The sequence below is a fragment of the Paraburkholderia solitsugae genome (genome assembly GCF_013177695.1).
In the GTDB taxonomy this organism is placed as follows: Bacteria; Pseudomonadota; Gammaproteobacteria; order Burkholderiales; family Burkholderiaceae; genus Paraburkholderia; species Paraburkholderia solitsugae.
Genome location: NZ_WOEY01000159.1, coordinates 56,256 through 113,926, shown reverse-complemented (window position 1 = coordinate 113,926; position 57,671 = coordinate 56,256). Strand labels below are relative to the sequence as shown.

43 protein-coding genes and 1 pseudogene (1 of these 44 only partly in view) are annotated in these 57,671 nt (G+C 62.3%); 29 read left to right on the top strand and 15 right to left on the bottom strand.

The genetic code is table 11. The annotated features are described in order from the left end of the window. Positions 1 to 114 precede the first annotated feature (114 nt). The 3 genes from pdxY to glgC form a co-directional block, all read right to left on the bottom strand. Positions 115 to 981, bottom strand: a complete 867-nt coding sequence (gene pdxY / locus GNZ12_RS39705) for a pyridoxal kinase PdxY (RefSeq protein ID WP_172317897.1) — start codon at positions 979 to 981, stop codon at positions 115 to 117. 233 nt (positions 982 to 1,214) lie between these two features. Further along, positions 1,215 to 2,675, bottom strand: a complete 1,461-nt coding sequence (gene glgA / locus GNZ12_RS39700; protein ID WP_172317895.1) for a glycogen synthase GlgA — start codon at positions 2,673 to 2,675, stop codon at positions 1,215 to 1,217. Between the two features lie 105 nt (positions 2,676 to 2,780). Continuing rightward, positions 2,781 to 4,046 (bottom strand): glucose-1-phosphate adenylyltransferase, encoded by a 1,266-nt coding sequence (gene glgC, locus GNZ12_RS39695; protein ID WP_172317893.1) that lies wholly within the window; start codon positions 4,044 to 4,046, stop codon positions 2,781 to 2,783. A 418-nt stretch (positions 4,047 to 4,464) separates the two neighbouring features. Between glgC and GNZ12_RS39690 the strand changes: the two genes are divergently transcribed. Continuing rightward, a complete protein-coding gene (locus GNZ12_RS39690; protein WP_172317891.1) occupies positions 4,465 to 5,619 on the top strand; it encodes an alpha/beta fold hydrolase in 1,155 nt (384 codons plus the stop codon). A gap of 85 nt (positions 5,620 to 5,704) precedes the next feature. Here GNZ12_RS39690 and GNZ12_RS39685 read toward each other — a convergent pair whose 3' ends face one another. Continuing rightward, complete coding sequence (locus tag GNZ12_RS39685; protein ID WP_172317889.1) at positions 5,705 to 6,700, bottom strand: LLM class flavin-dependent oxidoreductase; 996 nt, start codon at positions 6,698 to 6,700, stop codon at positions 5,705 to 5,707. 1,180 nt (positions 6,701 to 7,880) lie between these two features. On the opposite strand from GNZ12_RS39685, the gene GNZ12_RS39680 reads away from it, so the two are divergent. Genes GNZ12_RS39680 through GNZ12_RS39660 form a run of 5 tightly spaced genes read left to right on the top strand, consistent with a single transcriptional unit; the run spans position 7,881 to position 13,281 of the window. Next, the gene (locus GNZ12_RS39680) at positions 7,881 to 8,960 is read left to right on the top strand and encodes an LLM class flavin-dependent oxidoreductase (RefSeq protein ID WP_172309580.1); all 1,080 of its coding nucleotides are present in this window, start codon (positions 7,881 to 7,883) and stop codon (positions 8,958 to 8,960) included. Between the two features lie 11 nt (positions 8,961 to 8,971). Beyond that, positions 8,972 to 9,979, top strand: coding sequence for a class II aldolase/adducin family protein (locus GNZ12_RS39675; RefSeq protein WP_235993620.1), 1,008 nt, complete (start codon positions 8,972 to 8,974; stop codon positions 9,977 to 9,979). A 12-nt stretch (positions 9,980 to 9,991) separates the two neighbouring features. After that, a complete protein-coding gene (locus GNZ12_RS39670) occupies positions 9,992 to 11,041 on the top strand; it encodes an ABC transporter substrate-binding protein (RefSeq protein WP_172309579.1) in 1,050 nt (349 codons plus the stop codon). Positions 11,042 to 11,074: 33 nt separating this feature from the next. Beyond that, positions 11,075 to 11,683, top strand: a complete 609-nt coding sequence (locus GNZ12_RS39665; RefSeq protein ID WP_172309578.1) for a cysteine dioxygenase family protein — start codon at positions 11,075 to 11,077, stop codon at positions 11,681 to 11,683. Further along, positions 11,680 to 13,281: a rhodanese-related sulfurtransferase gene (locus GNZ12_RS39660; RefSeq protein WP_172309577.1), complete on the top strand. Its 1,602-nt coding sequence runs from the start codon at positions 11,680 to 11,682 to the stop codon at positions 13,279 to 13,281. The genes GNZ12_RS39665 and GNZ12_RS39660 overlap by 4 nt, the downstream gene beginning before the upstream one ends. A gap of 67 nt (positions 13,282 to 13,348) precedes the next feature. On the opposite strand, the gene GNZ12_RS39655 is transcribed toward GNZ12_RS39660, so the two are convergent. Next, on the bottom strand, positions 13,349 to 14,260 hold the full coding sequence (locus GNZ12_RS39655) for a LysR family transcriptional regulator (RefSeq protein WP_172309602.1): 912 nt from the start codon (positions 14,258 to 14,260) through the stop codon (positions 13,349 to 13,351). Positions 14,261 to 14,532: 272 nt separating this feature from the next. On the opposite strand from GNZ12_RS39655, the gene GNZ12_RS39650 reads away from it, so the two are divergent. From GNZ12_RS39650 to astE, 14 genes are all read left to right on the top strand, one after another. Further along, positions 14,533 to 15,444 (top strand): ABC transporter substrate-binding protein, encoded by a 912-nt coding sequence (locus GNZ12_RS39650; RefSeq protein WP_235993623.1) that lies wholly within the window; start codon positions 14,533 to 14,535, stop codon positions 15,442 to 15,444. Positions 15,445 to 15,466: 22 nt separating this feature from the next. After that, on the top strand, positions 15,467 to 16,654 hold the full coding sequence (locus tag GNZ12_RS39645; protein ID WP_172309575.1) for an acyl-CoA dehydrogenase family protein: 1,188 nt from the start codon (positions 15,467 to 15,469) through the stop codon (positions 16,652 to 16,654). Positions 16,655 to 17,440: 786 nt separating this feature from the next. Then, complete coding sequence (locus GNZ12_RS39640; RefSeq protein ID WP_172309574.1) at positions 17,441 to 17,992, top strand: hypothetical protein; 552 nt, start codon at positions 17,441 to 17,443, stop codon at positions 17,990 to 17,992. A 22-nt stretch (positions 17,993 to 18,014) separates the two neighbouring features. After that, positions 18,015 to 18,968: a patatin-like phospholipase family protein gene (locus tag GNZ12_RS39635; protein WP_172309573.1), complete on the top strand. Its 954-nt coding sequence runs from the start codon at positions 18,015 to 18,017 to the stop codon at positions 18,966 to 18,968. 1,317 nt (positions 18,969 to 20,285) lie between these two features. Next, a complete protein-coding gene (locus GNZ12_RS39630) occupies positions 20,286 to 20,975 on the top strand; it encodes an ABC transporter permease (RefSeq protein WP_172317887.1) in 690 nt (229 codons plus the stop codon). A gap of 6 nt (positions 20,976 to 20,981) precedes the next feature. Further along, positions 20,982 to 21,695 carry an ABC transporter permease gene (locus tag GNZ12_RS39625; RefSeq protein ID WP_074284661.1) on the top strand — a complete coding sequence of 238 codons (714 nt, stop codon included), beginning with the start codon at positions 20,982 to 20,984 and terminating at the stop codon, positions 21,693 to 21,695. Positions 21,696 to 21,774: 79 nt separating this feature from the next. After that, on the top strand, positions 21,775 to 22,566 hold the full coding sequence (locus GNZ12_RS39620) for an ABC transporter ATP-binding protein (RefSeq protein WP_074284660.1): 792 nt from the start codon (positions 21,775 to 21,777) through the stop codon (positions 22,564 to 22,566). Between the two features lie 28 nt (positions 22,567 to 22,594). Further along, the gene (locus GNZ12_RS39615; protein WP_172317885.1) at positions 22,595 to 23,635 is read left to right on the top strand and encodes a GlxA family transcriptional regulator; all 1,041 of its coding nucleotides are present in this window, start codon (positions 22,595 to 22,597) and stop codon (positions 23,633 to 23,635) included. A gap of 143 nt (positions 23,636 to 23,778) precedes the next feature. After that, entirely contained in the window at positions 23,779 to 25,014 is a 1,236-nt protein-coding gene (locus tag GNZ12_RS39610) for an aspartate aminotransferase family protein (protein WP_172317883.1), read from the top strand. Between the two features lie 50 nt (positions 25,015 to 25,064). Beyond that, positions 25,065 to 26,123 carry an arginine/ornithine succinyltransferase subunit alpha gene (gene aruF / locus GNZ12_RS39605; protein ID WP_172317881.1) on the top strand — a complete coding sequence of 353 codons (1,059 nt, stop codon included), beginning with the start codon at positions 25,065 to 25,067 and terminating at the stop codon, positions 26,121 to 26,123. Further along, positions 26,120 to 27,157: an arginine N-succinyltransferase gene (astA, locus tag GNZ12_RS39600; protein ID WP_172317879.1), complete on the top strand. Its 1,038-nt coding sequence runs from the start codon at positions 26,120 to 26,122 to the stop codon at positions 27,155 to 27,157. Before aruF ends, astA begins: the two co-directional genes overlap by 4 nt. 2 nt (positions 27,158 to 27,159) lie before the next feature. Then, positions 27,160 to 28,623 (top strand): succinylglutamate-semialdehyde dehydrogenase, encoded by a 1,464-nt coding sequence (gene astD, locus GNZ12_RS39595; RefSeq protein ID WP_172317877.1) that lies wholly within the window; start codon positions 27,160 to 27,162, stop codon positions 28,621 to 28,623. A 9-nt stretch (positions 28,624 to 28,632) separates the two neighbouring features. Further along, on the top strand, positions 28,633 to 29,973 hold the full coding sequence (astB, locus tag GNZ12_RS39590; protein ID WP_172317875.1) for an N-succinylarginine dihydrolase: 1,341 nt from the start codon (positions 28,633 to 28,635) through the stop codon (positions 29,971 to 29,973). After that, the gene (gene astE / locus GNZ12_RS39585; protein ID WP_235994042.1) at positions 29,957 to 31,015 is read left to right on the top strand and encodes a succinylglutamate desuccinylase; all 1,059 of its coding nucleotides are present in this window, start codon (positions 29,957 to 29,959) and stop codon (positions 31,013 to 31,015) included. Before astB ends, astE begins: the two co-directional genes overlap by 17 nt. 61 nt (positions 31,016 to 31,076) lie before the next feature. Here the strand turns inward: astE and gstA are convergent, their stop codons facing one another. Further along, positions 31,077 to 31,706 carry a glutathione transferase GstA gene (gstA, locus tag GNZ12_RS39580; RefSeq protein WP_172317873.1) on the bottom strand — a complete coding sequence of 210 codons (630 nt, stop codon included), beginning with the start codon at positions 31,704 to 31,706 and terminating at the stop codon, positions 31,077 to 31,079. 126 nt (positions 31,707 to 31,832) lie between these two features. Between gstA and GNZ12_RS39575 the strand changes: the two genes are divergently transcribed. Both GNZ12_RS39575 and GNZ12_RS39570 read left to right on the top strand, forming a co-directional pair. Then, entirely contained in the window at positions 31,833 to 32,741 is a 909-nt protein-coding gene (locus tag GNZ12_RS39575) for a LysR family transcriptional regulator (RefSeq protein WP_172317871.1), read from the top strand. Between the two features lie 257 nt (positions 32,742 to 32,998). After that, the gene (locus tag GNZ12_RS39570) at positions 32,999 to 33,793 is read left to right on the top strand and encodes an ABC transporter substrate-binding protein (protein WP_172317869.1); all 795 of its coding nucleotides are present in this window, start codon (positions 32,999 to 33,001) and stop codon (positions 33,791 to 33,793) included. Between the two features lie 164 nt (positions 33,794 to 33,957). On the opposite strand, the gene GNZ12_RS39565 is transcribed toward GNZ12_RS39570, so the two are convergent. Continuing rightward, positions 33,958 to 34,716, bottom strand: coding sequence for an acetoacetate decarboxylase (locus GNZ12_RS39565; RefSeq protein WP_172317867.1), 759 nt, complete (start codon positions 34,714 to 34,716; stop codon positions 33,958 to 33,960). Positions 34,717 to 34,983: 267 nt separating this feature from the next. On the opposite strand from GNZ12_RS39565, the gene GNZ12_RS39560 reads away from it, so the two are divergent. Beyond that, positions 34,984 to 36,366 (top strand): EAL and HDOD domain-containing protein, encoded by a 1,383-nt coding sequence (locus tag GNZ12_RS39560; RefSeq protein ID WP_172317865.1) that lies wholly within the window; start codon positions 34,984 to 34,986, stop codon positions 36,364 to 36,366. A 134-nt stretch (positions 36,367 to 36,500) separates the two neighbouring features. Here the strand turns inward: GNZ12_RS39560 and GNZ12_RS39555 are convergent, their stop codons facing one another. Together GNZ12_RS39555 and GNZ12_RS39550 are read right to left on the bottom strand one after the other, a co-directional pair. Then, positions 36,501 to 37,958, bottom strand: a complete 1,458-nt coding sequence (locus GNZ12_RS39555) for an HDOD domain-containing protein (protein WP_172317863.1) — start codon at positions 37,956 to 37,958, stop codon at positions 36,501 to 36,503. A gap of 91 nt (positions 37,959 to 38,049) precedes the next feature. Then, the gene (locus GNZ12_RS39550; protein WP_172317861.1) at positions 38,050 to 39,864 is read right to left on the bottom strand and encodes a putative bifunctional diguanylate cyclase/phosphodiesterase; all 1,815 of its coding nucleotides are present in this window, start codon (positions 39,862 to 39,864) and stop codon (positions 38,050 to 38,052) included. A gap of 298 nt (positions 39,865 to 40,162) precedes the next feature. Between GNZ12_RS39550 and GNZ12_RS39545 the strand changes: the two genes are divergently transcribed. From GNZ12_RS39545 to GNZ12_RS39535, 3 genes are all read left to right on the top strand, one after another. Further along, positions 40,163 to 41,500, top strand: a complete 1,338-nt coding sequence (locus GNZ12_RS39545) for an EAL and HDOD domain-containing protein (protein WP_172317859.1) — start codon at positions 40,163 to 40,165, stop codon at positions 41,498 to 41,500. Between the two features lie 227 nt (positions 41,501 to 41,727). Beyond that, complete coding sequence (locus GNZ12_RS39540) at positions 41,728 to 42,291, top strand: peroxiredoxin (protein WP_172317857.1); 564 nt, start codon at positions 41,728 to 41,730, stop codon at positions 42,289 to 42,291. A gap of 99 nt (positions 42,292 to 42,390) precedes the next feature. After that, on the top strand, positions 42,391 to 42,855 hold the full coding sequence (locus tag GNZ12_RS39535; RefSeq protein WP_172317855.1) for a hypothetical protein: 465 nt from the start codon (positions 42,391 to 42,393) through the stop codon (positions 42,853 to 42,855). Positions 42,856 to 43,739: 884 nt separating this feature from the next. Here GNZ12_RS39535 and GNZ12_RS39530 read toward each other — a convergent pair. From GNZ12_RS39530 to GNZ12_RS45715, 5 genes and pseudogenes are all read right to left on the bottom strand, one after another. Next, positions 43,740 to 47,060 (bottom strand): efflux RND transporter permease subunit, encoded by a 3,321-nt coding sequence (locus GNZ12_RS39530; protein ID WP_172317853.1) that lies wholly within the window; start codon positions 47,058 to 47,060, stop codon positions 43,740 to 43,742. Between the two features lie 3 nt (positions 47,061 to 47,063). Further along, positions 47,064 to 50,186 (bottom strand): MdtB/MuxB family multidrug efflux RND transporter permease subunit, encoded by a 3,123-nt coding sequence (locus tag GNZ12_RS39525; protein WP_172317851.1) that lies wholly within the window; start codon positions 50,184 to 50,186, stop codon positions 47,064 to 47,066. Positions 50,187 to 50,204: 18 nt separating this feature from the next. After that, positions 50,205 to 51,614: an MdtA/MuxA family multidrug efflux RND transporter periplasmic adaptor subunit gene (locus GNZ12_RS39520; RefSeq protein WP_172317849.1), complete on the bottom strand. Its 1,410-nt coding sequence runs from the start codon at positions 51,612 to 51,614 to the stop codon at positions 50,205 to 50,207. A 377-nt stretch (positions 51,615 to 51,991) separates the two neighbouring features. Next, on the bottom strand, positions 51,992 to 52,816 hold the full coding sequence (locus GNZ12_RS39515; protein ID WP_407947766.1) for an IclR family transcriptional regulator: 825 nt from the start codon (positions 52,814 to 52,816) through the stop codon (positions 51,992 to 51,994). Positions 52,817 to 53,342: 526 nt separating this feature from the next. Beyond that, positions 53,343 to 53,450 (bottom strand): annotated as a pseudogene (locus GNZ12_RS45715) (carbon-nitrogen hydrolase family protein); the annotation flags it as partial. Between the two features lie 240 nt (positions 53,451 to 53,690). On the opposite strand from GNZ12_RS45715, the gene GNZ12_RS39510 reads away from it, so the two are divergent. After that, positions 53,691 to 53,894, top strand: a complete 204-nt coding sequence (locus GNZ12_RS39510; protein ID WP_172317846.1) for a DUF2970 domain-containing protein — start codon at positions 53,691 to 53,693, stop codon at positions 53,892 to 53,894. A 95-nt stretch (positions 53,895 to 53,989) separates the two neighbouring features. On the opposite strand, the gene GNZ12_RS39505 is transcribed toward GNZ12_RS39510, so the two are convergent. Further along, on the bottom strand, positions 53,990 to 55,408 hold the full coding sequence (locus tag GNZ12_RS39505; protein ID WP_172317845.1) for an aminotransferase-like domain-containing protein: 1,419 nt from the start codon (positions 55,406 to 55,408) through the stop codon (positions 53,990 to 53,992). 323 nt (positions 55,409 to 55,731) lie between these two features. On the opposite strand from GNZ12_RS39505, the gene GNZ12_RS39500 reads away from it, so the two are divergent. Both GNZ12_RS39500 and GNZ12_RS39495 read left to right on the top strand, forming a co-directional pair. Continuing rightward, positions 55,732 to 57,510, top strand: coding sequence for a nitrite/sulfite reductase (locus tag GNZ12_RS39500; RefSeq protein WP_172317844.1), 1,779 nt, complete (start codon positions 55,732 to 55,734; stop codon positions 57,508 to 57,510). Next, positions 57,507 to 57,671: the beginning of a DUF934 domain-containing protein gene (locus tag GNZ12_RS39495; protein ID WP_172317843.1), read on the top strand. It continues 213 nt past the right edge of the window; 165 of the gene's 378 nt are visible here — the first part of the coding sequence; its start codon is at positions 57,507 to 57,509; its stop codon lies beyond the right edge, outside the window. Before GNZ12_RS39500 ends, GNZ12_RS39495 begins: the two co-directional genes overlap by 4 nt.

Genomic DNA, 57,671 nt, shown 5'->3' with positions numbered 1-57,671 from the left:
CGCATTATAGGACGCCCGGCTGACAAACGTGGGTCGCGTGCCGGGTATGGGTCCGGCCAGCAACTGACGCGGGGTGCACGGCTGCATGTTAAGCCGCGCCCGAGCGCCTGGCGCCTACGCCGTCTCCGCGACCCAGGCGTCGAACCATTCACGCGGTTGCGCGATTTCGTTCTGCGCGGCCACCAGTTCCAGCTCGTAGCGCCCAGCCTGCCACGTCGCTTTCACCACCGCGTTCACGGCGGCCAGCGTGTGCTCGAAGGCGGCGCGGATCGAATCGCCCAGCAGCGTGCGCGCGACAAACACCGCGCTCGTCAGATCGCCGACGCCCACCGGCTGCCGCGCGAACGGGTAGAGCGGACGCTGCCCCATCCAGGCCTCGCGCTCGGTGACGACCAGCATGTTGAAACGGTCGGCGGGGCTGTTGCGGTCGAGCAGATGTTTGACAAGCATGAGCTTTGGTCCGCGGGCGATGACCTCGCGGCACGCGGTCACGGCTTCTTCGAGCGTCTCGATCTCGCGGCCCACCAGGCGTTGCAACTCGGTGTGGTTCGGCGCCATCGCGTCGGCCACCTGCGGCATGGTGCGCACCAGAAATTCCTGGATGCCCGGTTCGACCTTGCAGCCGCTCGTGGCGCCCATTACCGGGTCGCAGAAGTACCACGCGCGCGGATTGGCGGCTTTCACAGCCTTGACGATCTCCAGCACCGCTTGCGCCTGCGCGGGCGTGCCCAGATAGCCGGACAGCACGGCGTCGCAGCGCGGCAGCATGCCGATCGCGCCAATCCCCTCGATAAGTTCTTCCATCTGCGAAGCCTCGATCGCACCGCCGGTCCAATGACCGTACTGCGTGTGGTTCGAGAACTGGACGGTATTGAGTGGCCAGACGTTGACGCCGAGCCGGCGCATCGGAAACTCGGCCGCGCTGTTCCCGGCGTGTCCGAAGACGACATGTGACTGGATGCTCAGAACGTTTTTCGTCATGGTGTGGCCCGCGCAAGCGATCATGCGCGATCAATGAGAACGGAAAGATGGCCGCGGTCACGAACCGGCCTTGGCCGGGCGCCCGAAGCGGCATGGCTGTTTCAGATGGTGCAAGAAAAACGCGTGATCTGCCTACTCAGGAAACAATACATGAGTTTGTCACGCGCGAGTTGATCCGGCCCCGCGTTGTTGCGTCGATTGTTGCGTCGAACCATCAAAAGGACGCGGTGGGATCAGGCGAGTTCGCGATACAGCGCCAGATAGCGCTCGGCGGAGGCCCCCCAGCCGAAATCCTGATGCATCGCGCGACGTTGCGCGGCTTTCCACTCGGTGCGGCGGTCATACAGCGCAAACGCCCGGCGGATCGCCGCTGTCAGGCCCTTCGGTTCGAACCGTTCGAATACGAAGCCGGTGGCGAGATCGTCAGCGAGATTCTCGAGCGACGCGTCGACCACCGTGTCTGCCAGGCCGCCGACGCAATGCACGAGCGGCAGCGACCCATAAGCCAGCGCGTAGAGCTGCGTCAGCCCGCATGGCTCGAAGCGGGACGGCACCGCGATCACGTCGCTGCCGGCGATGATCGTATGCGCGAGCGTTTCGTCGAAGCCCAGTTCGACCGCCACCGATTCCGGATGCGTGTGCGCCACGCGTTTTAAACCGTTTTCGAGCGCCGGGTCGCCGGTGCCGAACACCACTAGCTGGCCGCCGCGTTTGACAATCTCGGGGACCGTCTCGAGCAGCAGATCGAGGCCTTTCTGTTCGGTCAGCCGACTCACCACGCCGAACAGCAGCGCGTCGCTTTTTTGCGCCAGGCCGAAGCGCTTCTGCAGTGCCTCCTTGCAGGCCAGTTTGCCGGTCAGACGGGTGTCCGTGTAGTGATCTTCGAGTAACGCGTCGGTGGCGGGATTCCACACTGAGTAGTCGACGCCGTTCAGGATGCCGCTCAGATCGTGCGAGCGATGGCGCAGCAACCCGTCTAGCCCGCCGCCCTGGGCGAGTGTCTGGATTTCGCGGGCGTAGGTCGGGCTGACGGTGGTGATGCGGTCGCTGTAATAGAGGCCCGCCTTGAGAAACGACAACTGCCCATAGAATTCGACGCCGCGCATGTTGAAGAAGTCATCAGGCAGCGCCAGTTGGCCGAACTGGTGCGCCGGAAAAACGCCCTGATACGCGAGGTTGTGCACCGTGAAGACGCTGCGCGCGAACGAGCGGCCGTGCTGCCGTTCAGCCGCCTTCAGGTAGGCGGGCGCGAGCCCGGCATGCCAGTCATGCGCGTGGACGATCTGCGGTGCCCAGGCCGGGTCGAGCTGCTGCGCCAGTTGGGCGGCGACCCAGCCGAGCAGGGCGAAGCGTTGCGCATTGTCGCCGTACGGCACGTGTTCGTCGTTCAGATAGGGGTTGCCGGGCCGGTCATACAGCGAGCCGGCGCGGATCACATAGACGATCAGGCCGTTCGACGGCAGCGTGCCCTGTTCGAGCGTGACGCCCGGCGAGTCGAAACGGCGGCCCAGTTGCGCCACCGGCCGCAAGTCGGTCAAGCCGGCGACCACCGCCGGAAAGCCGGGCAGCAGCACCCGCACATCGGCGCCGCGCTCGATCAGCGCGGGCGGCAAGGCGCCTGCGACGTCGGCGAGACCGCCCGTTTTGAGGAGAGGGTACAGCTCGCTTGCGACGTGCAGGGCGCGAATCGTCATAGGCTCGGTCTCGTTCCTGTTAGTGCGGGGGTGCGTACGCTTTGCTTGCGCGGCAAGACGGGCGGCGGCTTTGCCCGCCCGCCTGATTTGCCGTCCCGGCGAGGATCACGTCCCCTTCTGCTGCAGCGCTTCGGCCGTGACCAGCACGACGCCGTCCTCGGTGCGATAGAAGCGTTCGGCGTCGCTCGCTGGATCTTCGCCGATCACCGTGCCGTCCGGAATGGTGCAGCCACGGTCTATCACCACTTTCTGCAGCCGGCAGCTCGCGCCGACGGTGACCTGTGGCAATAAGACTGCCTCATTGATATTACAGAACGAACTCACTTTCACGTTCGACGACAACACCGAGCGCGAAATCTGCGAGCCGGAAATCACGCAGCCGCCGCACACGATCAGGTTGTTGCCGGAGCCTTGTAGACCTTTCATGTCGCGTACGAACTTGGCGGGCGGCAACTGTTCCTGATACGTCCAGATCGGCCAGTTGCGGTCATACAGATCGAGCGTCGGAATGGTGGAGGCCAGGTCAAGGTTTGCCGCCCAGTAGGCGTCGATCGTCCCGACGTCGCGCCAATAAGGCTCCACGCTCGGGTCCGACGACACGCACGACATACTGAACGGATGCGCGATCGCCGTGCCTTGCGTGACGACGCGCGGCAGGATGTCCTTGCCGAAGTCGTGGTCGGTATCGACGCTCGAGATGTTCTCTTCGAGCAGCGAATACAGGTAGTCGGCGCTGAACACGTAGATGCCCATGCTGGCGAGCGCTGAATCCGGGCGGCCCGGCATGGCGGGCGGATCGGCGGGTTTTTCGACGAAGCCGGTCACGCGGCGGTTTTCATCGACCGCCATCACGCCGAAGGCCACGGCGTCCATGCGTGGCACCTCGATGCAGCCGACCGTGCAATCCGCACCGCTTTCCGCGTGATCCGCGATCATGCGCGTGTAGTCCATCTTGTAGATGTGGTCGCCCGCCAGCACCACCACGTATTTCGGCCGGATCGAGCGGATGATGTCGAGATTCTGGAACACGGCGTCCGCGGTGCCGCGGTACCAGTGGGCGCCTTCCACACGCTGCTGAGCTGGCCAGAGGTCGATGAATTCGCCGAATTCGCCGCGCAGGAAGCCCCAGCCGCGCTGCAGATGGCGCAATAGCGAGTGCGCCTTGTATTGCGTGACGACCGCGATGCGGCGGATGCCGGAGTTCAGACAATTGGAGAGCGCGAAGTCGATGATCCGGTATTTGCCGCCGAAGTGCACCGCGGGTTTGACGCGCTTGTTGGTGAGCGGCCCGAGCCGCGTGCCCCGTCCGCCCGCAAGGACGATGGCGAGGGTGGTGCGTTGCAGATCGTTCAGCCGTGCCGGAGTTTCCATGTCTGTCTCCTGATTAGTATGCCCCGGATGTCCTGTTTGCCTGGTTCTGTTCCGCTGCGCTCCGCCATTGATTCGTGCTGCCAGGCGGGTCCGTCTTCGCGGGCCCGTCTGCTAGTTCTAGCACTGATTTGCCGCGGGCGAATAGTCTGAATTGTGCGGATGCGGCTCGCGCGCCCGTCTTGCGCAAGATCAACCCATGCACCGAGCGCCTCCGTGCGGCACGACACATAGCGCGCGAAGTGAACCGCTGCAATATGCGTGCCACACCGGCCGGTGCCGCCATGAGCCTGCGTGCGCGGCAGCACAGTCTGGCGGCGCGTCGTAGAATCCTCCGCTCCGAACGGGGTTCGGGCGTTGGTTTGCCAGCACGCGCGGCCTGCATGCTTCCCGTTGATTTCTCTTTGCAAGAAAACGATCGATGAATTTCCGCCGCCAGTCTTTGTTCGCCATGTTGAGCGCCTGTGCGCTAGCCGCCGAGCCAGGTGTTTTTGCCGCAGCGCCGGCCAGCGGGGCCGTTTCGAATCGTTCGGTTGGTCCTGTTAATCCTGCTAGTCCTGTTGGTCCTGTCAGTCAGCCGGGTCCCGCTGCTGCCGGCGCGCCGCCGGCTGCAGCCGTCGACAACAGCGGCCCGGCGTACGGCCCCGAGTTGCAGGGCTTCAACTATCCGGGGCCGGTCGAGCAGTACGACTTCACGTCACAAGGCGTGGCGCTGCACATGGCGTACATGGATATCAAGCCGGAGCACGCGAACGGCCGCACGGCCGTGTTGCTGCACGGCAAGAGCTTCTGCGCGGCGACGTGGGACGCGACCATTCGCCGTTTGAGCGACGCCGGTTATCGGGTGATCGCGCCGGACCAGATCGGTTTTTGCAAATCGAGCAAGCCCGAGCACTATCAGTACAGCTTTCAGCAACTGGCGCGCAATACGCATGCGCTGCTCGAATCGCTCGGCGTGAGCAACGCGACCATCATCGGCCATTCGACCGGTGGCATGCTCGCGATCCGCTATGCGCTGATGTATCCGCATCAGACTCAGCAACTGGTGCTGGTCAATCCGATCGGCCTCGAGGACTGGAAGGCGAAGGGCGTCCCGTCGTTATCCGTCGACCAATGGTACGGGCGCGAGCTGAAGACGACGGCAGACAGCATTCGCCGCTACGAGCAGGCGACCTACTACGCCGGCCAGTGGCGCGCCGACTTTGAACCGTGGGTGCAGATGCTGGCGGGGATGTACCGTGGCCCCGGCAAACAGATCGTGGCGTGGAATTCCGCGTTGCTATACGACATGATTTACACGCAGCCGGTGGTGTACGAACTGGGTCACCTGAGCATGCCGACGCTTTTGCTGATCGGCCAGAAGGACACGACCGCGATTGGCAAGGATGCCGCGCCACCGGAGGTGCGCGCGAAGCTCGGCCATTACCCGGAACTGGGCAAGGCTGCCGCGAAGACGATTCCGCACGCGACGCTCGTCGAATTCGCCGAGTTGGGGCACGCGCCGCAGATGCAGGACCCGCAGGCGTTTCATAAGGCGCTGCTAGATGGGTTGGCGGCGGTGCCGGCTAATCGGTGAGTTTGACGCAACCAGTCGATCGGTGAAAAAAGAAGGGCAGCCCTTTGCTGAAAGGGGCCGCCCTTTTTGTTACTGGCCGGCGTTATTACTTGCTGGCGCTCAACGCTTCGCGTACTTGCGCGCCGATTTCGAACGACCGCAGCCGCGCTTTGTGATCGTAGATCTGCGCGGTCAGCATCAATTCATCCGCGCCAGTCTGATCGATGACAGACAGCAGTCCTTCGCGTACCGCATCGCGATCGCCGATCACGGAGCAGGCGAGCGAATGCGCGACGCCGTTTAACTCCATCTCCGACGCTTCGAGCCGCTCGACCGGCGGCTGCAGTTGACCGGGCGTGCCGCGCCGCAGGTTGATGAACTGTTGCTGCAGCGACGTGAACAGACGCCGCGCTTCTTCGTTGGTATCGGCGGCGAACAGGTTGACACCGACCATCGCGTAAGGCTTATCGAGCGTTGCCGACGGACGGAATTGCTCGCGATAGACCTTGAGCGCGGTGAACATGTGATCGGGCGCAAAGTGCGACGCGAACGCGAACGGCAGACCGAGTGCCGCGGCCAGTTGCGCGCTGTATAGGGACGAGCCGAGCAGCCACAGCGGCACATGCAGGCCTGCGCCGGGGACGGCGCGAATGCGCTGGCCTGGCACGGGGTCGGCGAAATAGCGTTGCAACTCGACGACGTCGTCGGGGAAGGACTCCGCACTATTTTGCAGATCGCGGCGCAGCGCGCGGGCGGTGTTTTGATCGGTGCCGGGGGCACGGCCGAGGCCCAGGTCGATGCGGTTGGGATAGAGCGAGGCGAGGGTGCCGAACTGTTCCGCGATGACGAGCGGTGCGTGGTTCGGCAGCATGACGCCGCCGGAGCCGACGCGGATTGTTTTCGTCCCACCGGCGACGTGGCCGATCACCACGGCGGTGGCTGCGCTGGCGATGCCGGTCATGTTGTGGTGCTCTGCGAGCCAGAAGCGGCGGTAGTGCCAGTTTTCCGCGTGTTGGGCGAGATCGAGGGTGTTTCTGAACGCGTCTGCGGGGGTGGCGCCTGCGGCGACCGGTGCCAGGTCGAGGACCGAGAAGGGGATCATTTTCTGTTCATTTGATGTTTCGGGCGCTTTCGCGCGATGGGGCATTGTGGCAAAGGTTTTGGTTTTCTGCAGATGGCATGGGGATGTCCACGTTCGTGGAAGGGTTTGGATTTGGTTTTGCCTGTCCAGGCTGGGGGGGCCTGCGCGGCGCTTTTTGTCTGTATGCCTGCGGCGTTGGGCTTTGCCTGGTTTGTTTGCCTGCGCGGCGCTTTTTGTCTGTGCCCTCACGGTGTTGGCCTTTCCTTGATTTGATATTGGATTATTAGCGTTGCCCCTGTGCGGGGCGGCACCTACTTCTCTTTGCCGGCCGCAAAGAGAAGTAGGCAAGAGAAAGCGGCTCAAACCGCAAATTCTTAAGCGGGTCCCTCGCGCAGCCACGGTAGTGGTGCATCTGGAATCTGTGTTCCCGCACATTCAGCGTTAGTGACACAGCAGTCATACTTCCGGCGGCGCTACGCGCGCCGAAGCGCATTTCTTAAACCGGCGCTGCGCGCGCCGAACGGTACTTCTTAAAACCGCCCGCTGCGGTTTTGCTCTCGCATTTTGATCGGCACCACGGCCGCTTGCGGACCTCGCCTTCTAATTGCTTGGTTGCCTCGTCGAGGCGAAGCCGATGGCCCCCGCCGTGCGCGAACGAAGCCCCACGGTTTCCCATGCAGACCCGTCCGCGACGCACGCAGTGCGGAGTGGGAACTGATGAGCGCTTTGTCGCCAACGCCGAATGTGCGAGGACACGGATTCCAGATAGACCACTACCGCGACTGTGCGGGGGACCCGCTTAAGAATTAGCGGTTTGAGCCGCTTTCTTTGCTTATCTTTCTTTGCGGCGGCAAAGAAAGTAAGTGCCGCCCCGCACAGGGGCAACGCTAATAATCCAATATCAAATCAAGGAAAGGCCAACGCCGTAGGCAAACAGACACAGGGGCAACGCTAATAAACCAATAAGTAATCAAGGAAAGGCCAACACCGTGAGGGCACAGACAAAAAGCGCCGCGGAGGCCCCAGCCTGGGCAGGCAAAACCAAAACCGTTACATGCAAACCCGATATAGATATGTCCGATCAATATTTAACAACCGCATGTAGCGCTGCTACCTTAAACCCCTCGAACCGAGCAATGCATCCAGCCAAGAAAGCCACCGCCCCGCCGGGCAAAAAACACCATCCTGGGAGACACACCCCGTGTCCATCGAATTCATCGGCATGATCCAGACCCGCAAGGTGTCTGAAACCCACGCACCGCAAGGTGCCATCATCGACATCGACTACGTCGAGCAATTCGCCCGCGCACACGAAGCCGCCGGCTTCGACCGCATCCTCGTACCGCATCATTCGACGAGCCCCGACGCGCTCCTCACCGTCGCCCACGCGGCCAGCGTCACGAGCAAAGTGCACTTCATGCTCGCCCATCGTCCGGGCTTTGTCGCCCCCACGCTCGCCGCGCGCCAGTTGGCAACACTCGATCACTATTCCGGCGGACGTCTCGCCGTTCACATCATCTCGGGTGGCGACAACGCCGAACAACGCCGCGACGGCGATTACCTCTCGCATGACGAGCGCTATGCCCGCACCGACGAATACCTGCACATCCTGCGCCGCATCTGGACCGAAGCGAAACCCTTCGATCACCACGGTCAGTACTACCGCTTCGAACAAGGCTTCTCTGAAGTGAAGCCGGTGCAGCAACCCCATATCCCCGTGTACTTCGGCGGCGCGTCGGCGCCCGCGCTCGAAATCGCCGGATGTCATGCAGATGTCTACGCGCTATGGGGCGAATCGAAGGCGCAAGTGCGCGAACAGGTCACCCGTGTGCGAGCCGAAGCCGCAAAACACGGCCGCACCGTGCGCTTCTCGGTGTCGTTCCGGCCCATTCTTGCGGCGACCGAAGCGGCCGCCTGGGAACGCGCGGAATACATCCTCGAAGAAACACGGCGGCTGCGCGCGGCGCAAGGGCTCGGCGTCGGCGGTCCGGCGCAAAGCGAAGGCGCGCGGCGGTTGCTCGCGGCATCCGGTGAATCGGACCGCGTCGACGAAAGACTGTGGACCGGGGTCGCCAAGGAAATCGGCGGGCGCTCGAATTCGACCGCGTTGGTCGGCACGCCGGAACAGGTCGCCGAAACGCTCGCGGAGTATTACGCGCTCGGCGTCTCGACCTTCCTCGTGCGTGGCTTCGATCCGCTCGAAGACGCCATCGACTACGGCCGTGAACTGATTCCGGCCACCCGCGAACGGATCGCGCGCGTCGAGCGCGTGGCCGCCTGAACGGAGCCGCGATGACCGATCTGTCCGCCGCGTTGCAAGACGCCCCGACGCCGCAAAGTGCTCACCCGTTGCAAAGTACCGCCGCGTTGCAAAGTACCGCTGCGTTGCAAAGTACCGCTGCGTTGCAAAGTACCGCTGCGTTGCAAAGTACCGCCACGCCGCAAAGTACCGCTGCGCTGCAAAATACCCCGACGCCGCAAAGCGCCCCCACGCTGCCAAACACCCCAGATGCGTCGCCGCTCCAGCGTCATGCGCCACTCCGTAAATTCTGGTTCGACGACGTCCCGCCACGTGAAAGCATCGCGGCTGAACGGCGTTATCGGCAGGAACGGCTCGCCGTGGCATTTCGTCTGTTCGCGCGCTATGGTTTCGATCAGGGTCTCGCCGGGCATATCACCGCGCGCGATCCGGAGTGGCCCGATCACTTCTGGGTCAATCCGTTCGGCAAGCATTTCAGCCGCATTCGCGTGTCCGATCTGCTGCTCGTAAATGCGCATGGGGACATTGTGGTCGGCGAGGGACCGGTGAATCAGGCGGCCTTCGCGATTCACGCGGCAATTCACGAGGCGCGCCCCGATGTGGTCGCCGCCGCGCACACGCATTCGCTCTACGGCAAAGCCTGGTCGACGCTCGGCCGCACGCTCGATCCGCTGACGCAGGACTCGTGCGCGTTCTATCAGGACCACGCGTTGTTCGACGACTTCCGCGGCGTCGTGCTCGATACGGACGAAGGCGCGCGCATCGCCGCGGCGCTGGGCGAACGAAAGGCGGTGATCCTGAAGAATCACGGCATCCTCACGGCGGGTCCGAGCGTCGAGGCGGCGGCGTGGTGGTATATCGCGCTCGATAACGCCTGCCATGCGCAATTGCTTGCCGAAGCCGCCGGCACGCCACAAGCCATTCCGCACGACGTCGCCGCGCTCACACACGAGCAGGTCGGCCGTCCCGGCGGCGCGCTGTTTGCGTTCCAAAGCCTGCTGGAAGGGCTGGTCGAAGCCGAGCCTGACGTTCTTACCTGAGCGTCCCATAAGATGACCCAACGTTTCGATTCGCCGGCTTCGCCCCGGCGCCGCCGGCTCATGTCCGCGCTGCCGGCAGCCGCGTTGCTCGGCGTAACAGGCACACTCCTGATTTCGACAGCCGTTGCAGCCACCCCGGCAGCGAGCGAGAAAACCGATCCGCATGTCGATCTCAGCAAAGTCCGTTTGCGCGTCGCGACCTACAAGGGCGGCGACGCCACGCTCCTGAAAACTGCAGGACTCGCGGATACGCCGTACACGATCGACTGGTCCGAGTTCCAGTCGGGCAACGCGATGGTCGAGGCGATGAACGGCGGCTCGCTCGATATCGCCTCGGGCAGCGAGATTCCACCGATCTTCGCGCGCCTGCAGAATGCTCAGGTGCGCGTGATTGCCGTCTACAAAGACGACGTCAACAATCAGGTCGTGCTGGTACCGAATGGCTCGACGATCCGCTCGATCGCCGATCTGAAGGGCAAACGCGTCGGCTATCTGCGCGCCACCACGACGCACTACTACCTGCTGCGCATGCTCGAAGAGGCGGGGCTATCGTTCAACGATATTCAGGCCACCTCGCTCGCGCCGCGCGACGGCTTCGCCGCGTTCAACGCCGGTTCGCTCGATGCCTGGGCGATCTACGGCTACAACGTGCCGCTCGCGATCTCGCAGGCGGGTGCGCGCGTGCTGAAAAACGCCAACGGCTATCTGTCCGGCAATTACCTGTACTACGGCCATCCGTCGGTGCTCGCCGACCCGCAACGGCGCGCTGCGTCGGCGGATCTGCTGGTGCGGCTGCAACGCGCCTGCACGTGGTTCGGCCAGCATCAGGATGTCTACGCGAAGGTGTTGTCCGCGGAATTGCGCGTGCCCGAGGAGGCAATCCGCTCGTTGTATCGCAACCAGAGCCAGGCGCGCCGCGTCACCGGCATCACGGCGGCGGACATCGCGAGCGAGCAGCAGGTTGCCGATACGTTCGCGCGTGCAGCGGTCATCGACCGGCACGTCGACGTCGCACCATTGTGGACCGACACCTTCAACGCCGCGCTCGCCCACGGTGCGTGACTGATTCCATCCAACCCACATTCTGAGCATTCGATGACTCAAGCTTTGAGACCGGACCGGCTGCGCGCGTTCGTTGGCCGGATTGCGGCGCTCGTCGACGAGCATGTGCCTGAAGCACCGCTGCTCGAAGCGGGTGGTGCCGCGCTGCGCGAGCTGATCGCTCACGACGACTGGTTGCCCGACGCCTTTGCGCAGCCCGACCCCGAGCGCTATCAGCAATTCCTGTTGCACGCCGATTCGCGGCAGCGTTTTTCAATCGTCAGTTTTGTATGGGGACCGGGCCAGTCGACGCCGGTGCACGATCACACCGTATGGGGTTTGATCGGCGTGTTGCGTGGTGCGGAAATTGCTCGGGGCTATCGCATCACGCGAGACGGCGCGCTGGAGGAGGAGGGCGCCGCAAAGCGCCTCGATGCCGGTGCAGTGGATGCCGTGTCGCCGCGCATCGGCGATATCCATCGCGTGAGTAATGCTTTTCGTGATCGTGCGTCGATCAGCATTCACGTGTACGGTGGAAATATCGGCGCGGTAACGCGTTCTGTCTATCCGGCCGAAGGCGGCCGCAAAACCTTTATCTCCGGTTACTCGAACGACGTGTTGCCGAATATCTGGAATGTTTCGAAGGAGTCCCCGATCTCATGAGTTTCGCTAAAGAGTTCCGTATCCGATCATTCAAGGATGTGCGCAGTGCACTGCTCGAGCGCGAGGAAATCGCGCTCGTCGACGTGCGCGAAGAGGATCCGCACGCGCGCAGTCATCCGCTGTTCGCGGCCAATCTGTCGCTGTCGCGTCTCGAACTGGAAGCGCCCGTGCGGCTGCCGCGCCGCAATGTGCCGGTCGTCGTGTTCGACGACGGCGAAGGGCTTGCTGAACGCGCCGCGCGCCGTCTGAGCGAGCTGGGCTATACCGATGTCGCGCTGCTCGAGGGTGGCCTGCAAGGCTGGCGTGAGGCAGGCGGTGAATTGTTCCAGGACGTCAACGTGCCGAGCAAGGCATTCGGCGAACTGGTCGAAAGCGTGCGCCATACGCCGTCCCTCGGAGCGCCGCAGGTGCTGGCGCTGCTCGATCACGAAGCCGATGTGGTGGTGCTCGACGCACGCCGTTTCGACGAATATCGGACCATGAATATTCCCGGCAGCATTAGCGTGCCTGGCGCGGAACTGGTGCTGCGCGCACGGCAGCTTGCGCCGAACCCGTCGACGCGGATCATCGTCAATTGCGCGGGGCGCACGCGCAGCATCATCGGTGCGCAGTCGCTGATCAATGCGGGCGTGCCGAATCCGGTTGCGGCGCTGCGCAATGGCACCATTGGCTGGACGCTTGCCGGTCAGGCGCTCGCGCACGGCAGCTCGCGCCGTTTCGATCCGGTTGTCGATGACACAGTGCGCCTCGCCGCCGCTGATTCCGCGCGCGGGGTGGCGGATCGCGCCAAGGTGGGCCGCACGTCGCGCGACGAAGCGCGCCGCTGGGCCGACGAATCGGTACGCACCGTCTATCGTTTCGACGTGCGCACACCGGAAGAATACGAAGCGGGGCACGTGCCCGGTTTTCGCAATGCGCCGGGTGGTCAGCTTGTGCAGGAGACCGACATGTTCGCGCCGGTGCGCGGCGCGCGCGTGATCCTCGCCGACAACGATGGCGTGCGCGCGAGCATGACCGCGTCGTGGCTCGCGCAGATGAACGTCGACGTGTATGTGGTGGACGGCCTGGGCAACGCGGACTTCAGCGAAAAGGGCGCAGCGCCCGCCGCACGCTATGCACCCTCGCCGCCTGCTGTCGATGAGATCACGCCGGCCGGACTGGTTGCGCTCCTGCAATCGCCCGGTACCGTCGTGGTGGACTTCACGACCAGCGCGAACTATGTGAAGCGCCATATTCCGGGCGCGTGGTTCGCGATTCGCGGGCAACTCGATGAAGCGTTGTGCAAGCTGCCGGATGCGCAACGCTATGTGGTGATCTGCGGCAGCAGTCTTCTTGCGCGCTTCGCCGCGCCTGAACTGGCGGCGTTGACGGGGAAGCCGGTACAGGTGCTAAGCGGCGGCACGAGCGCGTGGATTGAGACGGGCCTGACTGTCGAGAGTGGCGAGACGCATCTGGCCTCGCCGCGCATCGATCGTTATCGTCGCCCGTATGAAGGAACCGATAACGCGCACGAAGCGATGAACGCGTACCTGGAATGGGAGTACGGGCTCGTTGCTCAACTTGGGCGCGATGGTACGCACGGTTTTCGCGTGATCTGAGCTGCTAGCTTGAGCGAAGCAGACGAAGCAGACGAATCAGCCGAAGCAAACAAAGTCAGCGCGCGGCTCAAGCCGCGTGCTGCGCACGCGCTTCCTTGAATTGCCGCTCGATCGCCGCGCCGAAGCGTTCGACCGGCTGTTGCAATTTGCCCAGCACGCGCGGATGCACGAGCCAGATATCGATGAGCGGCTTGAAGTCGCTGATCGAGACAATATCGAGTGCGTCCGCGTGAGCGCTGGCTTGCAGCAGCGGCAACGGCACGAGTCCAAGGCCGTTACCGTCAGCAACCAGCTGCAATTGCAGTTCAGTGCCGAGCGTTTCGAGATTCAGCTTAAGCGCAAGCCCCAAGCCAGTCAGCGTGCGTTGCAGGCCGTCGCGAAAGCCGCAACCATCCGGATTTAACACCCACCCGATCGACTGACATTCCGCCAACGTATGCGCGCGCTTTTTTAACATACCCTTTTGCGCGACAACGACCAGTTTGATGCGGCCAAGCGAGTGCGCCGACAACGCCTCGTCGAAAGTCTTGTTGCTGGGCAGGAGGACTGCGGCGGCGTCGAGTTCGCCCTGCTCGACGCGCTGTAGCAACTGCCTGCCCCAGCCGGTCGACGCACGCGCTTGCAGATCAGGGTAGGCCGCCTTGAGACCACGCATCGCATCAGTGAGTGCGATATCGGCAATCGTCTGCGCGACGCCGAGGCGCAGTGTGCCGACTGGCGGCGTGTCGGTAGCGACGATCTCGCGCAGCACGTCGAGTTCGCGCTGGATCGCGCGGCATTGTTCGTAGACGATGCGGCCCGTTGCTGTCGCTTTGAGCGGGCGCGTATTGCGGTCGAGCAGTTCGACGCCGAGCGCCTCTTCGAAATTCTGCAGGCGGCGCGTGATGGCCGGTTGTGTGAGGCCGAGAGAGAGTGCTGCCTGTTGTAGCGATTGGCAGCGAATGACGGTGACGTATGCGTCGATTTCGTCGATCTTCATGATGAGCGGTGACTGGATGGGTGCGCAACGGGGCGCAAGATTCGTGCGTTCGATGATACCTGTATCGATGTGCGCGCACGCCGCGCCATTCAAGAAAATTCGCATATTTGCTTAGCAGAATAATGCGTTTGTCTTATACAGATGCGTGCCTTATCGTCGATAGCCAATCACCTGGATGCCACGACGTAATCGCCGCCATGACGACTTCTAGTTCTTTGTTCTCCGCCTCATCCGTGTTGCAACGTGCGTTGCTCAAGCCGCTCGGCGTGGTCATGCTCGCACTGTGCGGCACGGTTTGCGCGACGCAGTCCTATGCGGTGGATTTACCCGTGCTCAAAGTCGGCGATCAGGCCTTGCAAACACGCGGCATTCTCGAGGCATCCGGTCAACTGAAAGACCTGCCGTACAAGATCGAGTGGTTCAATTTTCCCGCCGCGCAACCGCTTGGCGAAGCGCTGAATGCCGGCGCCGTGGATGTCGGCGGCCTGGGCGATGCTCCACTGGTGTTTGCGCTCGCTGCCGGCGCCCGGGTGCGAGCGGTCGCGGCGACCCGGTCGAATCCGCTGGATCTGGCGATCGTCGTCGGCACGCAATCGCCGTTGAAAGATGCGGCGAGCCTGAAGGGCAAGCGCATCGCCACGACGCGCGGCTCGATCGGCCACTATCTCGCGCTCGCCGCATTGAAGAAGGCCAGCGTGCCGGTTACCGATGTCACGTTCGTGTTCCTTGCCCCCGCCGATGCGAAGGCGGCGCTAGCGTCAGGCAGCGTCGATGCATGGTCGGTGTGGGACCCGTACACCGCGCTCGCCGAAGCGCGCGATCACGACCGCATCATCGCCAATGGCGTCGGCCTGTCCGAAGGACTCAGCTATCAGGTCGCGACCGAACGCGCGATCGCGGACAAGCGCGTGCAACTTGCCGACTTCCTCCGACGCGTGGCGATCGGCCAGCGTTGGGCGCTTTCGCATCCCGACGAAGTGGCGGCGATGCAGTCAAAAGTCACGGGCCTGCCGACCGATGTGCTGAAAACCGTCTATCAACGCGGCCAGGTGCATCCAGTGGCCATCGACGACAGCGTCGTCGCCGCACAGCAGCGCACCGCCGATACCTACGAAGCCGCCAACGTGATCCGTGCGCATCTTGACGTGCGCACGAGCTTCGATCGCAGCTTCCCTCTGCCGTGATGCGGCCTGCCGGAGCCCTCACATGAACGCCCCGATTGCCGACAGCGCGGTGACGCGCCGTCATCCACCGCTCGACAGCGATGCGTTCGACGCACTACTCGCGCGGCTCACGAGCGAGTTCGCTGCAAGCGCGGCTCACTACGACCACACAGCGGAGTTTCCGCACGCCAATCTGGCGCGTCTGCACGAATTCGATCTGCTTTCGTTGACGGTGCCGTCCTCGCTCGGCGGCGTGGGCGCGAGCTTGCCACAGGCCCTGAAAGTGGTGCGCGCGGTGGCGCGCGGCGAGCCGTCCACGGCACTGGTGCTCGTCATGCAATACCTGTTTCATCATCGCTTGCAGGGCAACCCGCATTGGCCTGTCGAACTGCGTGAACGGGTGGCGCGTGAAGCTGTGCGCGATGGCGCGCTGATCAACTCGCTGCGCGTCGAACCCGAGTTGGGCACGCCCGCGCGCGGCGGTTTGCCATCGACGATGGCGAAGCGCAGCGCGGACGGCTGGATCATCGACGGCAGCAAGCTGTACTCGACCGGCAGCCCCGGTCTCACCTGGCTCGCGGTGTGGGCGCGCAGCGACGAGACGCCGCCGCGCGTCGGCGTGTGGCTGGTGCATCGGGACACGCCCGGCGTGCGGGTCGGCAGCGAGTGGAATCATCTCGGCATGCGCGCCACTGGCAGTCATGAGCTTGTGTTCGACAACGTGTTCGTGCCGGCCACGCATGCCGTTGATGTCCATCTGCCCGGCGAGCCGGGTGCCGGGCTCGATGCACTCGGCTTCGCGTGGATGAGTGTGCTGTTGTCGGCGGTGTATGACGGCGTCGCGCGGGCGGCGCGTGACTGGTTCGGGCAATGGGCCGCTGGGCGCAGGCCCGGCAATCTCGGCGCGCCGCTCGCGAGCCTGCCTGCGTTTCAGCAGACGCTCGGCCGTATTGACGCGCTGCTGTTCAGCAATCGCGTGTTGCTCGATACCAGCGCGCACGCCGAACGCGTGACGCTCGACGAAGCGCCGTTCGTCAAATATACGGTGACGAATCAGTCGATCGAAGCGGTGCAACTGGCGGTCGAGGCGAGCGGCAATCCCGGCCTCACCCGCGACAATCCGCTCGAGCGTCACTATCGCGATGTGCTGTGTGCGCGGATTCATACGCCGCAGAACGATTCGGTGCTGCAGGGGGCGGGGCGCGCGGGTTTCGCAAAGGGAGCAACCTGAGCGGAATCCGCCGGGCCCCGATGGACCGGGTCACGATGGAGCGGTCACGATGGACCGGGTCCCGATGGACCGCACGTACCTGAGATGAAGGCGACGCATCTTCGCTGCATTTTCGCGCGCGTCAAGAAGGTAGCGCGACCGTCGCGCAAGCCACATGCAACGCCAGCGCCACCTACCGCAAATCTTCTGCCAATTCGGTGTAAACGCGCACTCGTCTAAATCGGCCAATCCGTTTAGATTAGCTGCACTTGAAAGGCTTATCGAGGGACCAGGGCGGCCAAACAAGCAGCGGTCTGCCATTCCGGCGATGGCGCAAGGTCAGAGGCCAAGGTCTCTCGCCGCTTTGCCCGGGACCAGACCGCTGCGCGTCGTCCGCAATGCGTCGCTTCAGGCGGCTATCTAGTCGCTGTTTATTTTCCGGTTTGACCGTATCGACCGATTCTGGCGACGCTTTGCACAGCGTCGCCTTTTTGCTTGTGGCAACGGTTTTTGCGGGTTCAGCGCGAACTTGCCGCCCTTTTGCGGTGCCTGTTGCGGCGCGTTTTGCTGCGCCGTTGCCTTTGCCTTTGCCTTTGCCTTTGCCTATACAGTCTCCTGCGGTTTTTCACAGTTTTTCCGCGGCTTCGTCACGTAATCGCATCCCACCGCAATCCACTCTGCATAAAGGCGCCACGCCGCATTGCCGCCCTCGCTCGCGGTTTTTTCCGTACGCGGTTATCCTGTAGTACACCCTACACAACGGGATGCGGGCGGATTGCAGCTTCGCATCCGTACAGGAAACTCGCTGTGAGCCTGAAACTGCTTACTGTCGCGATGCTGGCCGCGTGCGTTGCGCTGACCGGTTGCGACGACCAACAGAGCGACCGCGCCGTGCAAAAACTCAAGGAATTCTTCAACGCCGTCAAGCCGGACGCGTTATTGCTCAAGAATATGACGCCGGGCGTCACGACTGAGGCGGAGATCCGCGATCAGATGGGCAAGCCGGAAACCGAGCGCACGTTTACTGACGGCTCGAAGCGCTTCGAATATCCGCGTGGCCCGCAGGGGCTGAATACGTACATGGTCGACATCGACCGCGACGGCAAATTGCAATCCATCACGCAGGTGCTAACCGCCGACAACTTCGGGAAGATTCGCATCGGCATGACTGAAGACGAGGTGCGCCACCTGCTCGGCAAGCCTGGCCAGATCGCCGTGTTTCCGCTGAAACCGGAAACCGTCTGGAGCTGGAAGTGGCGCGAGGGCGGCGTGACTGAAGAAGGCATTTTCAACGTGCACTTCGATCAATTTCAGAAGGTGTACACGACATCGCGCTCGGACGTGATACGTGGGCGATAGCGGGTAAAAAGGTGGGGAAGACATGATACATCGACGTCGATACAGCCGTATCGGGCTGGTGTTGGGGGGTGGGGCCGCACGCGGCTGGGCGCATATTGGCGCGATTCGCGCGTTGCACGATGCGGGCATCAAGCCGGATGTGGTGTGCGGCACGTCGATCGGCGCGCTGGTGGGCGCGATCTACGCGAACGGCGACCTCGACTGGCTGGAGGAGTGGGTTTCGCGGCTCACCTGGCAGACGGTGGTGCGGCTACTCGATCTGCGGTTTTCAGGCGGCTTGCTCGGTGGGCGCAAGGTGATCCAGATATTCGCGGACAAATTCGCCGGCCGCTCGATTGCGCAGTTGAACATGCCGTTCGCGGCGGTGGCCACCGAACTTGATTCGGGACGCGAGAGCTGGTTGCAGGACGGCAGCGTGGTCGATGCGGTGCGCGCCTCGATTGCGATTCCGGGGATTTTCACGCCGGTGTTTTACAACGGCGTGTGGCTGGTGGACGGCGGCTTGAGCAATCCGGTGCCGGTCTCGGTGGCGCGCGGCATGCGTGCGGACTGCGTGATCGCGGTCGATCTGAACAACGACATTCTGAATGGGCGCGATTTTGGCGGCGCGGCGGTCGACACGCCGGCGCTCGATCCGGATGCGCCGCCGCCGGTCGCGCTGCGGCGGAACGGGAAGCCTTGGCCGCGGTGGCTTGCGCCGGCGGAAGGGCGCGCTTCCGATGATGTGCGGGTGGCGCCGGCGCCGAGTGCGCGGGTGCCGTCGATGCTGAGTTCGATCGCGCAGAGTATTGACATCATGCAGGTGCGGATTTCGCGGAGTCGCCTTGCTGGCGAGCCGGCCGATATTTTGATTCAGCCGCGGCTGGGTGGGATGGGGATTTTTGATTTTCACCGTGCCGGTCCGGCGATTGAGGAGGGGCGCGCGGCGGTGGAGGTTATGTTGCCGGCGATTCGGGCTCGATTAGGGATTGATTAAGGTTTTTTTTGCCTGCGCGGCGCTTTGTCTGTGTGCCTATGGCGATGGGCTTTTCCTGGGTTTTTTGCCTGCTTGGCGCTTTCTCTCTGTATGCCTACGGCGTTGGCCTTTCCTTGAATTGATATTGGATTATTAGCGTCGCCCCTGTGCGGGGCGGGCACCTACTTTTCTTTGCCTGCCGCAAAGAAAAGTAGGCAAAAGAAAGCGGCTCAAACCGCTAATTTTTAAGCGGGTCCCCTGGCTTGGAGGGGGCAGTGGTGCATCTGGAATCTGTGTTCCCGCACATTCGGCGTGAGTGACATGGGCGTCATACTTCCGGCGGCGCTGCGCGCGCCGAACGGTACTTCTTAAAACCGTCCGCTGCGATTCAGCTCTTGCGTTTTGCTCAGACCCCTGGCTCATCATTGCACTGCCACTGCCACTGCCACTGCCACTGCCACTGCCACTGCCACTGCCACTGCCACTGCCACTGCGAGTGCGAGTGCGAGTGCCACCGCAACTGCAACTGCGCCGCACCGGCGTTTCGTTCGGCCTGAGTTATCGGGCTTTCATTTGCTGGCGCAAATTGTCTTTTGGATACTTGGGCACTTTGCCGAGGCGAAGCCGATGGTTCCCACCACGCGCAATCGAAGCCTCACGGTTTCCCGGGCAGACCCATCCGCGACGCACGTAGTGCGGAGTGGGCGCTGATGAGCCCTTTGTCACTGACGCTGAAGGTGCGAGAACACAGATTCCAGATGCACCACTACCGTGGCTGCGCGGGGGACCCGCTTAAAAATTTGCGGTTTGAGCCGCTTTCTTTTGCCTACTTTTCTTTGCGGCAGGCAAAGAAAAGTAGGTGCCCGCCCCGCACAGGGGCGACGCTAATAATCCAATATCAAATCAAGGAAAGGCCAACGCCGTAAGGGCACAGCCAAAAAGCGCCGCGCAGGCAAACAATCCAAGCAAAGGCCAACGCCGCAGGCGCACAGACGAACAAGCGCCGCGAAGGCAAACAATCCAGGGCAAAACCCAACGCCGTAGGCAAACAGACAAAAGCCCCACCGCATGCCTATCAAAAAAGCGACTCAAAACTTGCTAAATCGCCCCAGCGCTCGCAGCGCTCCCTGCACCTTACAAAACCATACCCCCCACAAAACCAAGCCCTACAAGCGCCCAGCCATCGCAAACGGCCCATTGCTGCATCGCAGCATGCATCCCCCATCCCTTTGAGAAATTAATTTCCGCTTGCGAGACTCCGCGCCATGCCGGATGAGTCGGGCAGGCATACCCCGCCCCATCCGTGACATCCTCAATAAATCTTGGATGGAGACACGCGTGTTCCTTTACGGCTTTGGTCCGGTGTTGCTGGCCGGCACGATCCAGACGATCGAGCTATCCGTCCTGTCGCTGGCAGCCTCCGTGCTGCTCGGCCTCGCAGGCGCGGCGGCGAAACTCTCGTTCAACCGCCCGCTGCGGGCAATCGCAACCGGCTATACGACGCTGATCCGCTCAGTACCCGACCTCGTGCTGATGCTGCTGCTGTTCTACAGCATCCAGATCGCGGTCAACAATCTCACCGACGCACTCAATCTGCCGCAGTTCGATATCGATCCGTTCGTGGCAGGCGTGCTGACGCTCGGCTTCATCTACGGCGCATACTTCACCGAAACCTTCCGCGGCGCGTTTCTCGCCGTGCCGCGCGGTCAGCTCGAAGCGGGCAGCGCCTACGGCATGAGCGGAGCGCGCGTGTTCAGGCGCATCCTGTTCCCGCAAATGATGCGCTTCGCGCTGCCGGGCATCGGCAATAACTGGCAGGTGCTGGTCAAGGCGACGGCGCTGGTGTCGATCATCGGTCTCGCCGATGTCGTCAAAGCCGCGCAGGACGCCGGCAAGAGCACCTTCAACATGTTCTTCTTCATTCTGGTCGCCGCGCTGATCTATCTGGCGATCACCACCGTATCGAATCTCGTGCTGATCTGGCTGGAAAAGCGCTATTCGATCGGCGTGCGCCACGCGGAGCTCTAATCGACCATGATCGACATTCTCAATCAATTCTGGCGCGCGTTCCTGTACTGGGACGGTCAGCGTATGTCCGGTCTGGCCGTCACGCTGTGGCTGCTGGTGGCGTCGATCGGTATCGGCTTTTTTACGTCGATTCCGTTGGCCGTGGCCCGTGTATCGAAGAAACGCTGGCTGTCGACGCCGGTGCGTCTTTATACCTACGTGTTTCGCGGCACGCCGCTGTACGTGCAGTTGCTGCTGATCTACACCGGCATGTACAGCCTGGAATTCGTGCGCTCGCATGAGCTGCTCGACGCGTTTTTCCGCAGCGGGTTTCATTGCGCGATTCTCGCCTTCGCACTGAACACCTGTGCGTACACCACCGAGATTTTCGCCGGCGCGATTCGTTCGACGTCGCACGGCGAAGTGGAAGCGGCCCGCGCCTACGGCATGAGCTGGTTCACGATGTACCGCCGCATTGTGATACCGTCCGCGCTGCGCCGGGCGCTGCCGTTGTACAGTAACGAAGTGATCCTGATGCTGCACGCCACCACGGTCGCGTTCACCGCCACGGTGCCGGACATCCTGAAGGTGGCGCGCGATGCGAATTCCGCCACCTATCAGTCGTTCGATGCGTTCGGCCTCGCGGCGCTGATTTACCTGGTGGTATCGTTCGCGCTGGTGGCCTTGTTCCGCCGCGCCGAGCGTCACTGGCTGGGTTACCTGGCGGTGCGCACGCACTGAGCAGGCATGTTTCGATAGAGCGGCGCGGCTGGCTCGCGCCGTCACCAAGATTGATCCGTATTTTCAAAGGGAGAGCATCTTGCTCCACACGACTCAAACCGAAGCTTGCAAGCTCGCCGTTCAGGACATCCACAAGCGCTACGGCGACAACGAAGTGCTCAAGGGCGTCTCGCTCAACGCGAACAAGGGTGACGTGATCAGCATCATCGGCGCGAGCGGGTCGGGCAAGAGCACCTTCCTGCGCTGCATCAATTTTCTGGAGCGGCCGAACGCGGGGCAGATCGTCGTCGATGGCGAAATGGTCAAGACCAAAGCCGACCGCGCTGGCAATCTGGAAGTGGCCGATCACAAGCAGCTGCAACGCATCCGCACGAAACTCGCGATGGTGTTCCAGCACTTCAACTTGTGGGCGCACATGAACGTGATCGAGAACATCATCGAAGCACCGATTCATGTGCTCGGTATGTCGCGCCGCGAAGCCGAAGAACGTGCACGTGAATATCTCGAGAAGGTGGGTCTCGCGCCGCGTCTGGAAAAACAGTATCCGTCGCATCTGTCGGGCGGTCAGCAGCAACGCGTCGCCATTGCGCGCGCGCTGGCGATGAACCCCGACGTGATGCTGTTCGACGAGCCCACCTCGGCGCTCGATCCCGAACTGGTCGGTGAAGTGCTGAAGGTCATGCAGAAGCTCGCCGAAGAAGGCCGTACGATGATCGTCGTCACGCACGAAATGGGCTTCGCGCGCAACGTGTCGAATCACGTGATGTTCCTGCACCAGGGCCGCACTGAAGAAGAGGGCTTGCCCGCTGAAGTGCTGACCACGCCGCGCAGCGAACGGCTCAAGCAGTTCCTGTCCGGCAGCCTGAAGTAACGCGCGGCTCGCGTTTTACTGATCAGTGATGGCTCGCACGTCCAATCCGGCTCGCACTACGCAGGTCGCAATCGTCGCCTTGCCGCCGGTGTCGATGTCGGGCGTCGGGCCGATTGTCGACGCGCTCAATCTCGCCAACGAAATCGACGGCCGGGCGCTGTACCGCGTGCAGGTCTGTTCGTGGGACGGCCGCGCGGTGCCTTTGTCGGGCGGCGCGCAATGGCCGGCCGATGCGGCGTTCGGCGATGCGATTGCGTGCGACTGGCTGATCATCGTCAGCGAGCGGTTCCAGCAATTCGCGGACTATCGCCTCTTTCTCGCGAGCCTTTCGCGCGTCGGGCAGCGTACGCCGCTCGTCACCGGCATTCATCACGGTGTCTGGTGGCTGGCGATGGCGGGGCAGTTGTCTGGCTATCGTGTGAGCGTCAACTGGGAAACCTATCAGCAGTTCTCCGAGCAGTTCGAGCGCTCGATCGTCACCCAGCAGATCTTCGAAATCGACCGTGATCGCGCAACCTGCGCGGGCGGTCAGGCAACCGTGGACTTCATGCTGGCGATGATCGGCCGCGATCATGGGCCGGAGTTGGCGGACCGGATTGCCGATACGCTCGGCGTCGGCGTGTTGCGCGCGGGCGAAGAGCGGCAGCGCATTCCGTTCGTGACGGCGCCGGGCGAGCGCCATCCGCGCCTGAACGATGCGCTGATGTTGATGGAAGCGAATATCGAAGACCCGCTCACGACCGATGAAATTGCGGGTCTTGTCGGTGTCTCGCGGCGTCAGTTGGAACGCCTGTTTCGCCAGTATCTCGGCTCGATGCCGTCCAAATACTATCTTGGCCTGCGGCTCTCGAAAGCGCGCACGCAATTGCAGCGCACCAGCAAATCGGTGGTGCAGATCAGCCTTGCTTGCGGTTTTTCTTCGGCAGCGCACTTTTCGAATGCTTACCGCGAACGCTTTGGTGTCACACCGCGCGAGGATCGTCGTAACTGGATCGACAAACAGACCGGCGCCGCGGCTAGTGAGCCGCGACCGGGCGCGTTGATCGAACCGCCCGACCAGGCGGAATAAACGGCCGGAAAGCGCGCAGTCTGCAAGCCGCACGCGACATATCCGCCCGGAAGCTCATAGAAAGCGTCGCGTATGCGCAAGACGTATCGCGTGCGGTTTCCTACACTACGTGTATTACCTCTCACCTGTAACGAGGATTTGCCATGAACGACCTGACTGTGACACGCCAGACCTTCGACGAAGTGATGGTGCCGGTGTTTTCGCCCGCCGCCTTCGTGCCGGACCGTGGTCTCGGCTCGCGTGTCTGGGATACGGAAGGCCGCGACTACATCGACTTCGCCGGCGGTATCGCCGTCACCGCGCTCGGTCATGGGCATCCTGAACTGCTGAAAGTCCTGCACGAGCAGGGCGGCAAGCTGTGGCACATCGGTAACGGCTACACCAACGAACCGGTGCTGCGTCTCGCCAAACGTCTCGAAGACCTGACCTTCGCCGACCGCGCGTTCTTCGCCAACTCGGGCGCGGAAGCGAACGAAGCGGCATTGAAGCTGGCGCGCCGCGTCGCGTTCGAGCGCCATGGCGCCGATAAAGTCGAAATCATCTCGTTCACCCAGTCGTTCCACGGCCGCACGTTCTTTACCGTGAGCGTCGGCGGCCAGCCGAAGTATTCGGAAGGCTTTGGCCCGGTGCCGGCCGGCATCATCCATCTGCCGTACAACGATATCGAAGCGGCTAAGCAAGCGATCGGCGCGAAGACGTGCGCGGTGATCGTCGAGCCGATTCAGGGCGAGGGCGGTGTGATCCCGGCCGATCCGGCGTTCCTGCAAGCGCTGCGCGAAGCCTGCGATGAGCACGGCGCACTGCTGATTTTTGACGAGGTACAAACGGGTGTGGGTCGCACCGGTCATTTCTACGCGTACCAGGATACCGGCGTGACGCCGGACATCCTGACCACCGCGAAGGCGCTCGGCAACGGTTTCCCGATTGGCGCGATGCTGACCACCAATGAACTGGCCGCGCACTTCAAGGTTGGCGTGCATGGCACGACCTACGGTGGCAATCCGCTGGGCGCGGCGATCGCGGAAAAGGTGGTCGAGTTGATCAGCGATCCGAAGGTGCTCGAAGGTGTGCGTACGCGCAGCGAAGCATTGAAGGGCCAACTCGCGAAGCTGAACGAACGCTTTGGTCTGTTCAAGGAAGTGCGTGGCAAGGGTCTGTTGATCGGTGCTGAATTGACCGATGCGTTCAAGGGGCGCGCAAAAGATTTCGTCACGGCTGCGGGTCAGCACGGCGTGATTATGTTGATGGCCGGTCCGGACGTGTTGCGTTTCGTGCCGTCGCTGATCATGCCGCTCGATGATATGTACGAAGGCTTCGCGCGTCTGGCGAAGGCCATCGACGAGATCGTCGGCGCGAAAGCCGAAACGGCGTCGCACTGATCGCTCGCACCGACTGCATTGATCATGCGTCACATTCAACAGGAACGATGATGCTCTTCGTACGCCCCGGCCGCCTCGCCGATCTCGATGCGCTCGAACATATGGCGCGCACCGCGCAACCGGTGCTGCATTCGCTGCCGCACGACCGGCGTGCGCTCGAAGCGCGCGTCGCGTTGTCGGAAGACTCGTTTCGCGCGGACGTCGATTTTCCGGGCGAGGAGTTCTATCTGTTCGTGCTTGAGGACGCAGAGAGCGGCAAGCTGATGGGCACGGCGAGTATCGTCGCCGCAGCCGGTTATTCGGACCCGTTCTACGCGTTTCGCAATGACGCACTGATTCATGCGTCGCGTGAGTTGCACGTGAACCGCAAGATTCATGCGCTGACCATGTCGCATGAACTGACCGGCAAGAGCCGGCTTGCGGGCTTTTACATCGACCCGTCGCTGCGTGGCGATGCGGCCGCGCATCTGATGTCGCGAGCGCGGATGATGTATATCGCCGCGAATCGCAAGCGCTTCACGTCCGAAGTGTTCTCGCTGCTGCTCGGTGTCACCGACGACTCAGGCGTGTCGCCGTTCTGGGAAGCGGTGGGGCGCAAGTTCTTCGGCCGTAATTTTGCCGACATCGAAATCGAATCGGGTGGCCGCAGCCGCACCTTTATCGCCGAAGTGATGCCGACCTATCCGATCTACGTGCCGCTGCTGCCGGAAGCGGCGCAGCGCGTGCTCGGCGAGCCGGATTCGAAGGCGCTGCTCGCCTATGAGATTCACCTCGAAGAAGGCTTTGAGACGGATCGCTTTATCGATATTTTCGACGCGGGCCCGGTGTTGACCGCGCAGGTCGATCGCAGTGCCTGCGTGACGCGCAATGAAACACGTGTAGTGCGCGAAGCCGGCGCAGCTGCCGACGCCTCGACCTATCTGATCGCGCACAACGGTGCGGACGGCGAGTTTCGCTGTGTGCTCGGTGCATTGTCGGATGGTAAAGCAAGCGGTGCGTCGTTGTCGCATGCGGCGCGTGCCGCACTCGGCGTGCAGGAGGGCGACGCGGTACGCTGCGTGCCACTGCATCAGCCGCATCAGGAAGAATTGACGGGAGACGCACAATGATCGTCGTTCGCGTTGTGCAACGAGGCGATGTGGACGCACTCATGCGGCTCGCGCAGGAGACCGGTCCCGGTCTCACCACCTTCAAGCCGGATCGCGAAGCTCTCGCTGCGCGCGTTGAACGTGCCCGCCGCACGATGGAAGACAAGGCCGAGCCGCACGAAGCCGGTTACTTCTTCGTGATGGAAGACACCGATACCGGCGACGTGGCCGGCGTATGCGGGATCGAAACCTCGGTCGGCCTTCAGCAACCGTTCTACAACTATCGCGTAAGCACGGTTGTGCACGCAAGCCAGGACCTCGGCATCTGGACGCGCATGCGCGCGCTGAACATTTCGCATGACCTGACGGGTTACGCCGAAGTGTGTTCGCTGTTCCTGAGCCCGCGTTACCGCACGAGCGGGGTCGGCGGTTTGCTGTCGCGTTCGCGCTTCATGTTCCTCGCGCAGTTCCGCGAGCGCTTTCCGCAGCGTCTGTGCGCGGAATTGCGCGGCCATTTCGATGCGGAAGGTACCTCGCCGTTCTGGCGCGCGGTCGGTTCGCATTTCTATCAGATCGATTTCAATGCGGCGGACTATTTGAGCTCGCACGGCCGCAGGGCGTTTCTCGCCGAGTTGATGCCGCGTTATCCGGTGTACGTCGAACTGTTGCCGGAAGACGCGCAGGAATGCGTCGGCCTCACGCATAACGACACGATTCCTGCGCGCCGCATGCTCGAATCCGAGGGACTGCGCTACGAGAATCACGTCGATATTTTCGATGCAGGCCCGGTTCTCGAATGCCATATCGCCGACTTGCGTACCGTGCGCGAAAGCGTGGTAGTGCCGGTCGAGATCGCCAATGTGCCGGCGGGCGCACCACAGGATGCACCGCGTTCGATGGTATCGAATACGTCGCTGGGCGATTTTCGCGTGGGCGTGGCTGCGGGCGTGCCGCAAGACGGCGTGTTCCGCATGAGCGCCGCCGAGGCGGCCGCACTCGACGTCAAGGCAGGCGACCCGGTACGGGTGCTGCCGCTGAAACACAAACAAGGATGATCATGAGCGAGCTTTTCATCGACGGCGAATGGGCCGCCGGCACAGGACCCGCATTCGCGTCGCGCAACCCGGGTACGGGCGCGACGGTTTGGGAAGGCAACAGCGCGTCGGCGGACGACGTCGATCGTGCCGTGCGCAGTGCACGCCGTGCGTTTGCGGCGTGGTCGGCATTGAGTCTCGACGAGCGTTGCGGCGTGGTGCGCCGTTTTGCTGCACTCGTGACGGAACGCAAGGAAGCGCTCGCCGAAGCGATCGGCCGTGAGACCGGCAAACCGCTGTGGGAAGCGCGCACTGAAGCGGCGTCGATGGCGGCGAAGGTCGAGATTTCGATTCAGGCTTACAACGAGCGTACCGGCGAAAAGCGTTCACCGATGGCTGATGGCACTGCCGTGCTTCGGCATCGTCCGCATGGTGTGGTTGCGGTGTTCGGGCCGTATAACTTCCCGGGCCATTTGCCGAACGGGCATATCGTGCCAGCGCTGATCGCGGGTAACGCGGTGGTGTTCAAGCCGTCGGAACTGGCGCCGGGCGTGGCTGCACTGACTGTGCAGATCTGGCGCGATGCGGGCTTGCCTGCCGGCGTGCTGAACCTCGTGCAAGGCGAGAAAGAAACGGGCATTGCGCTCGCCAACCATCGGCAGATCGACGGCTTGTTCTTCACGGGTAGTTCGGATACCGGAACATTGCTGCACAAGCAATTCGGCGGTCGTCCTGAGATCGTCCTCGCGCTGGAGATGGGCGGCAACAATCCGCTTGTGATCGGACCGGTGGCGGATGTCGACGCCGCCGTGCATCACACGATTCAGTCGGCGTTTCTGTCGGCAGGGCAGCGTTGCACGTGCGCGCGCCGTATTTTCGTACCGAACGACGCGTTCGGTGACCGCTTTGTAGAGCGTCTGACCGAAGTGACTTCGCGCATCAGCGTCGGCGAATACAACGCCGATCCGCAGCCGTTCATGGGCGCGGTGATTTCCGCGCGTGCGGCTTCGCGTCTGGTCGCGGCACAAGATCGTCTGCTGGCCGATGGCGCGACAGCGCTGCTGAAGATGGAGCAGCGCGATCCGAAACTCGGCTTCGTCACGCCCGCGATTCTCGACGTGACCGCCGTGAAGGACCTGCCGGACGAAGAGCATTTTGGACCGCTGGCGCAAATCATCCGCTACGGCACGTTCGACGAAGCGCTCGACAAAGCCAACGACACCGAGTTCGGCCTCTCCGCCGGCCTGCTCGCCGACGATGAGGCGCTGTGGACGCATTTCCAGCGCACCATCCGCGCGGGCATCGTCAACTGGAACCGTCCGACTAACGGTGCATCGTCGGGCGCGCCGTTTGGTGGCCCGGGGCGTTCCGGCAATCACCGGCCGAGCGCGTTCTATGCGGCCGACTACTGCGCGTATCCGATGGCCTCCGTCGAAAGCGCGCAACTGCAAATGCCCGCGAGCGTCTCGCCGGGCCTTCAATTCTAAGGATCGACGATGCAAGCCACTGAAGCCAATTTCGACGGTCTCGTCGGCCCGACCCACAATTACGCGGGGCTCTCGTTCGGCAACGTCGCGTCGCAGAACAACGAGAAGTCGGTTGCCAACCCCAAAGCGGCCGCGAAGCAGGGCCTGCGCAAGATGAAGCAGCTGGCTGATCTCGGCTTTCATCAAGGCGTGTTGCCGCCGCAGGAGCGTCCTTCGATGCGTCTCTTGCGCGAGCTCGGTTTTTCGGGCGACGACGCGACGGTGATCGCACGCGTCGCTAAAGACGCGCCCGAGTTGCTGGCCGCGGCGAGTTCGGCTTCGGCGATGTGGACCGCGAATGCGGCGACGGTGAGTCCGTCGGCCGACACGCACGACGGCCGCGTGCATTTCACGCCGGCCAATCTGTGCAGCAAGCTGCATCGCGCGATCGAGCATGAATCGACGCGCCGCACCTTGCGCGCGATTTTCAGCGAGGCCGATCGTTTCGCGGTGCATGAAGCGCTGCCTGGCACACCCGCGCTCGGCGATGAAGGCGCGGCGAACCACACGCGTTTTTGCTCGGAATACGGCACACATGGCGTCGAATTCTTTGTGTACGGCCGCAGCGAATATCGCCGCGGACCGGAGCCGAAGCGTTTTCCCGCACGTCAGACATTCGAAGCGAGCCGCGCGGTTGCGCATCGTCACGGTCTGAAAGAAGCGGCCACCGTGTACGCGCAGCAGAACCCCGACGTGATCGACGCGGGCGTGTTCCATAACGACGTGATCGCGGTCGGTAACCGCAATACGCTGTTCTGCCATCAACTCGCGTTTGTCGAACAGAACGCGGTGTACGACGAACTGCGCACGAAGCTCTCCGGTCTGAAGACCGAGTTCAGCGTGATCGAAGTACCCGACGCGCAAGTGAGCGTGTCCGACGCGGTCACGTCGTACCTGTTCAACAGCCAGTTGCTGACGCGTCCGGACGGCAAGCAGGTGCTGGTCGTGCCGCAGGAATGCCGCGAGAACGAGCGCGTGGGCGCCTATCTGGACGATCTGACCTCGCACACCGGTCCGATCGACGACGTGCTCGTCTTCGATCTGCGCGAAAGCATGAAGAACGGCGGCGGTCCGGCGTGTTTGCGTCTGCGTGTAGTGTTGAACGATGCGGAGCGCGCAGCGGTGACGCCAGGCGTGTGGATCAACGACACGCTGTTCGGTCGCCTCGATACGTGGATCGAAAAGCACTATCGCGATCGTCTTGCTCCGTCCGATCTGACCGATCCGCAACTGCTCGCCGAGTCGCGCACCGCACTCGATGAACTGACGCAGATTCTCGGTGTGGGCTCGCTGTATGACTTCCAACGCTGAGCACGGCATGCCGGTTTCGATGCTCGACGATTTTCTTGCGTACACCCTGGCGGGGACGCAGCCTGGCACGCAGGAAACGCAGGGTGTGTGTGCCAACAGCGGCGTGCGTTGGTCGTGGCTCGATGATGGCGTGCTGCTCATGGAGCCCGCGGTGCGGGATGAAGGCACCCGCAGTGTGCTCGTCTCTGCCGGCGTGCATGGCGATGAAACCGCGCCAATTGAACTGCTGTCGTATCTGGTGCGCGATATCGCGCAAGGCGATGCCGCGCTGACGTGCCGCTTGCTGGTGATTCTCGGCAACGTCGATGCAATGCGTGACGCGTGCCGCTATCGCGACGACGATCTGAACCGCCTCTTCAGCGGCCGTCATACTCAAGTGCCGCACAGCCACGAAGCGCCACGTGCGGCGGCATTGGAGCGTGCGGCAATGCTGTTCTTTGCCGCTGCATCGCAAGCGCCCGGCGCCCGTTGGCACGTCGACATGCACACGGCGATCCGCCCCTCGGCTTTCGAGCAATTCGCCTTGTTGCCGCATACCGGCAAGCCGTTTTCGCGCGCAATGTTCGAGTGGCTCGGTGACGCGCGCATTAGCGCGGTCCTGCTGCACACCACCAAGGGCAACACGTACTCGCACTTTACCGCGCAGGCATGTGGCGCCGAAGCGTGCACCCTCGAACTCGGCAAGGTACGCCCGTTCGGTCAGAACGATCTGACGCGCTTCGCCAGCGCGGACGTCGCACTGCGTCATCTGCTGGCCGGTACAAAGAACGGCGACGTGCCCACGGCGATGCCGCGCGTGTTCACCGTGATCGACCAGCTCACGAAGCAAAGCGACGCATTCGAATTGCTGGTTGCCGCAGATGTGCCGAATTTCACGCCCTTCGTGAAGGACACCGTGCTCGCACGCGATGGCGAGTATCGCTACACCGTGCGTCACGATGAGGAACGCCTCGTGTTCCCGAACGCAACGGTCAAGCCTGGCTTGCGCGCTGGTTTGCTGGTGGTCGAGACGACGCAGGACACGCTGTCCAGTCTCGTTTAGTCGCGTCGTTGCAGAGCAGAACGTTGCGCGCCTTTGCGCGCAACGTCTCATACCCTACCGCTTACGCTGCTTGTGCCGCGTTCTCTCTGACCAGTCCTTCCGCCACCATCGCCTCACGCACCTTCGGCCGTGCTGCCACGCGCGCCAGATACGCACTGAGGTGCGGATACGGGCTCAGATCCACCGACATCATCCGCGCCCAACTCAACACCGTGAACGCGTACGCATCGGCGACTGAGTACTGTTCACCGAGATAGTCGCGCGATGTGAGCACGTCCTCGAGTTCGCTGAAGCGCGCGGCGAGTTTCGTTCGGCATTCGAGCTTCGTCGATTCGGCGATCTCCTGGTGCCAGAGCCACGGGCTGAAGGTCTTGTGCAATTCCGTACTGATATAGGTAAGCCATGCGACCGCTTCGAGCCGTTGCGGCGTTCCGGCGGGCGGTAACAGGGCGCGCTCCGGCGCAAGATCGGCGAGGTACTGCAGCAGCGCCGCGCCTTCGGTGTGGCGTGAGCCGTCGTCGAATTCGACGAGCGGCACATAGCCGCGCGGCGAGATCGCATAGTAATCGTCGCCGTTGGCGAGCTTGTGCGTTTGCAGATTGACCTTGACGGTTTCGAAGTCGAGCCCGGCTTCGCGCAATGCAATGTGAACAGCCAGCGAGCAGGCGCCCGGTGAGTAATAGAGTTTCATTGTGTCACCGCTATAAACGAGAGTGAAGTCCCGGCAGGTGCCGGTGGCAAGGCTCGTCGGCCGACAAGTCGATGTGGTAAAAGTAGCCCGGATCGCATTCAGAATAAACAGGCGGCTTGCCAAACCATGCGTGCAAAAACGCAATACGAACGGACTTCGGCGGATACCCAGACCATTCTTGCGCTGGTGCGCGCCGGCACGCTGGCGGAAGCCGCGCAGCGCCTGGGTATCGACGCCTCGACGATTTTTCGCTCCGTGCAGCGGATCGAACGCGGGCTCGGGCAGCGTTTGTTCGAGCGTTCGCGCAGCGGTTATCGCGCGACCCCGCTCGGCGCGCATCTGGCGCGCCACGCCGAGCGCATCGAAAGCGAATTGGCGGCGGCGCGCTCCACCGTACAGGCGAGCAGTGACCGCGTCAGCGGCAGTGTTCACGTGACGACCACCGATACCGTCCTCTACGGCCTCTTGCTGCCCGCGCTGCATGATTTCGCGGCACTGCATCCGGCGTTGTCGTTCGAATTGACCGCCACCAACAGCCTCGCGAGCCTGACCAAACGCGATGCCGATATCGCAGTGCGCGCCACGCGACGTGCACCGGATCATCTGGTCGGCAAACATGTCGGCCCGCTGCGTATCGCCGTGTTTGCCGCGAAGGGGAGCGGTATCCAGGCGAGCGATGCCGATGCGCTGTCGCGCTGCGATTGGGCGGCGCCGGACAGTTCGCTCGGCGATCATCCTTCGGTTCTGTGGCGCAAGCGCCATTGCCCGACAGTCGAGCCGCGATACAAGACCAATAGTGTGATGGCGGTGTTCGAGTTGGTGGCGCGCGGTTTCGGCGTCGGCATCTTGCCGACTTTCCTCGCGCGCGGCCGCGACGATCTCGTGCAATTAACTCCACCGCTCGACGAAGCCGAATCGCAGGTCTGGGTGCTGGCGCATCCGGAGTCGCGTCATCTGCCGCATGTCGCGGCGGTTTACACGCATTTGTCGCAGCGGCTCGGCAGCGATTTCGCGGCTAGCGACGGCGCGGTCTAACGTGCATCAGAGCGCGTGCCGGCTTGCCTGAGCGCGACAGGAAGTTGCACCTTTAAGCGGGCGTTACCCGGCTCGCCAAACGAGCCGGGCAAAGGGGCGCCCACAGGGCCGCGATTCGAAGCCTGTACAATCCCGCCCTCGCGGCTGTTGCGCTGCACCACACCGGCCGCACGAGTTTGAATCGTATTTTTGGCGCCGCAATCATGCTGGCCCGGATTCGGCTCCGTCTTATTCAATACCGTAGAGGAACACCCGTAATGAAGATGAATTGGCGAAACATGGCCGCGCTCGCGCTGTTCGCGGCGGCAACGGTAACGGCAGGCACGGCAACGGCAGCAGATATCAAGGAAGTGCGCTTTGGCGTCGAGGCGTCGTATGCGCCGTTCGAATCGAAGTCGCCGTCGGGCGATCTGCAAGGTTTCGATATCGACATCGGCAATGCCGTGTGTGCAAAGCTGAAGGCAAAATGCGTGTGGGTCGAGAATTCGTTCGACGGCCTGATTCCGGCGTTGGAAGCGCGCAAGTTCAACGCGATCAACTCGGATATGACGATCACGGAACAGCGCCGCCAGGCCATCGACTTCACCGATCCGATCTATACGATCCCGAATCAGATGATCGCGAAGAAGGGCAGCGGTCTGCTGCCTACGGCGGCCTCGCTCAAGGGTAAGCACGTCGGCGTGCTGCAAGGCACGATTCAGGAAACGTACGCGAAGGCGCGCTGGGCGCCGGCTGGCGTCGACGTCGTGCCGTATCAGACGCAGGACCAGATCTATGCCGACCTGGCATCGGGCCGTCTGGACGCCGCGTTCCAGGACGCGGAAGCGGCCTCGAAGGGCTTTCTGAAGAAGCCGCAAGGCGCAGGCTTCGACTTCGCCGGTCCGGCCGTCAGCGACGAGAAGCTGCTCGGCGCGGGCGTGGGCTTCGGCATCCGCAAGGGCGACAAGGCGTTGAAGGACGCGGTGAATCAGGCACTCAAGGAACTGAAGGCCGACGGCACGATCGACCGCTTCGCCGCGAAGTACTTCGACGTGAAGGTCGTGTTGAAGTAAGGCGTTGTGTGTCTTGCCTGATTGGTTTTGCTTGATGCAAACGGCCGCTGATGCGGCCGTTTGCATTTTTGGGCGGCGCTTGAAGCGTCATCTGACTGACGCGTGTCTGGCGCATTGCTTTATGCGCTTCGCGCGCTTCATGCACGTTGCATCACGACAGTCGATCAGCGAACGTTGGCCTCGGGCTGATCGAGATAATCGAACACCACCTCACCGAGCCCGAGCGTCAGATCGGCCATCAGATGCCGTGCCTCGACGATTTCGAGCACCGGCAATTCGGCGACCGGCGCTAGCGCATGGTGTGCCAGTTCGAGCGAGGCGGGACCCGTCCATGCACCTTTAAGCGTGATGTCCTGCAGGTAGTAGCGCACCAGTTCGCAAATGCGCGGCGTGCCGTCCACGTGCGGAATCACCTTGAGCAGGAAGTTCGGCGTTTCCAGGCGTTTCTGCTGCTGCGCGAGATCCAGTTGCCGATGCTTGTAGCCCATCGTGCCGGTGGCGATCCGCACTGGGCCGTAATCGAGCGTGCCGACGAGTGTGTCCGTGTGCACTTCGAGCACCGGCTTGGCGAGCTTCTTCGGAAAACCCCACAGTTCGCGGCCGCCGGCGATCGGCGGATGGTCGTCCAGATACATGGCCAGCGTGTAGCCACCCGCGACACCGTTGTACGACACCGGAATCACCTGGCCGCTTTCCGTGTAGTCGCCGAAGCCGGTCGAATCCGGCATGCGAATGAATTCGTAATGCACGAGCGGCTCGCCGATCTGCAGCGGCTCGGGTACCACGGCGCGCAGTTTGTCGGGATCGGTGCGGTAGGTGATGATCAGGAATTCCCGGTCGATGAAACGATACGGGCCCATCGGAAACGCCGGGCTCGTGATCGGCATCGCGAAGGCATTTGACAGCACGCTTTTGACGTCCATGATTTTCCTTGGTGGTTAAAGGTCGGTGGTGGAACGCTTCTGCACTGCACAAGAGTATCGTCGATTCTTTCCTTGTCTTCAGCGAGACTGGTCACCAATTATTTCGAGATATTGCGGCGTTGACATGTCCGCACGCATCGGCCTGCGCTAAAATCGCCGGGCACACCGCACGCGCCAAGGGCCTCAGGGCTTGGATGTGCGCGATTGGTGCAGCAAAAACCAAAATACAGCAGGAAGCGCCAGGGCGGCGCTTAGCGGGGGAGCAGAATGACCACCATCGCAATCGAGAATCCGAGCCAGACGGGTGCTGCGGACGATGCGCAACTGAATGCCAGCTTTGCGCGTCAGCCGATTCTGAATCGGGACGGCATGCTGTGCGGCTATGAGATCAAAGTGCGCGCGCCGGATTTGCCTGCGGGCGCCGAACCTGACGCGGCCTCGGCCACGGGGCGTGCTCCTGATTCGACGGCGGATGCCGACGCCTTGCCGGGCCGCGCGCCGGATCCCGCGCAACGGGTAGTGCGAGCCATTATTCGTGGCCTGATTCAGAGCAACGTACGCGGCGCGCTCACCGGACATCCGGCTTACGTCGACGTAAGCCGCGAGATGCTGTTCGACGACTCGATCCAGCATTTGCCGGCTGACCGTTTCATGCTCGAACTATCGCCTTTGATCGAAGTCGACGAGGCATTGATTGCCCGGATCGTCCAGTTGCACGGGCGGCGCTATCGCTTCGTGCTCGACGAGGTGACGCAGCCCAACGAGACGTTCGCCAAACTGCTGCCGTACGCGGAGGTCGTCAAGATCGATTTCACGCATGCGTCTCGCGCGCTGTTGCCTAAGCTGACGAGCGTGCTCAAGTCCGCGGGCAAGCTGTTGATCGCGCTGGGTATCGATGCCCAGGCCGATTTCGAAATGGCGCATGAACTCGGCTTCGATCGCTTTCAGGGCTACTTCTTCGCGCGTCCGCAGACTTCGATGACGCGGCATGTCAGCGCGCCGCGCCACGCATTGCTGAACCTGCTGCAACTGTTGGCGGGCGAGCCGACTGTCGCGCAACTCGAAGCGGAACTGAAACTCAATCCGGTGCTGGTGATGCATCTGATGAAGCTCGCGAATTCGAGCGGCTTAGCCGTGGGTCATAAGGTCAGTACGCTACGCGAAGCGATCAATGCAACCGGTACGAATCGGATTGCCCGCTGGACGCAACTGCTGCTCTACGCAGATGGCCGCAAGGTTGCGCTGGAAGACGATCCCTTGCTGCAACTGGCGGCGACCCGGGCGCGTTTCATGGAACTGGCAATCGAGCGTTTGCCGGAAGCCGGGCGCGACGAAGCCGATGCGGCGTTTCTGACCGGTGTGTTTTCGTTTGTCGATGCGGTGTTTGGTGGTTCGCTCGAAAGCACGCTGAATGTGCTGACGCTGTCGCGGCCGATTCAGGCGGGCATCTTGCACCGACAGGGCGTGTTGGGCTTGCTGCTGACGGTGGTTGAAGCGCTGGAACGCGCGGCATGGGATGAGGTCAGCAGCCTTTGCGCGCGCTTGCAGCCATTGACGGTGGAAGAGATCGCGCTGCTTGGGTTGGAAGCAGGGGCGTGGGCCGGGGTCGCGGATCGGAGTGCGGAGGGGTTGGAGCGGATTGAGGATTGAGGGGGAGGTTTGAGATTTGAATCAGAGGCCGGCATGCTGCGCATGCCGGCCTCTGCACATCTAAGACTCATGACTTAGGGCAAATACAAATCCGGTGAGCGTGAAGCATCGTGATCAACGATCACGCCACGTCTTCACATCATCTCCATTTCCTGCATCTGCCCCAAGCCGAAAAAACGTCCTAACTCCTTTGCCAGTTCATTCAACGCGCTCATTTCCTTCTGCGATATCCGGCGTGGCTCTTGCGTATGAGACCAGTCGCCATATAACAGCGCCACCGTCTGATCGGTTTCGTCGACGACCGGCAATAGCGCGAAGGCGCGGGCATCGTCGAACGAACGGCGGAACCATTCCGGTAGTCGCGCAACCATCTTCGGGTCGCGTGCGTTCTCAATGAAGATGCCGACCGAGTTCGCGATCGCAAGATGAAACACGTCGGGCTCGAACGCGGTGTTGAACGACAGCCTCGGCAGCGCCGCGTCGATCTTCGGACCGAGCCCGAGGCGCGCCTTGAAGGTGCCGTTGCTGTGCTTGACGAACACCACCGTGCGCGCAAAGCCGAGCGCCGCCAGCACGGTTTCCGCGGCCAGCGCCAGCGCCGGGGCGAGCGCGCTGCCGTCGGGCAGGCCGCGCAGATCGCCCACCCCCGCCGCGATGCGCGCTTCCGGATTGAGCGCCTCGCGCGCAATCGCGTCCGCATTGGCGCGCAACTCGACGATCTCGCGCATCACGCCGTCGCCGCCTTCTTCGCGGGCGAGCGCGACGCTCATCTGATGCAGCACGTCCGGATCGGTATTCAGTGCGTGGCTGTATTCGTGCGCCAGTTCGGCGATGCGTTCTTCGCGCTCCCTGTCCGGCATGTTCTGTTGCGTCAGCACGTCCGCAACCGCCGTCGAGTAGTTGGTGATGGCGCGCAGCCACTGCACCTGGCGCGGCTGCTCGACGTCCAGCGGGTCGAACTCACCCATGCCGGAACGGATCATGTCGGGCAGGCGCCAGCGCACCGCGGCTTCCGCGCCGATTTCGTCAAACGTGACGCCGAGCACCAGCACGCAGGCATCGGCTTCGACTGTGCCGTCTTCGATATGCCGGCGGATCTGATCCCATTCGGCGTCGAGATAGAACACCACCAGCAGCTTGCCGATCTGCCGCATCAGCGTGCAGACCACGGCTTCCTCGCCGGCACGCAGATCGCCGCGTTCGGTCAGCTTGCGGGCGACGCAGCCCGACAGCAGCGTGCGGTTCAATTCGAGTTTCGCGTCAATGCGGCGCGGCGCGCTGTGATGAAAGTGATCGACGATTTTGAGGCCGACCACCAGATGGCCGACCGCGTCCATGCCGAGCACCATCAGCGCGCGCGACACGGTGGTGATGTTGCCGCCGAACGCCATGTACATGGCCGAGTTGGCAAGCCGCAACACTTTTTGCGTCAAGGCGAAATCCGACAACACGACCTGCACGAGGCCGGTGAAGTCGAGATCGTCGTTGTTCATCGCCGCCATGGTGGTGCGCAGCGACTGCGACAGCATCGGGAAATCGCCGCGCTCGCTCATTCGCGTCCAGAGCCGGTCGAGCACCGCCGCCTTTACCATGTGAGTCCCGCCAAAGCCATACATGTTCCAATGAGTGCCACTCCGGCGTCAGGCCGGTATCTTGCGCTGCGCACGAGGTTTGCCTGCATCGCTATGCGGTGTGCAGGTGAAGCGTGCGCGCTTCGAATCGTTGTGCGAGTTCGTCGGAGGGCAACGCCTTGCAGACGAGCCACCCCTGAATGTGGTCGCATCCCATCTCGGTGAGCAGGGTGCGTTGTGCTTCCGTTTCGACGCCCTCGGCAACCAGTTCGAGATCGAGTGTTTGTGCGAGTCCGACGACCGCGCTAACGATTGCCTGATCGTTCCGGGAGGTTAGCAGATTCTCGACAAAACTCCTGTCGATCTTGAGCTTGGCCAGGGGGAATCGTTGCAGGTAAGCCAGACTCGAATAGCCGGTGCCGAAATCGTCGACGGCAAAGCGGATGCCCATCGCCGTCAGTTCTTCGAGCAAACCCTTGGCGTGTGCCGGGTCGTGCATCAGCAGACTTTCGGTGATCTCGAACACGAGGCGGCGCGGATCGATGCCCGTCAATTCGATCGCTTCGCGCACGGAGTCTTTGAAACGCGGGTCGCGGAACTGCTGCGGCGACACGTTGACGGCGACGTATTGCAATGAAATGCCCTGTGCGTCCCACTGAATCAACTGCATGCAGGCGACCTTCAACACCCAGTTGCCGAGGAAGTTGATCAGGCCGATCGACTCCGCGAGCGGAATGAACATCGAAGGGGGCACGAGGCCGTGCACCGGATGCGACCAGCGGATCAACGCTTCGACGCCGACGACCCCGTGCGTGCGGCTGCTCGTGATCGGCTGGAAGTGTAGCGAGAACTCGCCGTTGCGCACACCGTCATAGAGGTCGGCCTCCAGCTTCAGGCGCTCGGCGTCGGCGGGATTGTCGTCCGGTACGTAGAAGGCGAGCGTGTTGCCGCCCGCCGCCTTGGCCTGCAGCAAGGCATGGTCGGCCCAGCGCAGCAGGTGAGTGTCGTGGGCGGCGTTGTCGTTGGCGTGGCGCACGTCGGGGTAGAGCGCAATGCCGATGCTCGCCGACAGATGCACCTGCTGGCCGCTGAAGACATACGGTTGCTGGATCGCGGTCAGCAGGCGGCGCGCCAGCGCTTCGGCCGCGGCGGCCGCGTCGGTGCGGTTCGCGGCAGGCTTCACGAGGATCGCGAATTCGTCGCTGGCGATACGCGCCACCGTCTCGCTTGGGCTCGTCATATTCAATAGGCGCCGCGCGGTGTCGCGCAACATCTCGTCGCCGGCATCGTAGCCGAGCGCGCGGTTCACGCGCTGATAGTCGTCGAGGTCGAGCAGCAGCAGGGCGGCCGGCGTGCCGTGGGCGTCAGCTTGCTGTTGCGCGTCGAGCAGCGCGGGGATCAGCGCCGGCTGATTGGGCAGGCTGGTCAGGCGGTCCAGATGCAACGCCTGGGTCAGGCGTTCCTCGGTGGCGCGCCAGGCCGACACATCGAAGCCGGCGATCGCATAGCCGTCGATGCCGTCGTGGGTGCTGCGCACCACGCGCAACTCGACGGTGATCGGGTAGGTCAGCGACTTGATGAGACCGAGCGTGGCCTTCTCGACGTTGCCCGTGGCGGTGGCGCGCGTCAGCAGCGCGTCGAGGCGTGGCACGTCGGCGGGCGCCACGAGATCGTGCAGGGTGATGGTCTCGAGATACTCGCGGTGATAGCCGATGAAGCGCAGGCTGGCGTCGGAAACATAAAGGAAGCGCAGTTCCTGATCGACGTGCGCCAGCAGGTCGACGGCGCCGACCACCTGTTCCAGTTGGGCGGCGCGGCTTGCGCCCGGCTGCGGTGTGCTGTTGGCGCGGCGGCCGAACGCGCGAAACCGGTCGATGACCGTGCGCAAGGAGCCCCGGCGGGGCGCGGTGATCCTGTTCGCTTCCATGTTTGTCGCTGGCAACCTGTATTCGTCTGCAGGCGGGGCGGCTCTCCGCCCGCCGTGTCTGGGCGGTTAAGCGGTATCAGGCCGCCCCATCAGAACAAGATAACGACCGGCGCGGGGAAATCTTTAGCGCCTGCTGCAAAAAACAAATGGAAAGGAAAGGGCTGCGTGGCCCAGCGTCGCTGCGGGAGCGATTCGGTTAAAGTGCAACGGCTTCGCATCCGTTAATAGGTCAAACCCGTTGAGCAGCGCCGGCTATCACGTCGCAGCGCAGCGTTCCGAACACTTGCACCGATGATCCATGTCTGAACGTCACTTTGCCAGGGCCACCCCCCGGCACGTCGAGGTGCTTGAGCCATGTGCCGAAGACGCCGACCCGGCGTCCGGCGCACAGTTTGTCTATCTGGGTCGCCAGCCGATTCTCGATCGCGACGGCGCACTCAATGCTTACGAATTACTGTTTCGAGCCAGCGCGCATAACTATGCCGAGGTCAGCGACGACGCCCAGGCCACGGCGCAGGTCGTGGCCCGCGCGATTGGCGGGATCGGCGTGGCGGCGGTGCTGGGCCAGCACCGCGGCTTCGTCAACATTGACCGCGCGCTGCTCTTTAACGACATCGTCCATCTGATGCCGCCCGAGCGCTTCGTGCTCGAGATCCTCGAAACCGTCAAGTTCGATGCGCTTCTGGCCCGCAGGCTGACGGAGTTGCGCCGTGCCGGCTTCCAGGTGGCGCTCGACGATGTCACTGAACTGTCGGACGAGCTGCTCGCCGCGCTGCCGCACGCCGATATCGTCAAGATCGACTTTCTGCAGACCGAGCGGTCCGCGCTGGCCAAACTGGCGTCGACGGTACGCAGCCATGGCAAGACACTGATTGCCGAGAAGGTCGAGACGCGCGACGATTTTGCGCTTGCTCGCGAGCTCGGCTTCGACCTGTTCCAGGGATACTTCTTCGCACGGCCGCAGGTGCTGGTGGCGCCGCGTAACCGCTCGCCGCGCCCCGGCCTGCTGCGGTTGCTGGCGCTGTTGTCGCGCGATGGCGGCATTGCCGAGCTGGAGGCGGAACTCAAGCTGAACCCCAGCGTGGTGGTGCAATTGCTGCGCCTCGTCAATTCGAGCGCCTTCGGCCTGGGACGTAATATCGCGTCGCTACGCGAGGCCATCATCGCCACGGGTACCCGGCAGATCGCGCGCTGGGCGCAACTGCTGCTGTACGCGGACAGCGGCGAACTGCCGTGGCGCGCCGATCCGCTGGTGCAACTGGCTGGCACGCGCTCGCGCTTTATGGAATTGGCCGCCGGCTGGCTACGCCCGTCCGACGACGAATTTGCCGATGCCGCTTTCATGACCGGTATTTTCTCTCTGGTTCACGTGGTGGTCGGCAGCACGCCGGCGGCCGTTCTCGAGAAACTCGGCCTTGCGCCGCAGATCCGCGAGGCGATCGTGACGCGCGGCGGCGCGCTCGGCACCTTGCTGCGGATTGCCGAAGCGGCCGGCGAGGGCGCCGATGCCGCCTCGATCGCAGCCGGACCCGTTGCGCCCCCCGGCTTCGTGGCGCTGACGCCCGAGGTACTGGCGGAGCTGAATCTGTCCGCTGCGGCATGGTTTGGCGCGCATATCGAAGAAGCGGCCGCTTGAGGCCTGAGCGGGGCTGCGGCTTCACGTGCCGGGCGATCATTGCGTCGTGCCGCTGCGGGCGCGGGCTCGCGGATGTATCCTTTCCGCATGCATCCTTTAGGCAGGTGCTTACGTACCTTGCCTGTACGTGATCCAATAGCGTGCCGAGGTTGCCGGCGTTCCGCTGAACGCCGCGACCTTCAGCTGATTGCGCCAACAGGGCGCATTAACGTTTCGAGGGACTGCAGATGAAGAGGAAACTCATACCGGTGGTACTGGCGGCCGTCTTGTCGGTGGGATTCGCGATGCATTCGCTGACGGCCTCGGCCACGCTCAATCCGGGCGATGTCGCGCCGCCGTTCACTGCGCAGGCTTCGCTGGGCGGCCAGACCTACACGTATTCGCTTGCCGACGAGCTGAAGAAAGGGCCGGTGGTGCTGTATTTCTATCCGGCGGCCTTCACGAAAGGCTGCACGATCGAAGCCCACGAGTTTGCCGAAGCGGTCGACGAATACAAGAAATATGGCGCGACGGTGATCGGCGTGTCGCACGACAACATCGACACCTTGACGAAGTTTTCGGTGAGCGAATGCCGCAGCAAATTCCCGGTGGCGGCCGATCCCGACGCGAAGACGATCGGCGCCTATGACGCCGGTATGCCGATGCATAGCTCGATGGCCAATCGCGTGTCATACGTGATCGCGCCGGACGGCAAGATTATCTATGAGTACACGAGCCTGTCGCCGGAGAAGCACGTCGAGAACACGCTGAAGGCGGTGAAGGATTGGGCGGCGACGCATAAGCAGCCGTAACGCTTCGCCACGCGCGGCCGCGCATTTTTTGCCATGGCTTTTTGCCATGAGCGGTGGGCTGCGCAGTGCCAGGCTGATTTTTTGTTTAGCGAGTTTGCGATGCCGATTGTTGTTGCGTTGATTGCGCTGATCGCGCTGGTGTATGGCGCAGTGCGGGCGTTTTATGCCTTGGAGTCGGCATTTGGGCTGGCGGTTGCGGTTGGGGTTGCTGTTCTTGTTGTTTTGCTTTTGATTGCTGCGGTTGTTTATTGGTGGCGGCGTCGGAAGGAGGTCGCTGCCAATATTCGCGACGGCGATTGGACTCATGAGATTAAAGGGACCTGGGGGTCGGTGCGGCTTGCTGCCGGTAAACGGCTATGTGAGATTCGCCTTGGCGGCGAGCAGGGGGATTATATTTTTGCCGATCTGCTTGGGGCTGAGGTGCAGGGCCATGATGCTCAATGGCAGGTCGCTTTGAAGGTCAAAGACGCTAAGCGTCAGGGGTGGGTTTTGCCCATGCTGGGCGAGCGGCAGGCTAAGCAATGGGTGCGGATTTTTTTGCTTGCTGTTGAGCAGAGGCTCTAGGTTTGGGTTTGGTTTTGCCTGCGCGGCGCTTTTTGTCTGTATGCCTGCGGCGTTGGGCTTTGCCTGGTTTTTTGCCTGCGTGGCGCTTTTTGGTTGTGCCCTTACGGTGTTGGCCTTTCCTTGAATTCTTATCGGTTTATTAGCGTCGCCCCTGTGCGGGGCGGGCACCTACTTTTCTTTGCCTGCCGCCAAAGAAAAGTAGGCAAAAGAAAGCGGCTCAAACCGCAAATTCTTAAGCGGGTCCCTCGCACAGTTTCGGTAGTGGTACATCTGGAATCTGTGTTCCCGCACATTCAGCGTTAGTGACACAGCAGTCATACTTCCGGCGGCGCTGCGCGCGCCGAAGCGCAGTTCTTAAACCGGTGCTGCGCGCGCCGAACGGTACTTCTTAAAACCGCCCGCTGCGGTTTTGCTCTCGCATTTTTGATCGGCACCACGGCCGCTTGCGGACCTCGCCTTCTAATTGCTTGGTTGCCTCGTCGAGGCGAAGCCGATGGCCCCCGCCGTGCGCGAACGAAGCCCCACGGTTTCCCATGCAGACCCGTCCGCGACGCACGCAGTGCGGAGTGGGAACTGATGAGCGCTTTGTCGCCAACGCCGAATGTGCGAGGGCACGGATTCCAGATGCACCACTACCGCGACTGCGCGGGGGACCCGCTTATGAGCTAGCGGTGTGAGCTGCTTTCTTTTGCCTACTTTTCTTTGCAGCAGGCAAAGAAAAGTAGGTGCCCGCCCCGCACAGGGGCGACGCTAATAGTCCAATATCAATTCAAGGAAAGGCCAACACCGTAGGCACACAGAAACAAGCGCCGTGAAGCCAAAAAAACCAGGCAAACCCCATCGCCGCAGGCAACCAGACAAAAAGCGCCGCGCAAGCAAAAAAATCAAGCAGCCGGCACACCCGCCCCGCGCCCCTTCCGTGACTCCCACCTCACCCGAATCCGATCCATATAGAGATACACCACCGGCGTGGTATACAGCGTGAGCATCTGACTAACAATCAACCCACCCACAATAGCAATCCCCAGCGGAGCCCGCAGCTCCGCCCCTTCCCCACGCCCGAAGGCCGGCGGCAACGCCCCAAGCAGGGCTGCAAAAGTCGTCATCATGATCGGCCGGAACCGCAGCAAACAAGCCTGATAAATGGCATCCCGCGACGACAACCCCTGCCGGGAGGCTTCAATCGCAAAGTCCACCATCATGATCGCGTTCTTCTTCACAATGCCGATCAGCAAAATCACCCCAATCAGCGCAATGATGCTGAACTCCGTCTTGAACAGCAGCAAAGCCAGCAACGCCCCCACGCCCGCGGAGGGCAGTGTCGACAAAATCGTCAGCGGGTGAATATAGCTCTCATACAACATCCCCAGCACGATATACACCGCCGCCAACGCGGCCAGAATCAAAATCGGCTGGTCGGACATCGACTGCTGGAACGCCTGTGCCGTCCCCTGGAAGCTCCCGTGGATCGTGCCCGGCATGCCGATCTGCGCCATCGTGTCGTAGATCGCCTGCGTCGCCGTCGATAAGGACACACCCGGCGGCAGATTGAACGAAATCGTCGAGGCCACGAACTGGCTCTGGTGATTCACCGACAACGGCGTATTGCCCGGCCCGAACTTCGCGATCGCCGACAACGGCACCATCGTCTCCTTCGACGTCGACACCGCCGAACCCGACGAAGCACTCGACTTGCCGCTCGCCGCGATCGAATTGATCGCCTGATTGCGCGCGGAATCGGAGGCGATGCTCGCCGCGCTCGACGCGGTCGTGCCCGCCGTGCCGCCCGTCGACGCACTCGTCGAGGTTGAACTCTCCGTCGCCACTTTCGACGTCACCGTGCCCGCCGGCGCATTGGTGGTCTGCGCGCCGCTTGCGCTGCCGCCCGATGTGCTGATGTAAATCTGGTTCAGCATGTCCGGGCTCTGCCAGTACTTCGGCGCCACTTCCATCACGACGTGGTACTGGTTCAGCGGGTTGTAAATCGTCGAGACCTGGCGCTGGCCGAAGGCGTCGTACAAGGTGTTGTCGATCTGCGCCGGCTGGATGCCGAGACGCGACGCGCTTGCGCGGTCGATCGTCACCATCGATTCGAGGCCGCCTTGCTGCTGGTCGGAATTCACGTCGGCGAGTTCGGGGCGGGCCTGCAGCGCCTCAGTAAGCTTCGGTCCCCACAGGTAAAGGTCCGGCGTCGAATCGGCCAGCAGCGTGAACTGGTACTGCGCGTTCGATTGCCGGCCGCCGACGCGAATGTCCTGCACCGCCTGCAGGAACGTCCGCACGCCGGCCACGTCGCCGAGCGGGGCGCGCAGTTGCTGGATCACCTCGTCGGCGGATAGCTTGCGCTCGCTCTTCGGTTTCAGCGAGACGAACATGAAGCCCGAATTGGTCTGCCGGCCGCCGGTGAAACCGGCCACGCTGTCCACCGCCGGATTCTTGCCGACGATTTCCATCATCTCCGCAAACTTGCCCTTCATCGCCTGGAACGAGGTGCTCTGATCGGCCTGGATGCCGCCGATCAACCGCCCGGTGTCCTGCTGCGGAAAGAAACCCTTCGGCACGATGATGTACAGCCAGATATTCAGTCCGATCGTCAGCAGCAGGATCGTCACGATCAGGCGCGGATGCAGCAGTGCCCAGCCGAGTGTGCGCTCGTAGCCGCGATGCATCCACGAGAAACCACTTTCCAGCCAGCGTCCAAAGCGTCCTTCTTCCTGCTTTTCGTGCGGCTCGCGCAAAAGGCGCGAACACATCATTGGCGTCAAAGTCAGCGAGACGATGAGCGACACGCCGATCGCAAGCGACAGCGTGAGCGCGAATTCGCGGAACAGCCGGCCGACTATGCCGCCCATCAGCAGAATCGGCAGGAACACGGCGACCAGCGAGATACTGATGGAGAGCACCGTGAAGCCGACCTCGCGCGCGCCGAGAAACGCGGCCTTCATGCGTGGCACGCCGTTTTCTATATGCCGTGAGATGTTTTCCAGCACCACGATCGCATCGTCGACCACGAAGCCGGTCGCGATCGTCAACGCCATCAGCGACAGGTTGTCGATCGAAAAGCCCAGCATATACATCGCGCCGAACGTGCCGATGATCGAGATCGGCACGGCCACGCTCGGAATCAGCGTGGCGCGCCAGTTGCGCAGGAACAGGAACACCACCATCACCACCAGCGCCACCGCGATCAGCAGCGTACGCTCGGTGTCTTTCAGCGACGCGCGGATCGTCGTGGAGCGGTCGGCGGCCGGCGCGATATCGACGTCGGCGGGCAGCGAGGCATGCAACTGCGGCAGCATCGCCATCACGCGGTCGATGGTGTCGATGATGTTCGCGCCCGGTTGCCGGTACAGAATCACCAGCACCGAACGCTTGCCGTTGAAGAGGCCGAGGTTGCGCAGGTCTTCGACCGAATCGACCACTTCGGACACATCGGAGAGCTTCACCGCCGCGCCGTTGCGATAGGCGATGACCAGATCCTTGTATTGCGACGCCTTGCTCGCCTGGTCGTTAGTGTAGATCTGCACGCGGTTCGCGCCGAACTCGATCGAGCCCTTCGGGCTGTTCGCATTGGCGGCGGCGAGCGCCGCGCGCACGTCTTCCAGACCGATGCCGTAGTGGAACAGCGCCTGCGGTTCCAGCTCGACGCGCACGGCGGGATTGGCCGAGCCGCTCACATCGACTTCGCCGACGCCATCCACCTGCGACAGCGACTGCTGCAGCACGGTGGCCGCCGAGTCGTACAACTGGCCGGCGGTCAGCGTCTTCGACGTCAGCGCCAGAATCAGGATCGGCGCGTCGGCGGGATTCACCTTGTGGTACGTCGGGTTGCTGCGCAGGCTCGCTGGCAGATCGGCGCGGGCGGCGTTGATGGCGGCCTGCACGTCGCGCGCGGCGCCGTCGATGTCGCGGTTCAGGCCGAACTGCATCGTGATGCGCGTCTGGCCGACCGAGCTCTGCGAGGTCATCTCGGTTACATCGGCGATCGAACCGAGATGCCGCTCGAGTGGACTCGCCACGCTGGTGGCGACCGTATCCGGGCTCGCGCCCGGCAGCGTGGCCTGCACCGAAATGGTCGGGAAATCGACCTGCGGCAGCGGCGCAACCGGCAGCTTGGTGAACGCAAAAATCCCGGCCATCGCGATGCCGATCGCCAACAGCGTGGTGGCGACTGGGCGGGAGATAAACGGACGCGACAGGTTCATCGCTCAGTTCCCTGCATCAATGACGGGCGGCGTGGGTTTACCGCGATTGAAGCGCTCACGCGCACGGCGGGCCAGCGAATCGAACGCCAGGTAAATCACCGGTGTGGTGAACAGCGTCAGCAACTGGCTCACGATCAAACCGCCGGCAATCGCGATACCGAGCGGGCGGCGCAACTCCGAACCGGCGCCGGTGCCGAGCATCAGCGGCAGGGCGCCGAGCAGGGCGGCGAGCGTGGTCATCAGGATCGGCCGGAAGCGCAGCAGACACGCCTGATAGATGGCTTCGCGAGGCGCCTTGCCTTCCTCGCGCTCGGCGTAGAGCGCGAAGTCGATCATCATGATGGCGTTCTTCTTCACGATGCCGATCAGCAGCACGATACCGATGATGCCGATGATGTCGAGATCATGCCCGGTGATCAGCAGCGCCAGCAAGGCGCCGACACCCGCCGACGGCAGCGTCGACAGAATCGTGATCGGGTGGATGAAGCTCTCGTACAGCACGCCAAGCACGATATACATCGTGACGATCGCCGCCAGAATCAGGAACAGTTCGTTCGACAGCGACGCCTGGAACGCCAGCGCCGCGCCTTGGAAGCGCGTCTGGAACGACGCCGGCAAGCCGATATCCTTCTCCGCCTGATTGATTGCTTTCACCGCCGCGCCAAGCGACGAGCCGGGCGCGAGGTTGAACGAGACGGTCGTGGCCGGGAACTGGCTCAAATGCGTGACCAGCAGCGGCGCGGGTTGTTCGATGAACTTCGCGATCGACGACAGCGGCACCTGGCCGCCCGACGACGTGGAGGAGGGCAGATAGATCGAGTTCAGCGAGTCGGTGTAGTGCTGCATTGACGGCTGCGCTTCCAGAATCACGCGGTACTGGTTCGACTGCGTGAAAATGGTCGAGATGATGCGCTGGCCGAATGCGTCATACAGCGCGCTATCCACGGTAGCCGGTGTGATGCCGTAGCGCGACGCGGTAGCGCGGTCGATTTCGATGTAGACCGACTGGCCGTTGTCCTGCAAGTCGGTGGCCACGTCCGCCAGTTCCGGCGACTGCTTCAACCGTTCGACCAGCTTCGGCACCCACGTGGTGAATTCGCTGATGTTCGGGTCGGTCAGCATGAACTGGTACTGCGTCGGGCTGACGGTGGAATCGATCGTCAGATCCTGCACCGGCTGCATGTACAGCGAGGCGCCCGGAATATGCGCGACGTCCTGCTGCAACTGGCGGATCACGTCGCTCGCGGTGTTGCTGCGATCGTCGCGCGGCTTCAGGTTGATCAGCATGCGGCCACTGTTCAGCGTGATGTTGCTGCCGTCCACGCCGATGAACGAGGTGAGGCTTTCCACGTCCGGGTTCTTCAGGATCTGCGCGGCGAGTTCCTGCTGACGCTCAGCCATCGACGCATACGACACCGACTGTGGCGCCTGCGTGATCGCCTGGATCACACCGGTGTCCTGCACCGGGAAGAAGCCCTTCGGAATGAAGACGTACAGCACACCGGTCAGTACCAGCGTCAGCACCGCGACGAACAGCGTCGAGCGTTGCCGGTCCAGCACCCAGGTGAGCGCGACCGCATAGCGGGCGATCACCCAGTCGATAAACTTGTGGGCCTTTGCCTCGAAACGATGGCTTTCAGGCGGCGGCGTGTGGCGCAGGAGTTTCGCGCACATCATCGGCACAAGGGTGAGCGAGACGATCGCCGAAATCACGATCGTCACCGCGAGCGTGATTGCGAATTCATGGAACAGGCGCCCGACCACGTCGCCCATGAAAAGCAGCGGAATCAGCACGGCGATCAGCGAAACCGTCAGCGAAATGATCGTGAAGCCGATCTGTTTCGAACCCTTTAACGCGGCTTCTAATGGCGACTCGCCTTCTTCAACGTAGCGCGCGATGTTCTCGATCATCACGATCGCATCGTCGACCACGAAGCCGGTCGCGATGGTCAACGCCATCAGCGACAGATTATCGAGCGAGAAGCCGCACAGATACATCACGGCAAGCGTGCCGATCAGCGACAGCGGCACCGACAGGCTCGGAATGATGGTGGCGTAGATGTTGGCGAGAAACAGGTACATCACCAGCACCACCAGCACGACTGACATCAGCAATTCGAACTGCACGTCGCGCACGGAAGCGCGGATCGTGGTGGTGCGGTCGGTGACGATCTGCACGTCGAGCGCCGCGGGCAGCGACTGTTGCAATTGCGGCAGCAGCGCCTTGATGCTGTCCACCACCTGGATCACGTTCGCGCCCGGCTGGCGCTGCACGTTCAGGACGATGGCCGGGGTGTTGTTCACCCATGCGCCGAGCTTGGTGTTCTCCGCGCCTTGCACGATGGTGGCGACGTCCGTCAGCATCACCGCGCGGCCGTTCTTGTAGGCGATCACCGCGCTTTTGTACGCGTCGGCGTCGGTCAACTGGTCGTTCGCGTTGATCGTGTAATTGCGCGTCGGGCCGTCGAAGTTACCCTTCGGCGTGTTGACGTTCAGGTTCGAAATCGTGGTGCGCAAGTCGTCCAGATTCAGACCGTATGCGGCGAGTGCGCGCGGGTTCGCCTGAATCCGCACGGCCGGGCGTTGACCGCCCGACAGGCTTACGAGACCCACGCCCGCCACCTGCGAAATCTTCTGCGCGAGACGCGTGTCGGCCAGATCCTGCACCTGCGTAAGCGGCATCGTCTTTGAGGTGATCGCGAGCGTGATGATCGGCGCGTCGGCGGGATTGACCTTCGCGTAGATCGGCGGCGCGGGCAGGTCGGACGGCAGCAGGTTGCCTGCGGCGTTGATCGCGGCCTGGACTTCCTGCTCGGCGATATCGAGCGGCAGATCGAGGCTGAACTGCAGCGTGATGATCGACGAACCGGCCGAGCTTTGCGATGACATCTGATTCAACGACGGCATCTGCCCGAACTGACGTTCGAGCGGCGCGGTGACCGAGGAGGTCATCACGTCCGGGCTCGCGCCCGGATAGAAGGTCTGCACCTGGATCGTCGGATAGTCGACCTCGGGCAGCGCGGAGAGCGGCAGAAAGCGCAGCGCGACGAGACCGACCAGCATGATCGCCGCCATCAGCAGCGCGGTGCCGACGGGGCGCAGAATGAAAGCGCGGGATGGATTCATGCGGTAGTTGCCGTGCCCTTATTGCGAGGCTTGCGCCGCGTGTTTGCCGTGATGCCCGTGTCCGCCGGATGCCCCCACCGCGCCGCTTGCACCACGCGCGCCTGAAGCGCCGCGCGGCTTGTCGGCCGGAATCGTGATCTTCGCGCCTTCCTTCAGCCGGTCCGAACCGTCGATCACGACGCGCTCGCCGGCTTGCACGCCGGATTTGATGCTGGTGCGTTCGCCATCGACCGGACCAGCCTTGACCGGGCGCACCGTCACCGTGTTGTCCGGTTTCACGACGTACACGAACTGGCCCATCGAGCCGTTCAGTACAGCCGTGGTCGGCACGATCACCGCATCCTTGATCGTATCGACCAGCAGGCGCGTATTCACGAACTGATTCGGGAACAGCAGGTTGTTCGGGTTCTGGAAGACCGCGCGCAGCTTGACCGTGCCGGTGGTGGTGTCGATCTGGTTATCTAGCGTTTCGAGCGTGCCGCCTTCGAGAGATGTCGTATTGCTGCGGTCGTATGCGGTGACCGAGAGCTTCGCACCGGTTTGAGTCTGCTGCAGGATCTGCTGCAGGTTGTCTTCAGAGGTCGTGAAGATCACGCTGATCGGCTGCAACTGCGTAATCACGACTATGCCGTTGGCCAGGCTCGGCGTCACATAGTTGCCCGGATCGACCTGGCGCAACCCGACGCGCCCCGACACCGGCGCGGTGATGCGCGCATAAACGAGGTCGAGCTTATAGGTATCGATGTTCGCCTGGTCGGACTTGACCGTGCCTTCGTATTGCTTGACGAGCGAGGCTTGCGTATCGACCTGCTGGCTGGCGATCGAGTCTTGTGCGAGCAACGTCTGGTAACGCTTCAGGTCGAGACGGGCGGTTTGCAGCAGCGCCTGGTCGCGCGCCAGGGTGCCTTGCGCGTTTTCCAGCGAAATCTGATAGGGGCGCGGGTCGATCTGGGCAAGCACATCGCCCTTCTTGACCATCTGGCCTTCCTTGAAAAACACGTCCTGCAGCGTGCCGCTCAACTGCGGCAGGACGGTGACATTGGCGAGCGGCGTGACCGTGCCGAGCGCAGTCAGCACGACCGGCATCTCACCCTGTGTGGCGGTCGCCACGTGGACAGGCTGCGCCATGTTGGCGAGCGCGCCGGCACCCCCGCGGCCCGCGCGGCCGCTGTTCGCGCCACTCGCGCCGGCCGCCGCGTTCGCGCCGCTGCTGGGCCCGCCCCACGGATGCCAGCGCCACAACACGACCCCAAGAATGACCAGCGCCGCCACGATCAGCGCGATGTTGCGGCCGCGATGGCGTTTGGCTGGATCCGGTGCGCTCCCGGGACCGCCGGCAGGCCCTCCGCCGGAGGACGGTTGCGAACCGCGTTGGGAAGCCGGAGCGGCAGGGCGTGAGGTTTCCGAATACTGTTGTTGTTCGTCCATCGGTTCGGTCAGGTGGCTGGCTTTGATGTGAGCCGCTCGTGCGATCGTGCCGCTTTGACAGTTCGGCGGACCGGCACGCAGGCGGCATGACAGGCGGTTTCGACAGCGGACGCGCCGCGAATGTTCAGCGCGGATGCTACCCGATGCGCGGGACAAAGATGTTAACCCAATGCGCCATCGTGACAAGTCGGCCGGGACGTTATCGAAGGGGGATAACGGCAAGCCGTGCGAGCGCACCGCGACAGGAAGGCATGATCCTACGTCGCGGGCTCCGTAACAGTCCACCCATGTATTTTTCTGTTGATTACGAAAGTTACAGGATGAGGTGAGGAGGGGGCGGAAATGCGGTGGACGCCGACCGCCGAGCGTCGGCGTGTTCAGTTATCTAGACGGCGCCCAGGTGTGCCGCCGATCTCGAGAACGATCTTACTGATGCATTCGAGCAGGGCCGGCGCCGCGCGCGATATCAGCCACTCGCGCGGGCACTGGTCCGCGGAGCCGCCGCAATTGACGGCATAGCGCTCGCCCGAGGGGCCAATGAACCCTGACGCGATGGCGTTCAGGCCGTTGTACCATTCGCCCGTCGCGATCGCGAAGCCCTGCTCCGCGGTTTCCCGTAACGCGCTTGTCAGACGGCTGCTGATGTGACCCCAGTCGTCGCCTTCGGCGGCCTGCAAGCCAATCAGCAACTTTTCCCGCTCCGGTTCGGCGAGTGCCGACAGATACGCGCGGCCGACGGCGGTGCGGCTGAGGTTCATGCGCGAGCCGATTTCGAGGCGCGACACCAGTACCGCCGAACGCGGCCGGATCGCGTCGATTACCACCATGTCGAGGCGGTCGCGTACGGCCAGATGCACGGACAATGCGGTGCGTTCGGCGAGTTCGATGAGGAAGGGCCGCGCCCGAGACCGGATGTCGAAGTTGCGCAGAAAGCCGTTGCTCAATTCCAGTACCGACGAAGTCAGCACGAATCGCTCGCTGTCAGGCAGGCGGAACAGGAAACCTGCGCCAACGAGCGTGGCGGTAATCCGCGAGACGGTGGGCTTCGGAATGCCGGTCAGCTCGGTCAACTCGCGGTTGCTGAGCGGCGCGTCGGCTGCGGCGATCGCGCGCAGCACCGTCAGACCGCGTGCCAGCGCGGTGACTTCGTCGCCCGAGCCGTCTTTCTCTTTGGCTGGGGCTATGACAGTACGGGAGGACATCGGTCGGTTCATGTCGTCTTTTTTGGAACTATATTTCAAATTTTTGTTCGTGCGGCTGCCAGCAACCGTTCCGCCAAGGGTGGGTGAAAGCCCCAAAATGGGGCATGAGATCCAATTTTCATCTGAAGATTCATTGTATCGGAATATTTTTCCGGAACGAATGAAGCCGCTTTAGATTTTGCTTGACTTAGTCAGCATAACCATAAAAAATGGAACCTCATTTCGAAAGACGGTTTCAGGTTCTGCATTTTGAAGTTTCGAACCAACCGTGGCCCGCGGAGTGTCTGGTCGAGTGTCTTTAATAGTCCCCCGTAACAGTCCACGCAGCGTCTATCCCGAGTCCCGCGTCCAACATGGCGCGCCGGTCTAACTTTCGAATACCGTCTCTCAGGTTCTAGCACGGCCCTCGGAATGGCTAGAACTTTTTAAGGCGTCACGGCAACGTGACGCCTTTTTTTTCGTCCTGTGGGCGCACAACAAAGTCTGCTCCAATCGAAAATCTGCGGTTCTGAGACAGTAGGTCATTTCAATCGCTATCGGATATGAACGCCACGACGCGTTTGCGGCGCTCATCGACGGACAGCGAGAAAACATCCGCTCGCGCGTAGTGGCCGACGACGTCGAAGTCGTAGCGTTATAGCCTCAACAACACATTTTGCTTCCCTGCCACATCTGTTGAAAGGCACTCGTGTGGTCGCGACAATTCCGAGGCACGCCGCGCTGGCGATTTCCAGACTGACCGGGCTGACGCTTCTCGAGTGCCCAGTAAAACTCCCCAGCTCCTGCTTACCTCAAATCGGCGAGAACTGCTTCTTCTAATGCCGAGAGCGCTACGAGACTATTAAGCATGAGATGGATTTCTGGGAGAGAAATCGTGGAACTTTTTCGCATGGTTTGCATGGTGCTGGCTAGTTTTTTTGGAGTACGCAAACGCGCTGCTCATGAGGCTGATTTGGCGAATGTCAACATGGTGCTGCTGCCGTTTGTCGCGGTCGCGCTCGCCTTGATGATTGGCTTGCTCATCTTTGGAGTCGTACATTTGATTGCCGACGTCACAAGTTCGACACAAGGATTCTGACTGCCAGCGCGTTCGTGCACGCAGACTGGATAAGGCAAAAGCGCCGCAAAGCGCCTCTCGACCCAACCGCGACTGTTGACGCTGAACGGGCGACACTAGCCGTGAATAGAGGGGTCGTCGAGGATTTCGGCGAGTTCGCGAATCGCGTTTTCGAAGCGATTGTCCCAAGGATGGCCGAAATTGAGCCGGATACAGTCCTGGAACCCGTGCGTCGCTGAGAAAATCGGCCCCGGAGCGATGCTAATACCGCGCGCACGCGCCAACGCGTGAAGTTCCATTGCTTTGACAGACTGCGGGAGCTGTAGCCACAGCAGGTAGCCACCAGTCGGACGCACCCACCTAACTGTACTCGGCAGCCACTTATGCAGTGCCGTCTCCATTTGCTCAAGCTGCGACTGAAGCGACGAACGCAGTGAGCGCAAGTGTTTGTCGTATCCTCCGTGCTGCAGATAGTCGGCAATGCCTGCTTGCGCGGGAATGCACGCAGAAAGTGTTGTCATCAGCTTCAACCGTCGGACTTTGTCAGCGAATCGGCCAGGCGCCGTCCACCCGATTCGATAGCCGGGCGCGAGTGTTTTTGAAAATGAACTGCAGTGCATGACAAGCCCCTGTGTATCGAACGCTTTGGCCGGCAGCGGACGGTCGCGGCTGAAATGAAGCTCCTGGTAGACGTCGTCTTCGATGAGTGGTACTTCGCGTCCACGCAGTAATTCGACCAGAGCGCGCTTCTTCTCCGCCGACAAGGAGGTGCCGGTCGGATTCTGGAAGTTCGGCATGAACCAGCACGCTCGAATGGGATGCTGGTCAAGCGCACTGTGTAGCGCTTCGAGGTCAAGACCGGACACCGGGTCGACAGGTATCTCTATTGCTCGAAGGTCGAGCCGCTCAATAGCTTGCAGGGCGGCGTAGAAACCCGGGGACTCCACTGCTACGAGGTCTCCAGGCCGGGTGACGGCCATCAAACATAGATTCAACGCTTCGAGGGCGCCGTTTGTCACGAGAATCTCGTTCGGCGACACGGACATGCCCGTTCCAACGTACCGAAGACTGATTTGCTCGCGGAGATGGTCGTTACCGGGCGGCAGGTCTTCCACCGTGTTCCATGGGGTGAGCGACCGCGTGCCGGACACCAGTGACTTCAGAAGCCGCGCAGTTGGAAAGAGCTGTGGCGACGGGAAGGCTGAACCCAACGGCACAATGTCCGCATGCCGGGTTGATTCGAGCACGGAGAACACCAGGTCGCTGATGTCTACCTTCCTTGGTTCCGTCGCGAGTCCTTCTGCCCGAACCGTCTCATTCACCGTGGCACCCTCAGTGACGAAATACCCGGCACGCTCCTCGGCGCGCACGAGACCCCACTGCTCAAGGAGCGAGTAGGCGCGAAATACCGTCGACTGGCTCACGCCGTACTGCGCGATCAGGTGGCGAAGCGACGGAAGCCTGGTTCCGGAAGGAAGAAAGCCTTCCCGGATTTGCGTTGCCAGATTCTTGGCAATTGTCTCGTAGCGATTCATTGATTACCCTTACCGTGTTCTTCGCTGACCGAACTCGCAGCGCGCGCTTTCTCGCGTGATTCCCGGCGTGTCTGCCGAGAAACTGTGTGGCAATACTACAGGTTCCGTTGATGAGCCAGCGACGACTGCGGTGGGGTCAGCTGCGATTGAGTGGGCGCTACCAACCGAACTTGCCTGCTACGCAAACATCAGCGGCATCTGCTTCTTTTCGCCGGAGGGCGAGGCGCCTATCGTAGCCACTGACGCCTTTCGGAGGGTTGCCTCCAGCATCCCTTGCCTTCAATTACGTCGCGTAGTACCGCGACGCGAGACGCTCCCTACTCATGTATCAGTACAACGAATTCGACAAAGCATTTGTCAAGAGCCGCGCGGCGCAGTTTCGGGACCAGCTGGAACGCTGGGAAAGCGGTCGGCTGAGTGAAGACGACTTTCGTCCGCTGCGCCTGCAGAACGGCTGGTATGTACAGCGCCACGCGCCAATGTTGCGCGTCGCAGTGCCATATGGCGAATTGTCGAGCGCCCAGCTCCGTGTCCTGGCCCGCATCGCGCGAGAGTTCGACGCACCGGCGCCTGAGGTCTATCTAAAGGCCGCCGACGCTCAAGGCAGGCTGGGTACGACCCATCTACCGACAAATTCAGCGCACTTCACCACACGAACCAACGTGCAGTTCAACTGGATTCCGTTGAACAAGGCCGCTGATGTGATGGATCTTCTAGCGTCCGTCGACATGCATGGCATTCAAACCAGCGGTAACTGCATCCGCAACATCTCTTGCGACGAGCGCGCAGGTGTCGCCCCTGACGAAATTGCCGACCCACGGCCTTTCGCCGAACTCATGCGGCAATGGACGACCCTGCACCCCGAGTTCGCATTCCTTCCGCGTAAATTCAAGATTGCGGTGACAGGCGCTGCAGAGGACCGCGCCGCAACTGACTGGCATGATGTCGGCCTCCGACTCTTGCGCAATGAACTGGGCGAACTGGGTTTTCGAGTAACGGTCGGCGGAGGCATGGGGCGCACGCCAATGGTCGGCGCCGTGCTTCGCGAGTTTTTGCCCTGGAACCAGATCATGAACTACATTGAAGCGGTCGTGCGCGTGTACAACCGCTACGGAAGGCGCGACAACAAGTACAAGGCTCGCATCAAGATTCTGGTTAAGGCCGAGGGGCAGCGCTACATCGACGATGTCGAGGACGAGTTTCGAGAAATCGTCGAGCACGATGGCGGTCCGCATACGATCCCGCCGGAGGAACTTGCCCGCGTGAGCGCCTCGTTCGTGCGGCCAGCGGTGACCCGTTGCGAGTCAAAGCACGCTGCGAGGAAGGATGCGCCAACTGACAATCCGATTTTCATGCGATGGATGCAGCGGAACGTGGCTCTCCATCAGGACCCAGCACTGCGTATCGTCACGCTGTCATTCAAGCGTCTTCGACAAGCACCCGGAGATGCAACAGCCGAGCAGTTGGATAGGCTTGCCGACCTGGCGGACCGCTTCTCAGCGGGCGAGGCACGCGTGACGCATACTCAAAATGTCGTCCTTCCATGGGTGTCTGCAGATAAGCTTTTTGCCTTGTGGGAGGGCGCTCGTCAGCTGGGTCTGGCCAGCACGAACGTTGGATTGTTGACAGATATCATCGCGTGTCCCGGAGGGGATTTTTGTGCGCTCGCCAATGCGCGTTCAATTCCAATCGCTCAGGCACTTGCTGAACGCTATCAGGACATTGACGAACTCGACGACATTGGTGATATAGATGTCCATATCAGCGGCTGCATCAACTCATGCGGTCATCACCATAGTGGGCACATTGGCGTGCTGGGCGTCGACAAGGATGGGGAGGAGTGGTACCAGATTACGCTGGGCGGGGCCGATGGGACCGCCGCGAGTGGCGCCGCGCAACCCGGAAAAGTCATCGGTCCATCGTTCTCTGCTGCTGAGGTACCCGATGTATTCGAGGCCATACTCAGAACGTACCGCGAGCTGCGCGAATACCGGGAACAAGGGAGATACGAACGTTTCATTGAAACATTGCGTCGGACTGGTCTTGACCCGTTCAAAGCCGCCGCGAACAATGCGCGAGTAAAACAAGAGGTGTCCGTGTGAGCAACGTCCCCCGACTGAAAGTCATCGCATGGCACGCTGTAGAGGGCGATGAACAGCCCAACGTCCTCAAGCTTGCCAATGATGCAGACCCCATGTCGCTCGTAGACGGCTTGGGCGGAATTGAGCGAATCGAATTGCATTTCCCGCACTTCACCGACGGC

Excerpts from the sequence above, each read along its gene's own strand:
- GNZ12_RS39690 (WP_172317891.1), top strand. The coding sequence starts at position 4,465 with ATGAATTTCCGCCGCCAGTCTTTGTTCGCCATGTTGAGCGCCTGTGCG.
- GNZ12_RS39635 (WP_172309573.1), top strand. The coding sequence starts at position 18,015 with ATGATACATCGACGTCGATACAGCCGTATCGGGCTGGTGTTGGGGGGT.
- astB (WP_172317875.1), top strand. The coding sequence starts at position 28,633 with ATGCAAGCCACTGAAGCCAATTTCGACGGTCTCGTCGGCCCGACCCAC.
- GNZ12_RS39655 (WP_172309602.1), bottom strand. The coding sequence starts at position 14,260 with ATGAAGATCGACGAAATCGACGCATACGTCACCGTCATTCGCTGCCAA.
- GNZ12_RS39665 (WP_172309578.1), top strand. The coding sequence starts at position 11,075 with ATGACTCAAGCTTTGAGACCGGACCGGCTGCGCGCGTTCGTTGGCCGG.
- pdxY (WP_172317897.1), bottom strand. The coding sequence starts at position 981 with ATGACGAAAAACGTTCTGAGCATCCAGTCACATGTCGTCTTCGGACAC.
- GNZ12_RS39535 (WP_172317855.1), top strand. The coding sequence starts at position 42,391 with ATGCCGATTGTTGTTGCGTTGATTGCGCTGATCGCGCTGGTGTATGGC.
- GNZ12_RS39545 (WP_172317859.1), top strand. The coding sequence starts at position 40,163 with ATGTCTGAACGTCACTTTGCCAGGGCCACCCCCCGGCACGTCGAGGTG.
- astE (WP_235994042.1), top strand. The coding sequence starts at position 29,957 with ATGACTTCCAACGCTGAGCACGGCATGCCGGTTTCGATGCTCGACGAT.
- GNZ12_RS39505 (WP_172317845.1), bottom strand. The coding sequence starts at position 55,408 with ATGAATCGCTACGAGACAATTGCCAAGAATCTGGCAACGCAAATCCGG.
- GNZ12_RS39570 (WP_172317869.1), top strand. The coding sequence starts at position 32,999 with ATGAAGATGAATTGGCGAAACATGGCCGCGCTCGCGCTGTTCGCGGCG.
- GNZ12_RS39615 (WP_172317885.1), top strand. The coding sequence starts at position 22,595 with ATGGCTCGCACGTCCAATCCGGCTCGCACTACGCAGGTCGCAATCGTC.
- GNZ12_RS39645 (WP_172309575.1), top strand. The coding sequence starts at position 15,467 with ATGAACGCCCCGATTGCCGACAGCGCGGTGACGCGCCGTCATCCACCG.
- GNZ12_RS39540 (WP_172317857.1), top strand. The coding sequence starts at position 41,728 with ATGAAGAGGAAACTCATACCGGTGGTACTGGCGGCCGTCTTGTCGGTG.
- GNZ12_RS39685 (WP_172317889.1), bottom strand. The coding sequence starts at position 6,700 with ATGATCCCCTTCTCGGTCCTCGACCTGGCACCGGTCGCCGCAGGCGCC.
- glgA (WP_172317895.1), bottom strand. The coding sequence starts at position 2,675 with ATGACGATTCGCGCCCTGCACGTCGCAAGCGAGCTGTACCCTCTCCTC.
- GNZ12_RS39650 (WP_235993623.1), top strand. The coding sequence starts at position 14,533 with ATGCTCGCACTGTGCGGCACGGTTTGCGCGACGCAGTCCTATGCGGTG.
- GNZ12_RS39500 (WP_172317844.1), top strand. The coding sequence starts at position 55,732 with ATGTATCAGTACAACGAATTCGACAAAGCATTTGTCAAGAGCCGCGCG.
- GNZ12_RS39565 (WP_172317867.1), bottom strand. The coding sequence starts at position 34,716 with ATGGACGTCAAAAGCGTGCTGTCAAATGCCTTCGCGATGCCGATCACG.
- GNZ12_RS39610 (WP_172317883.1), top strand. The coding sequence starts at position 23,779 with ATGAACGACCTGACTGTGACACGCCAGACCTTCGACGAAGTGATGGTG.
- GNZ12_RS39560 (WP_172317865.1), top strand. The coding sequence starts at position 34,984 with ATGACCACCATCGCAATCGAGAATCCGAGCCAGACGGGTGCTGCGGAC.
- GNZ12_RS39530 (WP_172317853.1), bottom strand. The coding sequence starts at position 47,060 with ATGAACCTGTCGCGTCCGTTTATCTCCCGCCCAGTCGCCACCACGCTG.
- GNZ12_RS39670 (WP_172309579.1), top strand. The coding sequence starts at position 9,992 with ATGACCCAACGTTTCGATTCGCCGGCTTCGCCCCGGCGCCGCCGGCTC.
- GNZ12_RS39515 (WP_407947766.1), bottom strand. The coding sequence starts at position 52,816 with ATGTCCTCCCGTACTGTCATAGCCCCAGCCAAAGAGAAAGACGGCTCG.
- GNZ12_RS39525 (WP_172317851.1), bottom strand. The coding sequence starts at position 50,186 with ATGAATCCATCCCGCGCTTTCATTCTGCGCCCCGTCGGCACCGCGCTG.
- gstA (WP_172317873.1), bottom strand. The coding sequence starts at position 31,706 with ATGAAACTCTATTACTCACCGGGCGCCTGCTCGCTGGCTGTTCACATT.
- astA (WP_172317879.1), top strand. The coding sequence starts at position 26,120 with ATGATCGTCGTTCGCGTTGTGCAACGAGGCGATGTGGACGCACTCATG.
- GNZ12_RS39660 (WP_172309577.1), top strand. The coding sequence starts at position 11,680 with ATGAGTTTCGCTAAAGAGTTCCGTATCCGATCATTCAAGGATGTGCGC.
- astD (WP_172317877.1), top strand. The coding sequence starts at position 27,160 with ATGAGCGAGCTTTTCATCGACGGCGAATGGGCCGCCGGCACAGGACCC.
- GNZ12_RS39575 (WP_172317871.1), top strand. The coding sequence starts at position 31,833 with ATGCGTGCAAAAACGCAATACGAACGGACTTCGGCGGATACCCAGACC.
- GNZ12_RS39625 (WP_074284661.1), top strand. The coding sequence starts at position 20,982 with ATGATCGACATTCTCAATCAATTCTGGCGCGCGTTCCTGTACTGGGAC.
- aruF (WP_172317881.1), top strand. The coding sequence starts at position 25,065 with ATGCTCTTCGTACGCCCCGGCCGCCTCGCCGATCTCGATGCGCTCGAA.
- GNZ12_RS39555 (WP_172317863.1), bottom strand. The coding sequence starts at position 37,958 with ATGGTAAAGGCGGCGGTGCTCGACCGGCTCTGGACGCGAATGAGCGAG.
- GNZ12_RS39550 (WP_172317861.1), bottom strand. The coding sequence starts at position 39,864 with ATGGAAGCGAACAGGATCACCGCGCCCCGCCGGGGCTCCTTGCGCACG.
- glgC (WP_172317893.1), bottom strand. The coding sequence starts at position 4,046 with ATGGAAACTCCGGCACGGCTGAACGATCTGCAACGCACCACCCTCGCC.
- GNZ12_RS39675 (WP_235993620.1), top strand. The coding sequence starts at position 8,972 with ATGACCGATCTGTCCGCCGCGTTGCAAGACGCCCCGACGCCGCAAAGT.
- GNZ12_RS39520 (WP_172317849.1), bottom strand. The coding sequence starts at position 51,614 with ATGGACGAACAACAACAGTATTCGGAAACCTCACGCCCTGCCGCTCCG.